Here is a 49,755-nt window from a genome sequence, read left to right on the forward strand (position 1 = left end):
TGGAGCGCGAGTTCAACCTCAACCTGATCTCGACCGCGCCTTCGGTCGTCTACCATCTCAAGCTGCGCGACGGCACGGTGCTGGAACTGCACAACCCGGCCGACATGCCCGACGTGATGAAGATCGAGACCATCGAGGAACCCTGGATCAAGGCGACGATCTTCACCCCCGACGAATATCTCGGCTCGGTTCTGAAGCTCTGCCAGGACCGCCGCGGCGTCCAGACCGACCTGTCCTATGTCGGCTCGCGCGCCAAGGTGGTCTACGACCTGCCGCTGAACGAGGTCGTGTTCGACTTCTACGACCGGCTGAAGTCGATCTCGAAGGGCTATGCCTCCTTCGACTATGCCATCACCGACTATCGCGAAGGCGACCTCGTGCGCATGTCGATCCTGGTCAATGCCGAGCCGGTCGATGCGCTGTCGATGCTGGTCCACCGCACCCGCGCCGACGCTCGCGGCCGCGCCATGTGCGAGAAGCTGAAGGACCTGATCCCGCCGCACATGTTCCAGATCCCCGTCCAGGCGGCGATCGGCGGCAAGATCATCGCGCGCGAGACCATCCGCGCCCTGCGCAAGGACGTCACCGCCAAATGCTATGGCGGCGACGCCACCCGCAAGCGCAAGCTTCTGGAGAAGCAGAAGGAAGGCAAGAAGAAGATGCGGCAGTTCGGCAAGGTCGAAATCCCGCAGGAAGCCTTCATCGCCGCGCTGAAGATGGACAGCTGAGCGGCAACGTTCACCCGGCTTCGCTCCAAACGTGGGTCATCCCGGACAAGCGGCGAAAGCCGCGCCGATCCGGGATCCATTCCGGAACGCTTCAGGAATGGATCCCGGGTCTCCCTTCGGTCGCCCGGGATGACAGCGGCGGAGTTCGCCGCAGCGACCCTCACCACCCCAGTGCGCAGCCATCCTTGCGGTGGTCGGAGCCCGCCGACAGCACGCCCGTGACGGGATCGATCGCGATCGCCTGGCCGCCGCCGATCGCGGCGCCCGGCGCGGTGAAGACGAAGCCGCGGCGCTCCAGCTCGGCGCGCACGGCCGCCGGCACGGTCTTTTCCGCCTCGATCGCGGTCTGGCCCGGGCGCGGGAAGACGCGCGGCAGCGAGATCGCGCTCTGCAGGTCGAGCCCGTAATCCAGCAGCTTGCTGATCAGATGGGCGTGGCCCATCGCCTGGTAATGGCCGCCCATCACGCCGAAGGACAGGCAGACCTTGCCGTCGCGCAGCATCATGCCCGGGATGATCGTGTGCAGCGGGCGCTTGCGCGGGGCGATCGCGTTGGGGTGGCCGGGCTTCAGCACGAAGCCCTGGCCGCGGTTCTGCAGCAGCACGCCGCTCTTGGGCGCGACCAGCGCGGCGCCGAAGGGGTGGAACACCGAGTTGATGAAGCTCACCGCCATGCCGTCGCCGTCGACGACGCTGATATAGACCGTGTCGGCATGCTCGACCTCGGTGGGCGCGAAGCTCGGCAGCTCCTTGATCGCCTGCTTCAGGTCGATCTGGCTGCGCAATTGCGCCGCCAGCTCCTCCGAGAGCAGCCAGTCCAGCGGCACGTCGCTCTGGCTCGGATCGGCCAGCACGGCGTCGCGCACCGAATAGGCGAGCCTGGCCGCCTCGATCTCGATATGCAGCCGGTCGGCGGAGAGCGGGTCCTCGCCCGGCTCGAAGCCCGAGAGGATGTTGAGGATCATCAGCGCGATCACACCCTGGCCGGCGGGCGGGCACTCGAACACGTCATGACCGCGGAAGCGGGTCTTGATCGGCGTGACATAGCCGCCCTTGGCCTCGCGGAAATCCTCCAGCGTATGCAGGCCGCCGAGTTCGCGCAGCCGGTCGACCATGTCCTGAGCGATCGCGCCCTCGTAGAAGGCGCTCGGCCCCGTCTCGGCGATCGCCTGCAGCGTCGCGGCGAGTTCGCGCTGGTGGTGGATCTCGCCGGCCAGCGGCGCCCGGCCCTCGGGCAGGAAGACGCGCGCGGTCGGCTCGTCCTTGGCCATCAGCGCGGCCTGCCCGGCCCAGTCGGCGGCGGCACGCGGCGCCACCACATAGCCGTCCCGCGCCAGGTCGATCGCCGGCTTCAGGAGGGTCGCCAGCGGCAGCCGGCCATGGTCCTTGACCAGCGTCGCCCAGGCCTCGACGGAGCCCGGGACCGTCACCGCATGGGGGGACTGGCGCGGAATCTCGTTGAAGCCCTGCTCCAGATACCAGTCGAGCGTCGCAGCCGCCGGCGTCCGGCCCGAGCCGTCATAGGCGAGGACGGTGTCGCTGCCGCCTTTGGCCATCAGCACGAAGCAGTCGCCGCCGATGCCGGTCGAGCCCGGCTCGACCACGCATTGCACGGCGCAAGCCGCCACCGCCGCGTCGATCGCATTGCCGCCGGCCTGCAGGATGTTGATCGCGGTCAGCGTCGCCGTCGGGTGCGAGGTAGCGGCCATGCCGCGCCGGCCCATCACCACCGAACGGCCGGGAAGTTCGTAATCGCGCTGGTTCGGCTGGCTCACGTCGTCGTCTCCCGAGGCTCGGCCGGGTTGCGCCGGCTCTCCCGACCGCACTCGCCCAGCCGGCCGGATTTGGCAAGCGCCGCCGGCGCGCTGCGGCCCTGCAATGGGTTCCACACGGGCCGGCACGCTGATACCACCGGGAGATCGCGAAGAGATTCCGGGCTGCAGGAATCCGAAGCTGGGGAGACCGCCACCGTGCCGCTACCGACCACGCTCGCCGGGCGCCTGCGCCTGCCCGCCATCGCCTCGCCGATGTTCCTCGTCTCCGGCCCCGATCTCGTGGTCGAGACCTGCAAGGCCGGCATTCTCGGCACCTTCCCGGCATTGAACCAGCGCACGAGCGAGGGCTATGAGGCCTGGCTGAGCGAGATCGAGGGCCGCCTCGCGGATGTGCCCGAGGCCGCGCCCTTCGGCGTCAACCTCATCGTCCACCGCTCCAATCCGCGGCTGGAGGCGGATCTCGCGATCACCGCGAAACACAGGGTGCCGCTGGTCATCACCTCGCTCGGTGCGGTGCCCGATCTGGTCAAGGCGGTGCATGGCTATGGCGGGCTGGTCTTCCACGACGTCATCAGCCTGCGCCATGCCCGCAAGGCGGCCGAGGCCGGCGTCGACGGCATCATCGCGGTCGCAGCCGGCGCCGGCGGCCATGCCGGCACGATGAGCCCCTTCGCGCTGGTCTCCGAGATCCGCCGCTTCTTTGCGGGAACGATCGTGCTGGCGGGCGCGATCTCGAACGGCGCCCAGATCGCCGCGGCGCAGTTGATGGGCGCCGATCTCGCCTATCTCGGCACGCGCTTCATCGCGACGACCGAGAGCATGGCGGATCCCGAATACAAGGCGATGCTGCTGCGCAGCCAGGCCGCCGACATCCTCTACACCCCGGCGATCAGCGGCGTGAACGCCAACTTCATGCGCGAGAGCATCCAGGCCGCGGGGCTCGATCCCGACAACCTCACCGGCCACGGCAAACTCGATCTCGGCAACGAGGCCAAGGTCTGGAAGACGATCTGGTCGGCCGGCCAGGGCGTCGGTGCGATCGAGGACGCGCCGACGACCGCCGAACTGGGCGCGCGCCTGCTGGCCGAATACCGCCAGGCGCGGGCCTCGCTCGCGGGCTGAGTGCACGACGCGCAGACCATTGGGCCATCCGCGCCGTCATCCCGGACGTAGCGAAGCGGAGTTCCGGGATCCATCATAGAGCGCCGGAGCCCTCCGATGGATCCCGGGGCAAGCCCGGGATGACGGTGGTGGTTCGGAGCCCGGCTCAGCGATCTCCCGCTGTAGCCCCGATCAGCCCTTCAGCTTAGCGTTGCACTGGCTCCAGTAGCCGCCGCCCTTCTCGATCCATTTCAGCTCGCCATTCGCGTTGGCGGCCTTGTTGGCATTGTACTGATCGGCGCAGGTCTTGAGCCGCGCCTTGCCGGCGGTGAGGTCGTTGTATTTGGTCGCCACCGCTTTCGGGAACACAGCGGGCTTGGCCTTGGCCGTGCTGGCGGGCTTGGCGGCCGGGGTCGCCGGGGCGCTGGCGGGGGTCACGGCCGGCTTGGCGGGCTCGCTCACGGCCGCGGCGGCCTCGGCCTCGTCGGCATCGTCGTCGGCGCATTGGGCCTTGCGGAAATCGTTCCACTTCTGGCCCTTGAGGGTGTTGGCCTTCTTGGCCTCCTGATACTTGGCGGAGCATTCCTTCATCGTCAGCGCCGCCGCCGGGGTGACCGGCAGGGCCGTCAGCGCAGCCAGCGCCGCACCGGCAAGGATCGCATTCCTCAGCATGGTCGTCTCCATCGCAGGGGCGCATCGTGCCCCTGCGGCATGGCACTCCCATTCCGCCTGCCTTGCAAGCGGCATTTTCAAGGCGAGGCGGGCGCCTGCCCGGCTCGCGAGATTAGGCCAGGGAGCGCAGGTCGAAGGCGGGGTCGCCCGCCTGTTCCGGCGTGGGCGAGAGGCCCGCCGCGATCAGGCGCCGCCCCATCATGTGATCCGCCGGGCGGTTGATGCTCTCGATCGCGACGAGCCGCGGCCCGTCATAGCGAAACAGCGAGAAGCGCCCCTCGGACGGCGAGCCGCGCAGCACGGCGGGTCCACCCGGAACGCCGAGGCCGACCATCTGCAGCTTGACGTCGTACTGGTCCGACCAGAACCAGGGCACGGCGGCATGGGGCTCTGGCCGACCGGCGATTGTCGCGCCCACGATGCGGCCCTGGTCGTTGGCATTCTGCACCGAACTCAGCCGCAGGCGCCGCCGCGCATGGACGTTCGGGTGGCTGGTGCAGTCGCCCGCCGCGAAGATCAGCGGGTCGGAGGTCCGCCCGCTTGCGTCGACCGCGATCCCGTCCTCCATCGCGAGGCCCGCGGCTGCTGCGAACTCGACATTGGGCACGGCCCCGACCGCCGCCAAGACGAGGTCGCAGGCCAGGCGCGACCCGTCGGCGCAGAGGACCGCCGCGACCTTGCCGCCCTCGCCCTCGATCCGCTCGATGCGGGTGTCGAGGCGGATCGCGACGCCCTGCCGTTCATGCACGCCCTGGATATAGGCGGAGATCTCCGGCGCGACGGCATGGCCGATCAGCCGCGGCCCGGCCTCCACCACCGTGACCTGTTTGCCGAGCGCAATGGCCGCCGACGCGACCTCGAGCCCGATGAAGCCGCCGCCGATGATCACGATCGCCCGCGCCGCTGCGAGCCGCGCGCTGAGCGCCTGCGCATCGTCGAGCGAACGCAGGGCGAGAACGCCGTCGAGCGCCGCGCCCTCACAACGCAATGCCGCCGCCCGCGCGCCGGTCGCGAGCGCGAGCTGGCCGTAGCCAAGCACCGAGCCGTCCGCGAAGTGGACCTGGCGGGCCTCGCGGTCGAGTGTCACCGCATGGCGGCGCGGCAGGAAGGCGATGTCGGCCTCGGCAAAGAACGAGGCCGCCTTCAACGGCAGATGGGCTCCCGCCCTGCCGAGCAGGAAGCCCTTCGACAAGGGCGGCCGCTGATAGGGCAGCTCTGCCTCATCTCCCGCCAGCGCGATGCGGCCGGCAAAGCCCGCCTCGCGCGCGGCAGCGGCGATGGCGAGCCCCGCATAGGAGGCGCCGATCACGAGCAGGTCGAAGGTGTCGGTGGTCGGCGGGGAGGGGGCGGTCGGCATCCGGGATTTCCATGAGCAGGCGCCCGGAGGAATGTCCGCGATGCGCCGCGCCCGTATCTAGGCGAGAGAGTGGCTGCCGCCTATGCGAAAATGGAAGGCGGCGGCTGCCGGAGATGCACCTGTGCGGCCTCAGAACGAGGTCGTCAGCCGCGTCAGCCATTCAGGCGAGGCGGCGACGAGGGCGGCTTCCAGCGTCTTGTCCCACCCGGTCAGGATCAGGATGCCGACGGCGACGAGAAAGCCGCCGAGGGCCGTCTTGAAGCCCTGACCGGCCGACATCATGCGGTTGCGCAGGCTTATCAGCCGTGCCCGCGACAGCATCCCGAGCGCGATCAGCGGCAGGCCGGCGCCGACACCGAAGGCAAGCATCGTCAGCGCGACCGCGCCGAGATTTTCGCCCTGCGCGGCGAGGACCGAGGCCGCGCCCAGCGTCGGTCCGACGCAGGGGCTCCAGACCGCGCCGAGCAGGAGCCCGACGCCGAACTGGCCGCGCAGGCCGTTCGGCGAGAAGCCGCCGAAGCGCTGCTCGGTCCAGTTGCTGAGCGGGCCGCCAGCCGCCGCCACCCGCGCATGCAGCACGGGCAGCATCAGCACGAGGCCGAGCAGGACGAGCATGATCGCCGCCGCCATCCGGAACACGCCGGTATCGAGACCGATGGCAAATCCGATCGTCGCCACGAACAGCCCGATCGCGGTGAAGGACAGGGCGAGCCCTGCGGCCAGCGCGACCGGCCCGTAACGATGCTCCGAAACCGCCGTGCCGAGCACGATCGGCAGCAGCGGCAGGACGCAGGGCGACAGGATCGACAGGATGCCGGCGATCAGCGCGAAGCCCGAACTGGCCATGGCGGGAGCGCCTCAGATCGCGCGGGCGAGCAGCGCCTCGATCGACGCCTTGTTGGTGTCTCCGACCGAGCGGCCCATTTCCGTGCCGCCCTTGAAGACGATCAGCGTGCTCTGCTGCAGGGCCTTCAAGCTGCGCAGCGCGTCTTTCTGGCTGTCGAAATCGAGATTGAAGACGACGAGGTTCTTGAAGCGCGGCTGCTTGGCCAGTTCGGACAGGATCGGCGCCTGGGCCTTGCAGGTCGGGCACCAGGGCGCGGAGACGTCGATCAGAACCGGCTTGCCGGCCTTCATCGCGGCGTCGAAGGCGGCCTGGGAGAAGGCGGTCTTGTCGAGGGCGAGGGCCGGGAGGGCCGAGACCGTGAGGGCCGCGGCGGTGAGGGCGGCGAGAGCGTGGCGACGGTCGATCATGGGAACCTCTGCTGGATGACGGGGCCGGGACACCGGCATCACGTCATTCGCGCGGCGCAGCGGTTCCGTTACGTCCTCACGCCGAGTTGATTGCGGTCCGTCGCGTCGGGTTCACCCGCCGGGTGCGCTGCGCTCATGGTCGGTCTTCAGCCGGCGTTCGAGGAAGCGGCTATAGGCGCCCATTGCATAGCTGAACACGGCATAGACGAGAGCTGCGAAGACATAGCCCTCGATCACCGCGATGCCCTGCCAGTTCGGGTCGCGCAGCGAGGCGCGAACCGTGTCGAGGAAGTCGAGCAGGCCGATGATGGTGACGAGCGTCGTGTCCTGGAAGAAGCCGATGAAGATGTTGACCAGCGGCGGGATCACGATCTTCAGCGCCTGCGGCAGGATGATCTTGCGCATGGCGAGCCAGTAGCCGAGCCCCAGCGCCGCCGCCGCCTCGTGCTGGCCCTTCGGCACGGCCTGCAGCCCGCCGCGGACGGTTTCGGCGATATAGGCGCCGGCGAAGATGATGATCGCGACCTGCGCCCGCAGCAATTTGTCGACCGTCAGCCCGTCGGGCATGAACAGCGGCAGCATCACCGAGGCCATGAACAGGATCGAGACCAGCGGCACGCCGCGGACGACCTCGATGAAGATGATCGCGATGACCTGGATCGCGGGAAGCTTGGAACTGCGAGCCAGCGCCAGCACCACGCCGAGCGGGAAGCCCAGCGCCAGCCCGACGAAGGAGAGCATGAAGGAGAGCGGCAGCCCGCCCCAGTTCGTCGTGGTCACCACCGGCAGCCCGAAGACGCCGCCATACATCAGCACGCCGCAGATGGGCGGCACCGCGATCCAGAGCCAGACCAGCCCGCGCCCCCAGAAGCGCGGCATCATCGAGACGATGATCGCACCGAGGAACAGGGCGAGCGCCAGCGCCGGCCGCCAATGCTCGTCGTAAGGGTAGAAGCCGAAGATCATGAAGCGCAGCTTCGCGGCCAGGAAGGGCCAGCACGCGCCCGTGCCGCCCTTGCAGGCCTCCGGCCCGCCCTCCATCACGGCCCGGGTCACCAGCCAGCCCCAGGCGGCGGTGGCGAGGCGGACCATCAGCCAGAGGCAGGCCAGCGTGATCAGCGCGTTGAGCGGCGTGCCGAAATAGCGCTTCAGCGGGGCGGAGAGGCCGCGCCGGCGCGGCGGCTGCAGCGGTGCCCGTGCGAGGTTTAGGGCGTCCATCTCCGCGGCGGTGGCCATCTCAGCGCTCCACCAGCGCGACGCGCGCATTGTACCAGTTCATGAACAGGGAGATCGTGATCGACATGCCGAGATAGACCAGCATGAAGATGGCGATGCCCTCGATCGCCTGGCCGGTCTGGTTCATCGTCGTGTTCGAGACCATGACGAGGTCGGGATAGCCGATCGCTATGGCAAGCGACGAGTTCTTGAAGGTCGACAGATAGGAGCTGGTCAGCGGCGGCACGATCACGCGCAGCGCCTGCGGCAGCACCACGAGCCGCATCGTCTGCCCGTCGCGCAGCCCGACGGAGCGCGACGCCTCCCACTGCCCGCGCCCGACGGAGAGGATGCCGGCGCGCACGATCTCGGCGATGCCGGCCGAAGCCGAGAGCCCGAGCCCGACCAGCAGCGCGGTGAATTCCGGCGTCACCTGCAACCCGCCGGTGATGCGGAAGCGGCCCTTTTCCGGCCAGTTCACCACGAGGTCCGGCTGCAGCAGAAGGGCCGCCAGCAGCGGCGGGAGCAGCGATGCGGCCAGGACGATGGGCCAGGCCCGCCGCTCGATTCCGGTTGCGACGCGATGTCGGCGCAGCCGACCGGCGACGACGAAGGCGAGGACCACACCCGCGAGCGCTGCCAGCAGCACGCCGCTATGAGCGGGCGACCAGCGCAGCGAGGGCACGATCAGCCCGCCATTGCTGACGAAGACCTCCGGAATCGGCTGCCAGGCCTCGCGCACCGGCGGAAACACCGCCACGATCAGCGCGTACCAGAGGAACAGGTAGAGCAGCAGCGGCACGTTGCGCAGCGCCTCGACGTAGAGCTTGGCGAGCAGCGACAGCATCGGGTTGCGCGAGAGCCGCGCAATGCCGACGACGAGCCCAAGCACGGTCGAGAGCAGCACGGCGAAGATCGAGACGAAGACTGTGTTGAGAATGCCGACCAGCAGCGCCCGGGCATAGCTGTTGCTGGAGTCATAGGCGATGAAGGACTGGCTGATGACGAAGCCGGCCGGCCGGTCGAGATAGGCGAAGCCGGTGGCGATGTTCTGCTCCGCCAGCTTCCGCGAGACGTTGCCGAAGAGATAGAGCCCGATGCCGACGACGAGCGCCACCGCCACGACCTGATAGAGCACGGCCCGCACGCGCAGGTCGTTGAGCAGGCGCAGCGGATTGGAGGAGGGGGCGGCCATGGCGGATTCCGGGCGACGGGCGAGGCGGGCGGCGCCTTCGCGCCGTCCGCAGGGTCCGGGTCTCGACCCCTGTCAGGGGCCGGCGTCGCTCAACGGAAGGGCGGCGAGTAGAGCAGCCCGCCCTTGGTCCAGAGCTGGTTGGGGCCACGCGTCAGGCCGAGACGCGTCGATTCGCCGAGGTTGCGCTCGAAGAACTCCCCATAATTGCCGTTCTGCTTGATGATGTTGTAGGCCCATTTGTTGTCGAGATTCAGCATCTTGCCGAGATCGCCGCTGACGCCGAGCATGCGCTGGATCTCGGGCTCCTTGCTCTGGAGCTTCTCGTCGACATTGGCCTGGGTGATGCCGTACTCCTCCGCCGCGATCAGCGCGTTGACGGACCAGGAGACGATATCCTTCCAGTTGCTGTCGTTCTGGCGCACCACGGGGGCCAGCGGCTCCTTCGAGATCGTCTCGGGCAGGATCACGAACTGCTTGGGATCGTTGGCGACGGCGCGGACCGAGGCGAGGTCGGAACGGTCGGAGGTGATGACGTCGCAGCGGCCCGAGAAGAAGGCGTTGCGCCACTCGTTATTGTCCTCGAAGACGACGGATTCGTATTTGATGCCGCGCGGCTTGAAGAAGTCCTCCAGGTTCTGGAGCGTCGTCGTGCCGGGCAGCAGGCAGATCGCCGCCTGGGAGAGCTCGCTGGCGCTCTTCACGCCGAGCTTGGCGTTCACCATCAGGCCCTGGCCGTCATAGAAGACCACCGGCCCGAAATCGAGGCCGAGCGAATTGTCGCGCGAGAAGGTCAGCGTGGTCTGGCGCGAAAGCACGTCGATCTCGCCCGATTGCAGCGCCTGGAAGCGGATATTCGTGTTCAGCGGTACGAACTCGACCTTGTCGGGCGCGCCGAACACCGCAGACGAGATCGCCCGGCAGACATCGGAATCGAAGCCCTTCCGCACGCCCTTGTCGTCGGCGAAGGAATAGCCCGCCGAGCTCGGTGAGACGCCGCACAGCACCTTGCCGCGCTTCTTCACGGTGTCGAGCGTGGCCTGCGCGGAAGCGGGGCTGGCCGCCAGGGCGGCAACGGCCGCCAGAAAGCCGAGCGTCGCGATTTTGCTGATCATGCGAGTCATCAAACGTCTCCTCCATCGCACCCTTTCGTCCGGTGCGTTGCAGGCAGCGTAGTTCCAGTTGGAACCAGCTTCAAGCGGTTGAATCGCCGAATCCGGCTCCGGGACGACGATCTGCTCCAGCCACGCACGGAGATGGCCGGTCAGTTCAGGAACTCCGGCGAGATCAGGCTCGGCAGGAACAGCGAGACACTCGGCCACATGATGATCAGCGCGAGCACCAGGAACATCGGGATCAGCATGATGAGCGTGTCGCGGATCGCCGAGCGCATGCTGATCCCGGCGACCGAGCACGAGATCATCAGGCACAGCCCGTAGGGTGGCGTCACCAGCCCGAAGGCGAGGCTGACGATCCCGATCATGGCGAAATGCACCGGGTCCATCATCACCGTCTTGGCGAGCGGCGCCAGGATCGGTCCGACGATGATGATCGCGGGAATAGCATCCAGGAAGCAGCCGACCAGGAGGAAGACGCCGGAGATGAAGAAGCCGGTCTCGTAGAAGCTCATGCCCCAGGCCGAGACGCCGCTGAGGATCGCCTGCGGCATCTTGTAATAGGCCATCAGCCAGCCGAAGGCCGACGCGGTTCCGACGCAGAACAGCGTCACGCCGGCGAGCCTGCCGGTATCGAGCAGGGCCGCATAGAGCCCCTTCAGGTTCATCTCGCGATAGACGAAAAGCGACAGGAAGCCGGCATAGACCACGGCGATCGCCGCAGATTCGGTCGCGGTGAACCAGCCGAAGACCTTGCCGCCGATGATGATGCCGGGCGTCAGCAGCGCCAGCGCGGCCCGCTCGAAGGCCGAGAAGACCTGCCTGACCGAGGAGCGGGGATAGGTCGGGTAGCCGCGCCGGACGGCATAGGCATGGACCGTCGCCATCTGCGCCACGCCGATCAGCAGGCCGGGGATGACGCCGGCGAGGAACAGCGCGCCGATCGAGGTGGTCAGGATCCCGCCCCAGACGATCATCAGGATCGAGGGCGGGATGATGACGGCCAGCACTGCCGAGACCGCGGTGATCGCGACCGAGAAGCTGTCGTCGTAGCCCTCCTTGCGCTGCGCGGCGATGAAGATCTTCGACTGGCTGGCGGCATCGGCCGTCGAGGAGCCGGAGATGCCGGCGAAGAAGAACGACAGCACCACGTTGATCTGGGCCAGCCCGCCCGGAAAATGCCCGACCAGCGCCCGTGACAGGTTCATCAGCCGGTCGGTCACCCCGCCGACATTCATCAGGTTCGCCGTCAGCAGGAAGAAGGGCACGGCGAGCAGGATGAAGGAGTTGAACGCGTTGAACGTCTCGCTCATCAGCGTCATCGTATCGAGCCGGGGCTCGATGAGCAGGATCGGCAGGCAGGCCAGACCGAGTGCGAAGGCGACGGGGATGCGCAGGAAAAGGCCGAGGAAGAAGCAGCCGAACAGGATAAAGGCAGCCTCGCCCGACGAGAGAACGCTGCCGGTCATGGGCTGTTGCTCTTTCCGAAGAGGACGCGAAGATCGTCGGTGAACTGCTCGCCGAGGAAGGCGATCCAGCTCAGCCCGGCGATCGGCCAGGCGATATGGATGAGCCAGAGCGGCAGTTCGGCCAGCTCGGAGGTCCGGTTCCACGCGAATTTGGTGAATTCGATGCCGCCCGTGACGAAGACGATGGCGATCGTGAGCACGCCGAGCTTGGCGACGATGCGCATGAAGGCGTCCCCCTTGGCTCCGAGCGGGGGCAGCAGATCGACGTCGAAATGGGCCGAGTGACGGACGCCCAGCATCGCCCCGATCATCACCGTCCAGATGAACAGGAAGCGCGCCAGCTCCTCGGTCCAGATGTAGGACGGGATCAGGTTGGTGTAGCGCGAGACGATCTGCAGCATCACCGGCACCACCAGGATGCCGACCGAAACGACGACGACGGCCGAAAGCAATCGCGCATAGGCAGCGGTCATGCGCCGCCACAGGCTGGGCCTGTCAGACAGAGAGGCATCCATGAAGGGGTTCCGCATGCGAAGGCGAGGCCCTGGACGCGGACGCGCCCAGGGCCGGCGGGATCGGGGCTGGAGGGCTCAGGCGCCGGCGATGGCGGTCTGGATCCCGCTGGCGTCGATTTCCTTCGCATAGGCCTGCATGATCGGCTCGGCGAGCTTCTGCATGGTCGGCCGGTCCTCGAACGGAATCCGCTTCAGCCGGCCCGCGGCCTCGAGCCGGGCGAGGATCTCGGAATCGCCCCCCGACTCGACCTTGCGCTCGTAATCGGCCGCTTCCTTGCCGGCCTGGATCACGGCGTCCTGCAACTCCTTGGGCAGGGTCGCCATGGTCTTCATCGAGAAGCAGATCGGCCGCACCGAGACGGCGTGCTGCGTCATCAGGATGTTGGGCGCCACCTCGAAGAACTTCATCTGCTCGATGCCGGCCGCCTCGTTCTCGGCCGCCGAGATGACGTTGTTCTGGATGGCGTTGTAGACCTCGTTATAGGCGATCACGGTCGGCGACATGCCGATGGCCGCGAAGCTGCGCGACCAGATCGGCGCGCCCTGGACGCGCACTTTCAGGCCCTTGATCTCGGCGACGTTCTTCAGGGGCTTGTTGGCGAAGAGGTTGCGCACGCCGCCGCCGCCATAGCCGATCAGCCGCACGCCGGCCTTCTTCTCGATCTCGTCGGCGATCGGGTTGAGCAGGCCTTTGTTCACCACCGCTTCCATATGGGCGAAGTCGCGGAACACGAAGGGCGCGTCGATGAAGGGCGCGGCCTTGGCGAAGGTCGACATATGGGCGGGCGAGACGATCGCGTAGTCGACGTTCTTCCCCTGCGCCATGTACTCGAAATACTGCTTTTCGAGCCCGAGCGAGGAATCCTTGTGCAGGGTGAAATTGACCGGCTTGTTGTAGAGCGCCTTCACCCGCTCCTCGAATTTGAGCAGTCCCTGCGTGAACGGATGCGCGTCGTTGAACTGCACGGCGCCGACCAGGGTCGGCACGGCCTGGGCCCTGACGACCGCGGGGGCGGCGATGGTGGCGGCCACCGCGCCGATGCCCTTGAGCAAGACTCTGCGTTCCATGAAATGATCCTCTCCCTGCACGCCCCTCTGATGGGAGCTGTCGACAGTTTGTCAGACAAGGTTCGGTTTGACCATCTTCTTGAACGTGCGACCGAAATGTCGGAGAAGCCACTGATATATAAGCGTAAGCGGCTTTGCGCCCGGACCATTGGCGGCGCAAGCCGATCCCGCGGATGTCATCGCAAGCTGCATCGAAGGCTGGCTCGAGCAGCGCCAGTGTCGCCGTCCGATCCCCTCCACCGCGTGCGATGAGTTGGACGGGGCCCAGCAGGATATCCGACGAGCCGTCGGGCGAAGTCGAAAGGGCCTTGTCGGGCGCAGTTCCCGCGTCCGTCCCCATGACGATCGTCCTGAGGGGAAGAGCGAGATGCGTGATGCGAGCTTGGCGCCGCGGCTGCGCGCTGACGCGCATCTGCGCAACCGTCGAAACGCCACCCTCGCGGCGGCGTCGAGCGAAAAGAAACCACGATGGGCGAGATGCTGGCGGACAGGGCGGGATTCGAACCCGCGATACGGTTTCCCGTATACACACTTTCCAGGCGTGCGCCTTCAACCACTCGGCCACCTGTCCGGCGCGCTGCTTATGACCGCGGGGCGGGTGACTTTCAAGACCGTTTTCGCGGCTTCCGAAAGATCGCGCCGAGGCAGCGTCTCGGAGGCGGTTGTTGCAAAGCCGCAGGCGAAGGGGCACATCGACCATGGGTCCGGGCGACGCCGGCCGGACCCGGTGTCCGATGAAGGAGAGTGGCGCGTGCGGTTCCTGCTGCGGCTTGCCGGTTATCTGCTCGTGGCGGCTGGCTTCGTCTCGCTGGTGATCGACGGGGCCCGCTCGATCGCCAATTCCGGGCTCCTTTACACGCGGCTCGATCAGGCGCTCGCGACGCTGGTGGGCCTGCGGGGCGAGGCCCTGAAGCCGTTGGTCGAGCGCGCCCTGCATCCCTGGCTGTGGGACCCGGTTCTGGTCCATCTCCTGCAGGTTCCCGCCGCGCTCCTCGCCCTGCTGTTGGGCTTCCTGCTCCTGAAAATCGGAACGCCGCGCGAGCCTGCCATCGGCATCGTCACGCGACGGTGAAGACCGCGCAGTTCGTCGTGCCTGTCGGAATGCCGGGAGGATCCCCATATCACGCGCCGAAACCGTGATGGAGACCGCCATGTTCTTCCTGCGCAAGAAGACCTCCCTGCCCGAGGCGCACGAGGCCCTGCCCGGCCGCGACGCGCCGATCCCGACCGCCGAGCGCCATTTCGTCAATGGCCGGCCGCTTGCCGGGCCCTATCCGGAAGGCCTGCAGACGGCGATCTTCGGGCTGGGCTGCTTCTGGGGCGCCGAGCGCAAGTTCTGGCAGATGGGCGAAGGCGTCTTCGTGACCGCCGTGGGCTATGCCGCAGGTGTCACGCCCAACCCGACCTATGAGGAGGTCTGCTCGGGCCGCACCGGCCACAACGAGGTGGTGCTGGTCGTCTTCGATCCGGCCGTGCTGCCCTATGAGGCGCTGCTCAAGACCTTCTGGGAGAGTCACGACCCGACCCAGGGCATGCGCCAGGGCAACGATGTCGGCACGCAATACCGCTCGGGCATCTATGCGACGGATGAGAGCCAGCGCGCCGCCGCCGAGCGCTCGCGCGCCGATTACCAGCAGGCGCTCGCGGCGCGAGGCTACGGGCCGATCACCACCGAGATCCTCGACGCGCCGTCCTTCTACTTCGCCGAGGCCGGCCACCAGCAATATCTCGCCAGGAACCCGGCCGGCTATTGCGGCCTGGGCGGCACCGGCGTGTCCTGCCCGATCGGTGTGGGTGTCGCGGCCGCCTGAGCGGCCCGCTTGCCGGAGCGGCGGCGGCCGTGGCAGATGCCGCAAAGGCAGGTAGAGGCAGAATCGATGGCGGGGGAGAGCATGGACGAGACGACGGTGGCCGCGCCGGCCGGCGGAGCCGCGTCACGCGGCGTCGGCGCCGCGCTCTCCTTCAGCCGCTGGCTGCTGGCGCCGTTCTATCTCCTCCTCGTCGTCGGCCTCGCGGGCCTGCTGCTGAAGGCGCTGCAGGAGGCGTGGCATTTCATCACCCATGTCTTCACCGCGACCGAGGCCGAGGTCATCCTGGCCGTCCTGGCGCTGATCGACCTCACCTTCACCGGCTCGCTCATCGTGATCGTAATCTTCTCGGGCTACGAGAACTTCGTCGCCAAGATCGACGCCGGTACTAGCCGCAACTGGCCGGAATGGATGTCGAAGATCGACTTTTCCGGCCTCAAGCTGAAGCTGATCTCCTCGATCGTCGCGATTTCCGCTATCCAGTTGCTCAAGGCCTTCATGAATGTGAAGGGCACCAGCGACCGCGACCTGATGTGGTATGTCGTGGTCCATGTCGTCTTCGTCGCCTCGGGCCTGGTCATGGCCTGGACGGACCGGGTTTCCGGCGAGGCGTCTGGCGGCAAGAAGGGCGTTGCCGCGCCGGCCGCGCCCTCGCTCTGAGGCCAGCATGTCGACGGCGTAACCGTACCTTAACTTTTCGGTTGATCGGCGCGGCAAAGCCCAAGACAGTGCCTCCCCTCACCGGGGAGACCGACATGTCACTGCATCTTCGTTCGAAATTCGTCGTCGCCGGCCTCGCTCTGGGCGGCGCCGCACTCGCCGCAGGGCTGGCGCTCGCCCAGGCTCCGGCCTTCTTCCGCATCGGCACGGGCGGCACGGCCGGCACCTACTACCCGATCGGCGGCCTGATCGCGAACGCGATCTCGGCGCCGCCGCAGCTCGTCTCCACCGCCGTCGCGTCCAACGGCTCGGTCGCCAACGTCAACGCCATCGTGGGCGGCGCCGCCGAATCCGGCTTCGCCCAGGCCGACGTGGCCTTCTGGGCCTATTCCGGCACTGGCGTGTTCGAGGGCAAGCCCAAGGTCGAGGAGCTGCGCTCGATCGCCAATCTCTATCCCGAAAGCGTCCACCTCGTCGTGCGCAAGGCTTCCAACGTCAAGAGCGTCGCCGACCTCAAGGGCAAGAAGGTCTCGCTCGACGAACCGGGCTCCGGCACGCTGCTGAACGCCAAGGCGATCCTCGCCGCCTTCGGCGTCGGCGAGAAGGACATCACGCCTGAATATCTCAAGCCCAACCAGGCCGCGGAAAAGATGAAGGACGGCTCGGTCGACGCCTTCTTCTTCACCGGCGGCTTCCCGGCGGCGGCGATCTCTGAACTCGCCTCCACCGGCTCGGGCATCGACATCCTGCCGATCACCGGCGCGGCCGCCGAGAAGCTCGCCAAGGACTTCCCCTTCTTCGCCGCCGACGAAATTCCCGCCGGCACCTACAAGGATGTCGGCGCGGTCAAGACGGTCGCGGTCGGCGCCCATTGGGTGACGTCGTCCAAGATCTCGGCCGACACCGTCTATGCCGTGACCAAGGCGCTCTGGAGCGACAAAACCCGCGCGGCGCTGGATGCCGGCCATGCCAAGGGCAAGGCGATCCAGAAGGCGACCGCGCTCAACGGTCTCCTCGGCGTGCCGCTGCATCCCGGCGCCGAGCGCTTCTACAAGGAAGCCGGCCTGCTCAAGTAAGTCTGCGTAGGCGCTTATTCCAAGCGCGCGTCATCCCGGGTCTCCGCTTCACGGCACCCGGGATGACGGCTCGTGTGTATTTCGCCCCAACAAGCGAACCACTCCTGATGACCAGCCAGCCTTCCGCCGCCGAACTCGCCAAGCTCGAGGAGGAACTCGATCCCGAGATGCAGTTCCGCAAGGTGCCGCATGGCACCGCGCTGCTCGTCGGCGGGCTGCTGCTCGCGCTCTCGGCCTTCCATTACTACACCGCCGGCTTCGGCCTGATGCGCGAGACGACGCACCGCGGCATCCATCTCGCCTTCGTGCTCGGCCTGATCTTCCTGGTCTTCTCGGCCCGAAAGAGCCAGGGCCGCACGGTCCACGCCTCGTCGCTGTGGAGCCCCGGCGGCGTGCCGCTCTATGACTGGGTCTTCGCCGTCGCGGTGGCGGTCTCCAGCCTCTATGTCCCCTGGATCTTCGAGGACATGGTCTTCCGCATCGGCAATCCCTCGACACTCGACGTGGTGATGGGGTCGATCACGATCATCCTGATGATCGAGGCGACGCGTCGCGCCATCGGCTGGGGCCTGCCGCTGATCGCACTCTTCGCGATGACCTATGCGATCTTCGGCAACTGGTTTCCCGGCATCTTCCTGCATCCGGGCTCAACCTGGTCGAACCTCGTCAACCATCTCTATTTGACCAGCCAGGGCGTCTATGGCGTAGCCCTCGGCGTCGTCGCGACTTACGTCTTCCACTTCGTGCTGTTCGGCGTTCTCGCCACCCGCATCGGGCTGGGCCGGCTTTTCCTCGGCGTCGCCGCTGCGGTGGCGGGGCGCTTCGCCGGCGGGCCGGCCAAGGTCTCGATCTTCGGCTCGGCCCTGTTCGGCATGATCTCGGGCTCCTCCGTCGCCAACACCGTGACCGTGGGCTCGCTGACGATCCCGATGATGATCCGGCTCGGCTACAAGCGCCATTTCGCGGCGGCCGTGGAATCGACCGCGGCGACAGGAGGCCAGATCACGCCGCCGATCATGGGCGCCGCCGCCTTCCTGATGGTCGAGTTCCTCAACCTGCCCTACGCCTCGATCGTCATCGCCGCGATCATTCCCGCCTTCATGCATTTCTACGGCGTGCTGATGCAGGTGCATTTCGAGGCGCGCAAGACCGGCATGGCGGGCATGACGGATGCCGATGCGCCGAAGCTCTCCGAAGTCTTCGCCCGCGACTGGCCGACGATCGCGCCGCTGTTTGCGCTGATCATGGTGCTGTTCACCGGCTATACGCCCTATCTCGCCGCTTTCTGGGGCATCACCGGCTGCATGCTGGTCGGCCTCGCGCATCACCGCGCCGCCTCGGCCCTGGTCTTCGCGCTGGCGATCGGCATCGCCGCGCCGACCGAGTTCCTGCGCGTGCCCGGCGTCAACTTCGCCTTCACGGCGGCGGCCTTCCTGGTGATGGCCCATGGCGTGCTGATGAAATCGACGGAAGGCCGCAAGCGCGTCGACGACATGATCGACGCTTTCATCCTCGGCGCGAAATACGCCATCGGCGTGGGCGCGGCCGCGGCGACCGTCGGCATCATCGTCGGCGTCGTCACGCTGACCGGCGTCGGCTTCAAGATCTCCTGGATCGTGACCTCGCTGGCCGACCAGTGGGCGCGGGGCGTCTCCGGGCTGATCCCGTTCTTCCCCTTCGACCTGAAGAGCGCGACGCTGTTCTTCACGCTGCTGCTGACGGGCCTCGTCTGCATCCTGCTCGGCTGCGGCGTGCCGACAACGGCCAATTACATCATCATGGTCACGGTGGCGGCGCCGGCGCTCGGCATGCTCGGGGTCAATCCTCTCGTGGCGCATTTCTTCGTGTTCTACTACGGCGTGCTGGCCGACATCACGCCGCCGGTCGCGATCGCCGCCTATGCCGGGGCGAGCATGGCAGGGGCCGATCCCTTCAAGACCGGCAACACCGCCTTCCGGCTCGCGCTCGGCAAGGTGCTGGTGCCCTTCGTCTTCGTGTTCTCCCCCTCGATGCTGATCATGGCGCCGGGCTTCACCTGGACCGAACTCGTCGGCTCGACCGCCTCCTGCATCGCCAGCATCACCCTGCTCTCGGCCGCTTTTGCCGGCTGGTTCCTGGCGCCCCTGGCGATGTGGGAGCGCCTCCTGATCGCGCTCGCCGCCCTGCCGATGATCCTGGCCACGCCGACAAGCGTAATGGCAGGCCTCGTCATCGCCGCCCCCGTGCTGCTGCGGCAGATCGTGGCGCGAAAGGCTGCGCTCGCGGCATAAGTTCCCGATCTGTTCTTGCGCGAGGCGCCGAGCTCCGCTAGCTTCCTCCCGGGGCATGGGGTGGCGCTGATGGTGACGCGGGTCGCGACGGTGGCGTTCGAGGGCATCGAGGCGCGCGCCGTCGATGTTCAGGTTCAGGTCACGCCCGGCGGCGTCAATTTCATCCTCGTCGGCTTGCCCGACAAGGCGGTCGGCGAGAGCAAGGAGCGCGTGCGCGCCGCGCTGATCGCCTCGGGCCTGGCGCTCCCGGCCAAGCGCATCACGGTCAACCTCGCCCCGGCCGATTTGCCCAAGGAGGGCAGCCATTACGACCTCCCGATCGCGCTCGCCGTGATGGCGGCGATCGGCGCGATTCCCGCCGACGCGCTCGCCGGCTACACCGTGCTCGGCGAACTCGCGCTCGATGGCTCGATCACGGCGGTGGCCGGTGTGCTGCCCGCCGCGATCGCCGCCTATGGCCGGGGACAGGGCCTGATCTGCCCGCACGCCTGCGGGCCGGAGGCCGCCTGGGCGGCGGCCGATATCGACATCCTCGCGCCGCGCTCGCTGATCCAGCTCGCCAACCACTTCAAGGGCACGCAGGTGATGGCGCGGCCGGAGCCCGCCGTCGCGCGCCCGTCTGGCCCTTTGCCGGATCTCGCCGACATCAAGGGCCAGGAGAGCGCCAAGCGCGTGCTCGAGATCGCCGCCGCTGGCGGCCATAACCTCCTGATGAACGGTCCCCCCGGTGCCGGCAAATCGATGCTGGCGAGCCGGTTGCCCTCGATCCTGCCGCCGCTGAGCCCGCGCGAACTGCTGGAGGTCTCGATGGTCCTGTCGGTCGCGGGCCATCTCGCCGACGGCGCCCTGACCGACCGCCGCCCGTTCCGCGCGCCGCACCATTCGGCCTCGATGGCGGCGCTCGTCGGCGGTGGGTTGCAGGCCAAGCCCGGCGAGGTCTCGCTCGCCCATCACGGCGTGCTCTTCCTCGACGAACTGCCGGAGTTCCAGGCCCAGGCGCTCGATGCCCTGCGCCAGCCGATGGAAACCGGCGACGTGCTGATCTCGCGAGCCAATCACCGCGTGGTCTATCCGGCCCGCTTCCAGCTCGTCGCGGCGATGAATCCCTGCCGCTGCGGCAAGGCGACCGAGCCCGGTTTCGCCTGCCGCCGCCAGCAGAACGAGCGCTGCATGGCGCAATACCAGAGCCGCATCTCCGGCCCGATGCTGGATCGCATCGACATCGCCATCGACGTGCCGGCGGTGACGGCGGCCGACCTCATCCTGCCGGCGGCGAGCGAGGGATCCGCGGAGGTCGCGGCCCGCGTGGCCGCGGCGCGGCGCCTCCAGACCGCGCGCTTCGAGGCGCTCGGCCTGAGCGGGATCGGCACCAATGCCGGCTGCCCGGTGCCGGTGCTGGACGAGATCGCCAGGCCCGACAATGCGGGGCTGGCCCTGCTGCGCGAGGCTGCCGATGCGATGCGGCTCACCGCACGGGCCTATCATCGCGTGCTCAAGGTCGCGCGCACCCTGGCGGACCTCGATGGGGACGCGAAGGTCGGCCGGATTCATCTCGCCGAAGCCCTGTCCTATCGGGCGCGGGGCGACCAGGTCGCGCAGGCGGCCTGAAGCAGCCCCGGCCGCACAGGCGCCTGTGAAGGTTAACGAATTCCCCTCCGAGACACGTCCGATTTGTCGTTCTTCCCAACGCTTCTTCAACGGGCCGACGCTAGGGTCGGCTCATGGAATATCTCGCCACGACATGGGCAACTTTGACGGTGGTCGCGCTCGCACTGTTCGCAGGCGGCGCCACGCTGATGCTGCTGCGTCAGCGCGACCGGATCGTCCGTCAGGCCGCCGAACTGGCGGGAGACGTCGAGGCGTTGAACGACCGGCTCTGGGTTCTCGCCGACAGCGAGGAGCACTACCGCAGCCTGATCGAGGCGCAGGGCGACCTGATCGTTCGGCGCGATGGCGCCCGCATCGTCTATGCCAATGCCGCCTATGCCGCCCTGCTCGGGCTCGACGAGGCGCAGGTCGTCGGCTCCCTCGCGCAGCCTCAGTGCATCGCCTGCCGGCCCGCCCTGGCGCTGGAGGGCGGGGCCCGCGTCTTCGACGAATGCGTGGCGACGCCCGAGGGCGAACGCTGGATTTCATGGGTCGAAACGGTTGTGCCCGTGGCGCTCGGTCAGAGTGTGCTGCAGCGCGTCGGCCGCGACATCACCGCCCGGATCGCCGCCGAGCAGAATCTGGTCGAGGCCAGGGCCCGCGCCGAGAGCGCCAACGAGGCCAAGTCGCGCTTCCTCGCCACCGTCAGTCACGAGTTCCGGACGCCGCTCAACGGCATCCTCGGCATGGCCGACCTGCTCGGCGACACCGGGCTCGATCCCGAGCAGGCGACCTATGTCCGCGCCCTGCGCACATCCGGTGAGGCGCTGCTCGGGCTCGTCGACGATATTCTCGACTTCGCCAAGGTCGAGGCCGGCAAGCTTGAACTCGCGCAGGACCGCTTCGATCTCGGCCTGCTGCTGGAGACGGTCTCGGAACTGATGGCACCACGCGCCCAGGCCAAGGGCATCGAATTGGCGGCGCATCTGTCCCCGGACATGCCGAGCCATTTTGTCGGCGACCGCGATCGCCTGCGCCAGATCCTGCTCAATCTCGTCGGCAACGCGATCAAGTTCACCGATCGGGGCGGGGTGGGGATTCGTGTCGCACGCGAGGGTGACGCCGTCGACATCGAGGTTGCCGATACCGGCCCTGGCATTCCGGAGGACCGTCGCGAGGCGATCTTCGAGGAGTTCGAGCAGGCGGACGATTCCTCGGCGCGCCGGCATGAAGGCACCGGCCTCGGGCTCGCCATCGTGCGCCGCCTCGTCGGGCTGATGGACGGCTCGGTCTGGGTCGAGAGCCGTGCCGGCGGCGGCTCGGTCTTCCGCGTCCGGCTGCCATTGCCGGTCGCCGCGGACACGGCGCCGCAGGCTCTGCCGGAGTGGACCGGCAAACAGGTCCTCGTCGTCTCGGCCGCTCCCTTCGGTGCGGATTTCCTGCGCGAATCGATTTCGGCGGCCGGCGGAAGCGCGACCCAGGCAGCCGATGCCGCAAAGGCGCAGGCCTTGCTGAGTTCCGGTACGGCCTATGACGCGGTCCTCATCGATCAGGACATCGGCCGGGATGGTGCCGTCGGCCTCGCTCAAGCGGCCCGTCTGGCCGGAGTTCGGGAGAGCCTGATCATGCTCTCGCCGCTGGAGCGGCGCCAGTTCGGCTCGCCCCGCGAAGCCGGCTTCACAGGCTTTCTGGTCAAGCCCGTGCGTGCCCGCTCGCTCTACCAGCGCCTGTCGCCGCGCCCGGCGAGTGCTGCGCCGGTCGAGGCGCAAGGAGAACTCCAATCCTCGATCCTGCGTCCGCGATTGACCGTTCTGGTGGCCGAGGACAACGAGATCAACGCCCTGCTGGCGACACGCACGCTGGAGCGCTTCGGCTGTGCGGCGATCTGGGCCCGTGACGGGCGCCGGGCCCTGGCTGCGGTCGCGGAAGGCTTCGCCGGGACCGGCCCCGCCTTCGATCTCGTCCTGCTCGACATCCGCATGCCGGAGCTGGATGGCCTGGCCGTGGCCCGCGCCGTCCGCGAGCTCGAACAGAGCCGCCCGCGATCGCCGCGACTGCCCTTGATTGCGGTCAGCGCCAATGTCGCGGAGGGCGACAGGGCGGCCGCGCTCGCAGCAGGCATGGATGATTGTCTGGCTAAGCCCCTCGATCGCGCCGCCCTTCAGCGCTGGCTCGAGCGCATTGCGGCGCCGCGGCCGATCGACCGTTCGGCTTGACCGAAGGTCACAGCCTGGACGCAATACTGTCGCGAAATTGTCAGAACGATGGTGCATCTCTGCCATGTTGCGGAAATCTGCGACATGGGAGACAAGGCGAGCGATGGCACCCGAGCTCCACGCGCATCATGTTGAGCCGGCTCGTCGGGGGCCTGCCGGGGCGCTGCTCTTCTCCCGCCTCTCCCCCCTTCGGCTCATCGGTGGCGAGACGATTCGTCGGTTCGGCCGCCTGTCCGCGACGCCCGATCCGCTGGCGGGCAGCCTCGGCCGCAGCGGCTCTCTCGAGGTCAGGCTGGCCCGCGGCCCGGCCGAAATCTGGCGGGCGCAGCGCCTGCGCTACCGCGTGTTCTACCAGGAAATGTCGGCCCGGCCCGATGCCGTGTGCCGCATGTTCCGCCGCGATGCCGACCGTTTCGACACGGGCTGCGACCATCTGCTGGTCATCGACCATGCCGCGCGGGGCCGCTTCGGCGGCGTTAAGCCGAAGATCGTCGGCACCTACAGGCTGATGCGCCAGGGCGAGGCGACGCGTCTCGGCGGCTTCTACACCCAAAGCGAGTTCGATCTCGCGCCCCTGATCGCCCGCCACCCCGGCAAGCGCTTTCTCGAACTCGGCCGATCCTGTGTGCTCGAGCCCTATCGTAGCAAGAAGACGGTCGAACTGCTCTGGCACGGCATCTGGGCCTATGTCCGTCACCACCGCATCGACGCGATGTTCGGCTGCGCGAGCTTCGACGGCACGGATCCGCGGGCGCTGGCCCTGCCGCTGAGCTTCCTGCATCATCACGCCCGCGCGGAGGGCGCGTGGGGTGCTGTCGCTCATGGTGACAGGCATGTCGCAATGGATCTTTTGCCGGCTGGGATCGTCGACGCCAAGCTCGCGCTGAAGCAGATGCCGCCTCTGATCAAGGGCTATCTGCGGCTTGGTGCCCGTTTCGGCACTGGCGCGGTCATCGACCGCCAGTTCGGCACCACCGACGTGCTGGTGATCCTCCCCGTCGCGGCGATCGACCAGCGCTATGTCGCCTATTACGGCGATGAAGGGCAGCGCTACGCCGCCTGAACGCGCGGGCGGGGCTCAGTCCCCGCCGGCCAGCAGCACCGGCAGCGCTTCGCGATAGGTCGGGTAGCGGAACGCGTATCCCAGTTCGCGTTTCACCAACGCGTTCGAGACGCGCTTGTTCTCGCCATAGAAGCTTGCCGCCATCGGAGACAGCTTCGCCGGATCGAACGGCGTCTCCGGCGGCGGCACCAGCCCGGCCAGCGCCGCGGCATGCACCACCACATCCTGTGGCGGGGCCGGTTCGTCATCGGTGACATTGTAGATCGCACCCGCGCGCGGTGCGGCGATCGAGGCCATCAGCACGCCGGCGATGTCGTCGACATGGATGCGGTTGAACACCTGCCCCGGCTTGACCAGCCGCGTCGCCGTGCCGTTGCGCAGCTTCACGATCGGATTGCGGCCGGGCCCGTAGATGCCCGAGAGCCGGAAGATCTGCACGGCCTTGCCGGTTCGCTCGCCCAGCGCCAGCCAGTCGCGCTCGATCTGCAGGCGCAGTTGCGAACGGAAGCTCGGCCGCGGCGCGGTCTCCTCGTCGATCCAGGCTCCTTGATGGTCGCCATAGACGCCGATGGTCGAGAGATAGCCGATCCAGCGTAGCGATGGCGCCGCCTCGAGAAGGTTGCCGAGCCGGTCGAGCGCGGGGTCACCGGCTTCCCCTGGCTGAACCGAGACCAGCACGGCCTCCGCTTCCGCGATCGCCGCCGCCAGCGGCGTGGAGACGGCGAAGCCGTCGAAGACAAGCGTCCGGATGCCATCGCGGCTCAGCCGCGTCGCCTTCTCCGCCGTGCGCACCGTGCCGGTGACCTCCCAGCCGCGCGCCAGCGCCTCGCGGGCGAAGAAGCCGGCGGAATAACCGACGCCGAGGATCAGGAGCTTCATGAGGCGGCATCCATGGCAGGCGGAAGCGCCAGCCATTCGCGGCGCACCTCCTCGTCCTTTTCCATGGCGAGCGCCCGGCCCGCAAGTGAGCGCGCCTGCGGCGGATCGAGCCGGATCAGCGCCCAGACCGCCATCGCCCGCACCAGCGGCGAGGGGTCTGCCAGCAGCGCCAAGGCGCTCGCCGCGAGCTCGGGGCGGCCGCTGTTGCCGATGGCGATCAGCACATTGCGGATGAAGCGGTCGCGACCGGTGCGCTTCACCGGCGTGCCCGCAAAGAGCGTGCGGAAGGCGGCGTCGTCGAGACCGGCGAGGTCGGCCAGCGGCAGCGCCTCGAGCCCGTCGCGCAGCGAAAGCCTCGTTTCGCGTGCCGCTTCGGCAAACTTGTTCCAGGGGCAGACGGCCAGGCAGTCGTCGCAGCCGAAGACGCGGTTGCCGATGCCCGGCCGCAGGGCAGGGTCGATATGGCCGGGGTGCTCGATCGTGAGATAGGCGATGCAGCGGCGCGAATCGAGCTGGTAGGGGGCCGGAAAGGCATCGGTCGGGCAGATCTCGAGACAGCGCCGGCAGGAGCCGCAATGGTCGGTCTCGGGCGCGTCCACGGGCAGATCGGCCGTGGTGTAGATCGCCCCGAGAAACAGCCAAGAGCCGTGCTCGCGCGAGACCAGCACGGTGTGCTTGCCCTGCCAGCCGAGCCCGGCCGCCTGCGCCAGCGGCTTTTCCATCACCGGGGCGGTGTCGACGAAGACCTTGACGTCGGCCCCGCTTTGGGCGGCGAGCAGCCCGGCGACGCTCTTGAGCTTGCCCTTGATCACGTCGTGATAGTCGCGGCGGCGCGCATAGAGCGAGATCGCGGCGCGGTCGGGATAGTCGAGCGCCGCCAGCGGATCGCCCTCAGGTGCATAGCTCATGCCGAGCATCATGACCGACCGGGCCTCGCTCCAGAGCCGGCGCGGCGCGGCCCGCTCGTCGGTGCGTTCTTCCATCCAGGCCATCTCGCCCTGATGGCCCTGCTCCAGCCAGGCCCCGAGCCGGCCGGGCGCTTCGGGGATCGACTCGGCCGAGGCCACCCGCGCGACGGAAAATCCCTCCGCGAGGGCGCGGGCGACAACCGCCTGCTTGAGGCGTTCCGGCTTCAGAAGTCGAGGTCGTCGTAATGGGCGCTCGGCGCCATCCCCGGCACCCGGTCGCTCAGCAGCGGCCGGAAGCTCGGCCTCGACTTGATCCTCGCATACCATGCTCGCGCCGCTTCATCCTCGTCCCAGGGCACGTCGCCGAGATAGTCGACGCAGGAGAGATGCGCCGCCGCGGCGAGGTCGGCATAGCTCAGCTCGGAGCCGGCCAGCCAATTCCGCTTGGCCGTCAGCCAGGCGATGTAGCGCAGATGATAGCGCACATTGGCCCGCGCTGCGCGGATCGCGCTCATCTCGGGCGGGCCGCCGCCCTCCTCGCGGCCCATGAAGCGCTTCATCACCTTCTCCAGCACGAGCGGGGCGGTGATCTCCTCGTTGAACTTGATCGAGAACCAGTCGAGCAGCCGGCGCACCTCGACACGCGGGCCCGGCCCTTCCGGCAGCAGCCGCCGCTCCGCCAGCGCCAGCCCGCGCGTCTCGTCGAGATATTCGGCGATGGGACCGGCGCCCGGCACGGTGAGCCCGTTCTCCTCGCGGAACACCGGCGTCGTGCCGGCCGGGTTCATCTCCAGGAAATCGCGCCGCCGTTCCCAGACGCGCTCCTCGACCAGGTCGGCCTCGAGGCCGAATTCCCCGAGCACGAGACGGATGAAGCGCGAATGCGGGCACAGCGGATAGTGATGAAGGGTCGCCATGGCACTCATGAAACAGGCAGGTGGGGCCGAAGCAGGGCCGCGACAGAAATTTGACGTCGGAACAGGCGCAGCGCGCCGCTATAAGGCCGCCCGCAGAGGCTCACAACCCGCCTGACGCCGTTGGCTGCGAAATGCGGGCTTTCGGTTCGGATTTTGGTAACCAATTCGCAAAGGGCTGAGCCTATCGATGCGGAGGCTGGACGATTGTCCGCACAGCCCGGGACCGACGAGGACGAGCCGCCATGGAAAATCTGTTCGAGGCGCTCATCCTCGGCATCGTCGAGGGCTTGACCGAGTTCCTGCCCGTCTCCTCCACCGGGCACCTGCTGCTGCTCGGCCATTTCCTCGGTTTCGAATCGAACGGGAAATCCTTCGAGGTCCTGATTCAGCTCGGCGCCATTCTCGCCATCACGCTGGTTTATTTCCGCCGCCTGCTGGACATCGCGCTGCGCATCCCGAGCGACCCGGCCGCCCGGCGCTTCGTGCTGGGCGTGCTCGTCGCCTTCCTGCCGGCGGCGCTGATCGGCGCGCTTCTGCACGGCTTCATCAAGAGCGTGCTGTTCAACCCCGTGATCGTCTGCTGCACGCTGATCGCAGGCGGCCTCATCCTGCTCGTGGTCGACGATATGGAGCTGGAGGAGAAGCATCAGGACGCCACCGCCTTCCCGCTTTCGATGTATCTCAAGATCGGGCTGATCCAGTGCCTCGCGATGGTGCCCGGCGTCTCCCGCTCGGGCTCGACCATCGTCGGCGCCATGCTGCTGGGCGCCAGCAAGCGCGCGGCGGCGGAATTCTCCTTCTTCCTGGCCATGCCGACCATGGCGGGTGCCTTCGCCTATGATCTGCTCAAGAACTACAAGACGCTGACGGTCGACGACGTCACGCTGATCGTGGTCGGTTTCGTCGCGGCCTTCGTCGCGGCCCTGATCGTGGTGCGCAGCTTCCTCGACTTCGTCTCGAAGCGCGGCTTCGCCCCCTTCGCCTGGTGGCGCATCGTCGTCGGCCTGTTCGGGCTGGCCGGACTCTGGATCCACGGCTGATGAACTCCGGACGGGCGGACTTGCTGTCCCCGCCCGCGTGCAGCACGCTGTCTGAACGGAAGGGCCAGACGCTCCGGACGAGGCGCGCTACGATCTGTGCATCGGCCAACCGGGCCGGTTCGCGAAGCGCTCCAACGCGACAATCCGGTTGACGGACCAAGGCATCGACTATGCGCTCGACGGTCGGTCAGGCTTGCGCCCCTATGCGGGGCTGAAGACGCTCCGTATCCAGCTGTTCTCGCCCGCCCCGCACCTCTCCGCGCTGATCCAACTCGACTTCATCAAAGGCTGGCCGCTGGTCGTTCATTCCTCCACGCTTGACGGCCAACTGGCCGAGGGGCGAAGCCGTGCTTTCGTGGAGTTCGTCGCGGATCTGCATCGCCGCCTCTCGCCGCAGGACAGGGCCCGCATCGTCTTCCGCCGCGGCTTCTCGCCGGTCAGGCACCTCTTGATCACGATCGGCGCCGTGGTGATCGCGGTTCCCACATTCGGGCTGCTGCTGTTGGCTCTTGTGGGACAGGTGCCGATCGGCAAGGCGATCTGGCCCGGCCTACCCGGTGCGTTGCTCGCCGCGGGTCTTCTCAAACTCGCTTTCTGGTCACGGCCGGGCAGCTATGATCCCGAGCGATTGCCGGATGGGCTCTGGCCTCGCAGCTAGCCGCCTGCTTCACGCTGGATGTCCCGGCCCGTCCTCCCGGTTCTGTTGCGGTGGCAGGCCGCGCGGCAGCGTCGCAGTCTCGCGCTCGATCATGCGGTGGACGACGGGGGGATTTGGCCCCTTGTGCAGGGCGCGCACACGGTCGGCGATCGCCGCGTCGGCCTGGGTGATGCGCTGGGCCTGGCGCACATATTCGACCCAGGTCGGGGTGTCGTAGCGCTCAACCCAGAGTTCCGGATCGGTCAGGTCGCGTAGCAATGTCCAGTGGCGCGCGCCGTCGCGGCGGCGGATGCGGCGGCGCTCCGCCATCGCCTTGAGGAACTCGACCACGTCCTCCTCGCGGATCAGCCATTCGATCGTCACGATCACCGGGCCGCTGCGCGGCTCGATGCCCACGGCGACCCTCGGCTCGCGCCAGCGGCTGAGCGGATCGAGATTGAGCGCCTCGAGCGGCGGAAGCTGGTAGCGGAAGCCCAGCGCCGCCCCGGCCAGCAGCGCGAAGGCCGAGATGATCAGCGCCTGCTCCGCGCCGAAATGCACCACGGCCTGGCCCCAGACCCAACTGCCCGCCGCCATGCCGCCGAAGGCCGCCATCTGGTAGATCGCCAACGCGCGGCCCACCACCCAGCGCGGCGCCGAAAGCTGGACCGTGGCGTTGAAGGTTGAGAGTGTCATTACCCAGCAGGCGCCGGCGACAGCGAGCGCCGGCATCGTCAGCCACATCGTCGTGCTGACGCCCAAGAGCGCGGCGGATGCCGCATAGGCGGCGAAGGTTGCCCGAACCAGCGCTTCCGTGGTCAGCATCCGGCGCAGCCTCGCGCTCAGGAAGGCCCCGACCACGGCGCCGGCTCCGAAGGCGCCGAGCAGGACGCCGAACACGATCGGGCCGCCCTTGACCAGGTCGCGCGCGATCAGCGGCAACAGCGCGAGCGCCACGATGCCGCCGAAGCCGAAGGCAAACGAGCGCAAGATCACGCTGCGGATATTGGGCGACATCGCGACATAGCGCACACCGGCCCCCATCGCGATCAGCAGGGTCTCGCGCGGTAGCACGCGCTCCACCTTGGGGGGCTGCCAGCGCGCCAGCACGGTGATCAGCGCGACATAGCTGAAGGCGTTGAGCACGAAGGCGGCGACCGCGCCCGCCGCCGCGACGATGGCGCCGCCGATCGCCGGGCCGACGCTGCGGGCGATGTTGAAGGCGACGCTGTTCAGCGTCACCGCGGCCGGAACGTCCCGGCGCGGCACCATGTCTCCGACCGAGGATTGCCAGGCCGGGTTGTTGAGCGCCGTGCCGCAGCCGATCAGGAAGGTGAATCCGAGCAGGAGCCAGGGCGTCATCAGTTCGAACCAGGCGAAGACCGCGAGCAGGATCGAGACGACGAGCATGAAGCCCTGCGCCGTCAGCATGATGCGCCGGCGGTCGTAATTGTCGGAGATCGCACCGGCGGCGAGCGAGAACAGCATCACCGGCAGGGTCGTCGAGGCCTGCACGAGGGCGACCATATCAGGCGAATCGGCGATCGCCGTCATCATCCAGGAGGCGCCGACCATCTGGACGAGCCCGCCGAAATTCGAGGCGAGGCTGGCAAACCAAACAGCCCGGAAGATCGGTTGGCGCAGCGGCACGAAGGGCGAATTGCGCCCCGGATCCGGGGCGACGCCCTCGGCCGCGAGCTCGGCGCGCGCTACGTCGGCTGTCGGCTGGGCTTGGGGATCGTCAGGCATGCCACAGGGTTAGAGCCTCGTCCCCGGCCTGCCAACCGCGATTGCATGCCGGGACGCCCTGCGTCAGGACACCGCCCCCGCCGGCGTGCCCGCCCGGCCGCGGCGATCCTGCCGGTTGCCACGGCGGCGGACGGCTCCGCCGAGCGCCACAGCCAGCCCGGCAAGAGCGACCCAGTGGCCCGGCCGCAGCGCCGCGAGATCGTGATAGACCACGACATCGGCATTGGCCTGGAAGACGAGCCAGGCCGAGGCCCCCGTCGCGAAGGCATACCAGGCGGTCTCGGACAGCGCCGTCACCAGTCCCGTCGCCAGAGCGGCCGCGACCAGCACCGGTGTCGTCGGGGCCACCTTGAGCCGGTCCAGCCCGCGATAGACGATCAGCAGGGCGAAGAGCCCGATCATCAGCGCCGGCTGCGTCACGTCGATCTTGGACTGCAGGGCAAAATGCAGCAGGGCAAGCAGCATGATCGGATGGACGAGATTGTGCAGCATCTGCCAGCGCCGCGTGCCCAGCCGCCGGATCATGCCGTCGGTCGAGGTCGCGCCCAGCGCGACGAGCCCCGCCAGCGCGGTGATGCCGACGAGCAGATAGAAGCGCTTGACGATCTCGGAGACGATCAGCCCCCAGTCGAAGGCGAGGTCGATGCAGTAGAGCGCCAGATGCGCGCTGGCATAGGCCAGCACCGAGAGGCCGAGCATCCGGCGCACGCCGATCAGTTTGCTCCAGTCGAGGATGCGCCGCAGCGGCGAGATCGCCAGCGTCACCAGCAGGAGGCGCACCGACCAGGTGCCGGTGTCGTGAACCGCCCGCGTCCAGGGCTTGGAGCCGAGCTGCCCCGTCCAGGCCTCAAAAGCGAGGATCGCGGCCGGCACCAGCACCAGCACGAAGACGCTAAGCCGCAGGCCCGACAGGCGCCCCTGCCGGTCCAGCCATGGCAACCATTGCGTCATCGTGCCCTCCAATCTCGTGGCGACTGCTTGCGATACGCGAGAGTTCGGGCATTTGTCTCACGCAGGCGCACACAAGCCCGTGAACGCCACACGCTCATGGAAGCCCATCATGCCCACCGTCGTCTTCGATGTCGGCAATGTCCTGATCCGCTGGGACCCTTTCCGGGTCTATCGCGAGATGATTCCCGATGACGAGAAGCGCACCTGGTTCCTGCAGAACATCTGCACCGCCGCCTGGAATCTCGAGCAGGATCGCGGCCGCAGCTGGGAGGAGGGCGTCGCCCTGCTCGTCGCCAGCCACCCGGAATGGGAAAGCCAGATCCGCGCCTATGACGAGCGCTGGCACGAGGCCGTGCCCGGCCAGATCGAGGACAGCGTCTCCGTGCTGGAGGAGCTGAAGGGGCGCGGCGACAAGGTCTACGCCATCACCAATTTCTCGCGCGAGAAATGGGCCGAGTGCCTGATCCGCTTCCCCTTCCTGCAGAGCTTCGACGGCGTCGTCGTCTCCGCGCATGAGCGCGTGATCAAGCCCGACCCGGCGATCTTCCGCATCCTGCTGGAGCGCTACGATCTCGCCGCCGGCGACTGCATCTTCGTCGATGACAGCGCCCGCAACATCGAAACCGCCCGCCAGCTCGGCATGAAGGGCGTGCATTTCGTCGAGCCGATCGACCTGAGGGCGGAACTGGCCCGCCACGGCGTCGCCTTCTGAGCGCTCAGCCTGGGCGGTGGCCCGGCTCCGTCCTCGCGCGTCCGGCGAGCGCCCGCGTGGTCGCGAGGCACTCGTCGACGGCGTACCAGAGCCGCGGATTGAGCTCGATGTTGAAAAGGACGCCGTCCGGGAAGACGCAGCGGTCCATCAGTGCGTCCCAGGGAATGGCGCCCCAGCCGACAGGCAGGTGGATGTCGCCATGGCCGAAGGCGAATTTATCGCTCGGGAACACCGTCTCGAAGGCGTCGGGCCGCCCGAAGGAATCGTGCAGGTGCAGATGTCTGGCGAAGGGCGCCAGCGCCGCGACCTCCGCCAGATAGTCGCCGCCGACGGAGCCCAGCCGCAGGAAGGCATGGCTGAAATCCAGCGTCGCCCAGACATGGGCGTGGCCGATGGCGGCGAGCTCCCTCGCCAGGCGCGAGGGCAGCGACGCATGCAGCCGGCCGGGATGGTAGTCGAACATCGTTTCGACGCAGAGCAGCACGCCGCAGTCGCGCGCCACGTCGCCGGCGCGGGCGAGCCATTCGCGCTGGCGTTCATAGGCCGCCTCGATCACCTCGTCGGGCTGCAGTGGCATGACGCCGGAATGCATGACGTAGTGGAGCGCGCCGAGCTCGCCCGCGATCTCCAGGGAGGCTCTGAGGACGTCGAAATGGCGCGGCAGCCGGACCGGATCGTCGAAGAGGTTGATCGCGAGCGGTCCATGCAAGCTGTAGCCGAGCGACCGGCCGGCGCAGGCCTGCTTCAGGCGCTCGAGATGCGGCCGACGGATCCGCCCGCCGATGATGAGGTCCATCGCGCAGGTCGGCAGTTCGACCGTGTCGACGCCGAGCCGCTCGGCCTTGTCGAGGAGGGCGGGCAGGTCCGAGAGATCGCTGGCGGGCTGGCCGGCGGTGATGCCGATTCCGCGAACGCCGGGGGCGGGCATGGCGTGCTCCGGGCTGGAGGGAAGCCGGCCGCGGGCCGGGCTGCCCGTGGTCAGCATGAATGCGCCGGCCGCACAAGAGCCCCGCCTGCACGCGGCCGGGGGGCCCGATGGCGGCTGCCACCGGCACGGCAAAGCGCTAACCTCGCAGGCTCATGCCGAATCGGGAGGGAAGAGGCCGATGCCCAGCGAAACCCGCTACGACCAGATGACCTACAACCGCTGCGGCCGCAGCGGCCTGAAGCTTCCCGCCCTGTCGCTCGGTCTCTGGCACAATTTCGGCGAGACCACCGCGCCCGATCTCGGCCGGCGGATCTGCCGGACGGCGTTCGATCTCGGCATCACCCATTTCGATCTCGCCAACAATTACGGGCCGCCGCCCGGCTCGGCCGAGACGGCGTTCGGGGAGATCCTGCGGCGCGATTTCGCCGGCCACCGCGACGAGATGGTGATCTCGACCAAGGCCGGCTACCGCATGTGGCCGGGGCCCTATGGCGAATGGGGCAGCCGCAAATATCTGCTCTCCAGCCTCGACCAGAGCCTGAAGCGCATGAAGCTCGACTATGTCGACATCTTCTATTCGCACCGCTTCGACCCCGACACGCCTCTGGAAGAGACGATGGGCGCGCTCGATTCGGCGGTGCGCCAGGGCAAGGCGCTCTATGTCGGGCTGTCCTCCTACAACGCCAGGCGCACGCGCGAGGCCGCCGCGATCCTGCGCAGCCTCGGCACGCCCTGCCTGATCCACCAGCCGAGCTATTCGATGATCAACCGCTGGATCGAGGAGGACGGCCTGCTCGACACGCTCGATCAGGAAGGAATCGGCTCGATCGTGTTCTCACCCCTGGCCCAGGGCATGCTGACCTCGAAATATCTGGGCGGCGTGCCCGAGGGCAGCCGCGCCGCGAAGAAGGCGCCGTCATTCCGCGACGGCTTCCTCTCCGACGACAATCTCAGGCGCATCGCCGCCCTCGACGAGATCGCCGCCGGCCGCGGCCAGAGCCTCGCCCAGATGGCGATCGCCTGGGTGCTGCGCGGCGGCCGCGTGACCTCCGCCCTGATCGGCGCCAGCCGCCCCGAGCAGGTCGAGGACTGCGTCGCCGCCCTCAAGCGGCCGGACTTCACGGAAGAGGAACTGGCCCTGATCGACCGGCACGCCGGCGAGGGCGGGGTCAACATCTGGGCGGCGTCGGCGGAACGGTGAGGCGGGCGAGCCGGCCGCGCCCGGAAGGGCGGACGAGGCCGCCGCCTTCAGGGCGGGCGGCTGCCAGGATGTGTCAGAGGCGCCCCAACTGGCCGGCGATGAAAGCGTCGAGGTCGCCGCCCTCGAACAGGAAGCCCCTAACCCCTGCGGCCGCGGCGGCCTGAATGTCGGTCGGGCGATCCCCGACGAGGAACGACCGCGCTCGCTCCGTGGGAAAGTCCCGCATCGCCTTCAGTAACATGCCCGGGCGCGGCTTGCGATCCTCGTGATCGGTGCGGTAGGCCGCGAGCGCCGCCTCCGGATGATGCGGTGAATAATAGAAGGCGTCGATGCGGGCGCCGTTCTCGATCATGATCCGGTTCATCTGCCGGTGCAGCGAGCGCACGTCGTCCTCGGTGTAGTAGCCGCGTCCGACCCCTGACTGGTTGGTCACCACCACCACCCGGTAGCCGAGCATGTTCACGCGGCGAATGGCCGCGAAAGCGCCCTCCACCCAGACGATCTGGTCGATCCGGAAGGCATAGTCGACCTCCTCGTTGAGGACCCCGTCCCGATCGAAGAACGCCATCGGGGCCATGACGTCCGCGGGCGGTGGCCTCGTCACTGTCGATGTCATCCCTTGGTTCATCGGCCCCGCCTCAGATCTCCCAAGGCAGCAGATACCGGGGAGAGGCCCTGTTGGCGAGACCTCGTGAACCCCCGCTCGACGGACAAGGGGTGCATTGCGGCGCCGGTCATTGCCTCATCCGAGCGGATATGGGATTGGCGCCGCTGCTCGGGAGGGCTGCGACTGCATTCGGCGTCGGAGCGGGCCTGGCCTGCGGAGCGACTGGAGAGCGACATGGGTAGTTCGAGAGCCGGCAAGGTCGCGCTGATCACGGGCGTCACGGGTCAAGATGGAGCGTATCTCGCCGAACTTCTGCTCAACGAGGGGTACAAGGTCCACGGCATCAAGCGTCGCTCGTCGTCATTCAATACGAGCCGGATCGAACACCTCTATCAGGACCCTCACGAGCGCGACCAACGCTTCATCTTGCATTACGGTGACATGACCGATGCGACGAACCTGATCCGCATCATCCAAGAGGTGCAGCCCGACGAGATTTATAACTTGGCCGCACAGAGCCATGTCCAGGTCTCGTTTGAAACACCGGAATACACTGCGAATGCGGATGCGATGGGAACGCTGCGTCTCCTGGAGGCAATCCGTCTGTTGGGGTTGACCGGCAAGACGCGATTCTACCAGGCCTCCACCTCCGAACTCTATGGCAAGGTTCAGGAAGTCCCACAGAACGAGAAGACGCCGTTCTACCCTCGTAGTCCGTATGCCGCAGCCAAACTCTACGCTTACTGGATCGTCGTGAATTATCGGGAAGCTTATGGCATGCATGCCTCGAATGGCATCTTGTTCAACCACGAGAGCCCGTTGCGCGGTGAGACATTCGTCACCCGCAAGATCACGCGGGCGATTGCAGCCATTCATCTCGGCTACCAGGATAGGCTTTATCTCGGCAATCTCGACGCCAAACGTGACTGGGGCCATGCGCGGGAATATGTCCGTGGCATGTGGCTGATGCTGCAGCAGGATGAGCCGGACGACTATGTCCTCGCCACCGGCGAGACGACGATGGTGCGCGATTTCGTCGGGCACGGCTTCCGCCAGGTCGGAATCGACGTCGCCTGGCAAGGGGAAGGCATCAACGAGAAGGGCGTCGACGCAAAAACCGGCAAGGTCCTGGTCGAGATCGATCCGCGCTACTTCCGGCCCACCGAGGTGGAACTCTTGGTCGGTGACCCTTCCAAGGCTTTGGCGAAGCTGGGTTGGAAGCATGAGACGAAATGGCAACAACTGTGCGAGGAGATGGTCGCCTCCGACCTGAAGGTCGTCGAGAGGGAGCGCCATCGCGATGCCGATTGAGGCCGTAACGTCGACGAACGGGTTCGAGTTGGCCGGCCGGCGTGTTTGGGTGGCCGGCCACCGCGGCATGGTTGGCGCAGCATTGACGCGTCGGCTTCACGGCGAAAATTGCGAAGTTCTGACCGTGAACCGAAGCGAGGTCGATCTGCGGCGTCAGGACCAGACCGAGCGCTGGATGAATGCCACGAAACCCGACGTGGTGATCGTCGCGGCAGCCAAGGTCGGAGGCATCCTTGCCAACGAGGCCTATCCTGCCGAATTTCTGTATCAGAATCTCATGATCGAGGCCAATGTCATTGAAGCCTCGCGACAGGCTGGCGTCAGCAAACTGCTCTTCCTCGGTTCCAGTTGCATTTATCCGAAGCTCGCGCCGCAGCCGATCGACGAGGCCTCCCTTCTCACCGGCCCCCTCGAGCCGACAAATGAACCCTATGCGATCGCCAAGATCGCAGGGATCAAGCTCGCTCAATCCTATCGCAAGCAATATGGCTGCGACTACATTTCGGCCATGCCGACAAACCTCTATGGGCCGGAAGACAACTTCGATCTCCAGTCGAGCCATGTGATGCCCGCCCTGCTGCGCAAGGCGCATGAGGCCAAGCAGCGTGGCGACAAGCAGATGACGATCTGGGGCACAGGTACCCCTCGGCGCGAGTTCCTGCATGTCGACGACTGTGCGGACGGTCTTGTGCACCTGCTCAAACATTATTCCGGTCTCGAGCACGTCAACATCGGGTCGGGCGAGGATGTGACGATCCGAGAACTGACGGAGGCTGTCTGCGAGGTCGTCGGCTTCGAAGGGGACATCGTCAACGATACCAGCAAGCCCGATGGCACTCCGCGCAAGCTGATGAGCGCAAGCCGGCTGAGAGCGATGGGATGGGCGCCGAAAATCGGCCTCAGAGATGGAATTGCCCAGACCTACCGATGGTTCCTCGCTCATCGCGCATGAGGGTTCTACACGCTGCCGGTAGTGGGTTTGGCTGATCGCGATCGCTTCAAGGCGGCAGGTCGATGATGCTCGCGAGAGCCACGGGAGCGGGGGGCGGACGAATGGATAGCCAAGTCTCGATCGTTATCCCCGTCTACCAGCGCCAAGCCGACTGTGAGGCGGCGATCGAATCGGCACTGACGCAGACCGGCGTCACCTTCGAGGTCATCGTGGTGGATGACGGCTCGCCGGATCCCTTTGTGCTACCTGCTGCCATGGCAACGGATGCTCGGATCAGACTCATCAGGCTGGAGCGCAATGCCGGCGCTGCCGCCGCTCGAAACCGCGGCATCCGCGAGGCGAAATCGCCATGGATCGCGCTCCTCGATTCCGACGATGTGTGGCTGCCTGGGAAGCTGGCATCCCAGCTTGCGTTCGCCGGTGAGACGGCCGGCGACATGCCCCTGATCAGCATCATGACAGGGTTCGCGCAGGTCGAGATGGCGACGGGGGCGAGCCGGGATCGTGTGCCCATCGAGAGTGTCGATCCAGCCGACTTCGCCTCGGCCTGCTGGTTTGGACCGGGATCGACCGCCCTGATTGCTAAGAAGGCGTTCGACTGCGTCGGGATGTTCGACGAACGGCTGGAACGGCTGGAGGACCTGGACTGGTTTCTGCGGCTGGCACTCGCCGGCGGTGGCATTCGCGTCCTGCCGCAGATCGGCACAAGGGTGCAGGTCGGTGGGCGTCCCTCGCCGGAGCGGTTGGACCGAGCCATCGCCAGACTTCGAGCCAAATGGCTGATGCCCGATGCTCCCCAAAGGCTCGGGCACTCGCTCCGCCGCAACCTCGCCGCCTATCTCGCCATCGAAAAGGCTTCGACGCGCTACTTTTCGGGTCGTTACCTGGGTTTCGGTCTCGCGCTTGCAGAGTCGCTGCTCCTCAAGCCGCGCCTGTCCTTGCATCTGCGCGATTGGTGGCGAAGGCCGACCTAGAAGCCCGAAAGCTTACCCCGCCACCGATAGGCGAGCTTCAGGCCCTGGAGCAGGTCCAGCAGTGGAATATCTCTGAGCCGCCCCGTTGGGGCTTGGCTTAGCCGCTGCTTAAGCAGCGCGAGGGCGCGGCTGGCGCTCGACAGGCGCCTGAGTTCGGCGTCCGTCGCCGCCTCAGCCAAAAGCGCCTCCGCGAGCCTGTGCTCCGCTTGATAGACCCGCAGGCGCCCGGCTCTGTCGCCGGAGATGGTGTGTGAGCCGGCATGAACCCTATAGAGATAGAGCGGGTCGTCGAACGCGCAGCCGAGCATCCCGCGACAGGCGAAGCGCGCGATCCACTCCCGGTCGGCCGCCAATCCGAGATCTGTCCGGATTGGGCCGATGTCGCGCAGGGCGTCGATCCGAAAGATACGGGCGTTGATGGCGGGGATGCCGAAAATCGCGCCTTCCAGCGACAAACGGCGGGGATGCGAGCGCAGGGTTGCGTTGCGCGCAGTCTCGCCGAACAGCGCGCCTCCGCTCACGAAGGCGCAATCTGGCGCCTTCTCGATCACCCGCAACGCACGGCCGACGGCGGTAGGCAGCAGTGCGTCGTCACTGTTCAGAACGATCGCATAATCTCCCGTTGCCGCCGCCATGGCCCGGTTCATGCCGTCATAGATGCCGCCATCCGCTCTCGAAACGATTCGCAGGCCCGGATGACTTTCGGCAATCGTGAGCGTCTCGTCGCTCGAGGCGCCGTCCGCCAGAAGGATTTCGGTCTCGATGTTTTCGCCCGCGCAGGCGGGCTCGATGCTGGCGAGCGCCTCGGACAGGTACTGGGCCGAATTGCGCGTGGCCATGATGATGCTGAGACGGGTCATTCAGTTCTCGATCGGAGCGAAGGGCTATACGCATGGCTCGGAACAGCGGCCTCTCTACGGCGCCTGAAATCCGGCTGCCAATGCCCCGATGCGTGATCGCCTGGAAAAGCCGTGGGCCCAGGCGAGCCGACCCTTGTTACAGAAGTCCGAGGTGGGCGCCATCTGACGCCGCCGCCGTATCTGGGCGCGGCCGCGATATCGCCCAAGGCGGTTGACCGCGCGTATCCTTTCGCCCAAGAGGACGCGAATAGTGCAACTCCCGCGAGGCCGATATGACGACGATCCCGACCGTTTCGGAAGCGGCAGCCATGCCGCTTGACGTTGTCACCGGTGGAGCGGGCTTCATTGGGAGCCATCTGGTCGACCGCCTTATGCAGGACGGAGGCCGCCGTATCCGGGTCATCGACAACTTTGCCATCGGCAATCCCCGGAATCTCGCCCATCACGCCAATGATGCCCGACTGAGCGTTCATCAAGCCGATATCGGCGAAGCCGCTGCGATCGAAGGACTGTTCGAAGGCGCGGACCGCATCTTTCATCTGGCTGCACTGGCGGATATCGTTCCGTCGATCAATGCGCCCGAGGCCTACTTCAAGGCGAATGTGGACGGCACGTTCAACGTGCTGCAGCAGGCCGTGAAGAACAAGGCCCGCCGGTTCATCTATGCCGCTTCGTCGAGCTGCTATGGTATTCCCGATGTTTCGCCGACGCCGGAAACGGCCGAGCTCCGGCCGCAATACCCCTACGCGCTGACGAAACTGCTGGGCGAGCAACTTGTTCGCCATTGGGCTCAGGTCTACAAGCTGCCAGCCCTATCGATGCGCTTCTTCAATGTCTTCGGCCCACGCGCCCGGACATCGGGAACCTACGGCGCCGTCTTCGGCGTTTTCTTGGCCCAGATGAAGGCTGGCAAGCCAGTCACGATTGTCGGAGACGGCGAGCAGACACGCGATTTCACCTTCGTCACGGACGTGGTTGACGCCGTCGTGCGTGCGGCCGAGTCGACCCAGCAGGCCAAGATCTACAACGTTGGCAGCGGCGGAACCTATTCGATTAACGAACTGGTCCGCCTTCTTGGCGCCAAAGAGATTGTTCACATCCCGAAACGCCCAGGCGAGCCCGATTGCACCTTCGCCGATGTCTCACGGGTCCGCGAAGATTTGGGGTGGCAGTCATCGGTTCCGTTTGCGGACGGCGTGCGGATCATGCTGGAGAACATTGATCATTGGGCCGACGCGCCGGTTTGGACGACCGACAGCATCGCCGAGGCAACGAAGGACTGGTTCAAGTTCCTTGGTAACCAATCCTGACGAGGCCGCGCGGTTCCCTTCGTCGTCGCGTCCAAGGCTTGTCGTCATCTACGGTTAACGTTAGAGCAACTCAAATGTCGCGAGAGCGTCTCGGCGAGGTCGCCGAAGGCATCATCCCGGCAACTTTCTAGTCCAGCGCCGGCCGCGCAGATCGGGAAACGGACCATCATGGCATCGGATAGCTTCGGACATTACGTCGCCAAACTCGTCTCTGTCGTCGAAAGCGGCCATGCCAGCGACCGAGCGGGCGCCGACGTTGCCATTGGCGACGCCGTTGAACGAATGGGCCGCCTCATGCACGCGGCGCATCAGGCCGGGCACCGTGTCTTTTTCGTTGGCAATGGCGGGTCTGCAGGCATCTGCAGCCACATGGCCACGGACTATTCCAAGAACGGCGGCATTCGTTCACTGGCCTTGAACGATGGCTCGGTCCTGACATGCCTCGGGAACGACTATGGCTACGAACACGTTTTCTCGAAGCAGCTCGAGTGGCATGCCGAGGCAGGGGATATCGTCGTGACGATCAGTTCGTCTGGGCGGTCGCAGAATATCCTCAACGCGGCTAACATGGCGCGCGAAAAGGGCTGTACGGTCTTCACGCTGTCGGGCTTCAAGCCAGATAATCCGCTGCGCTCTCTGGGCGACATCAACATCTATCTCGCCAACCTGGAGTACGGCTTCGTCGAAGTCGGCCATCTTGCGGTGCTGCACGCGGTGCTCGACATTCACTTGGGCTGGCAGAAAGCTGGCGCTGCCTGACCAGGCGCCATCTCCACCCGCCTTTGCGCGCAACTCACCTGCACTGAAGAGAGAGCCATGTCTGAAACCCGTAGCGTTATGGTCACTGGTGGTGCCGGCTATGTCGGGAGCGTGCTCGTTCCGCGTCTCCTCGCTCAGGGTCACAAGGTTACAGTGCTCGACCTGTTTCTTTATGGCCATGACGTGTTCGATTCAGTCCGCGGCCACCCCAATCTGGTGCAGGTGGTCGGTGACATTCGGTCCCCCGATGCTGTCGCCAAAGCGATGACGGGTTGCGATACCGTGATCCATCTGGCCTGCATCTCGAATGATCCGTCCTATGAGCTCGACCCGGACCTCGGCCGCTCGATCAACTACGATTGCTTCCGTCCCCTGGTGAAGGCGGCCAAGAAGGCCGGCGTCGACCGCTTCGTCTACGCGTCGTCATCGAGCGTCTACGGCATCAAGGAAGAAGAGGAGGTCACGGAAGATCTCTCGATGGAGCCGCTGACCGACTACTCGAAGTTCAAGGCACTGTGCGAAGATATCCTCGAGGAGGAGCGCGAGCCGGGCTTCACCACGCTCACCATCCGCCCCGCGACTGTCTGCGGCTATGGCCCGCGCCAGCGTCTCGACGTGATCGTCAACATCCTGACCAACCACGCCGTCAACAACCGCAAGATCAAGGTACTGGGCGGCGAGCAGACCCGTCCCAATATTCATATCGACGACATGTGCTCGGTCTATGAGCTGGCTCTGTCGGCGCCGGCCGAGAAGATCGACGGCAAGATCTACAATGCCGGCGGCGACAACGAGACCGTCAACAGCCTGGCCCAGATGGTCAAGCGCGTCGTCGAGCAGGACAATGTCTATGGCGGCGAAATCGAGCTCGTCGTCGAGCCCACGAACGACAACCGCTCCTATCGCGTCTCATCCAAGAAGATCGCTGCCGAACTCGGCTGGTATCCGCAGAAGACCATCGAGGACGCCGTCCGCGATCTTCTCGCCGCTTTCAAGGATGGCCGGCTCAAGGACACGATGACGGACGAGCGCTATTTCAACATCAAGACGATGCAGTCTGTGAAACTGACGTGACACAGCCGCAGGCGCTCTCGCGAACGGCCTCGGGTTCATGCCGCACGCTCCCGTAAAAATCGGCTTCCTGGGTGGAGGCATGATCTCCCAGATCGCGCATCTGCCGTTCTACCAGGTGGATCCGCGCTGCGAGATCGCTGCCATCGCGGAAGAGCGATTGTCCCTGCACCCGGCGCTGGCCGCCTTCGCCGGAGCGGGCGAGGTGACGACCGATCACCGCGCCATGCTCGCCCGCGCCGATATCGACGCGGTGGTGATCTCGGCGCCGCGTCCGGCGACCGGCCCGCTGACGCTGGCGGCGCTCGAGGCCGGCAAGCATGTGCTCGCCGAAAAGCCGATGGCTCACACCGCCGATCAGGCGCGCCGCCTGGTCGAGGCAGCAAACCGTCGCGGCCTGATCTATGCTGTCGGCTTCATGAAGCTTTACGACCCGGGCGTCGCTCGGGCGCGGGCCTTGCTGCACGAAATGGTTGCGTCCGGCCGGCTCGGTCGTCTGTTGTTCGCGCGCTTCTACGACTTCTCGAAATCCTATGCCCATCCGGTCCCGCCCCATGCGCGGCCTCAGGAAAGCCGCTCCACGCGCTTCGAAACCTGGCCCGTGACGCCCGACTGGCTGCCGTCAGCCTGGAATGGGCTTTATCCCTGGTTCGTCAATGCGGCGATCCACGACGTCAACCTGATCCATCATTTCCTCGGGGAGGATGTCGTCGTCCGTTCGGCCTTCGCCTCTGGCGGCGACATGCTCAGCGCGACGCTGATGGCTGGTGATGTGCCGGTGGCTTTGGAGATCGCCAAGACAGAGGCTGGGCGCTGGCTCGAAGGCGCCGAGTTCCTGTTCGAAAAGGGCAGGATCGCGGTGGAAATTCCCTCGCCGATGGATACAAGCGCGGTCAGCCGCGTGACGCTCGACGACGCCAGCGCAGCGGAGCACGCCACGCAGGTCGAGACCGGGCTTGGCTGGTCTTTTGCACTGCAGGCGCGTGGGTTCGTGGATGCGTTGACCGGCAAGGAGCAGCCGCGGGCTCCCGCTGCGATGGGCTTGCGGGATATGGAACTGACCGAGGCGATTTTCCGCTCGCTGGGCGAGGTGGCGCCGGCCCGGTCGACGGCTGAAGCGTGAAGGTTTGTTACCCTATGACTGAACTGGTCCATGTCCGCTCCGACTGCCGCCTGTGCGGATCGAGCAAGATCGTGCGCAGCGTGCCGCTTGCGCAGGTTCCCATCGTCTCCCCGAATGTCGGACGTGAAAAGGATGCCTCGGGCGAGAGCCTGACCCGGGTCGTCGCACCACTGGACAATTATTTGTGCATGGATTGCGGCCTCAACCAGCTCATCCACGAGGTTGATCCATCGCTGATCTATCGCGACTATCTGTATCGGACTTCGGTCTCTTTGGGCTTGCCGCAGCATTTCCGTGGCCTCGCGGAGGCGGTGATCGCACGCGTCGGCTTGAAGCCCGGCGATCTGGTCGCCGAGTTCGGCTCCAATGACGGTACCTTGCTAAATTTCTTCCGCGAACAGGGTTTTGCCGTCCAGGGCATCGATCCGGCGCGGCAGATCGCGGCCGAGGCCACAGCGCGCGGCGTTCCCACCATCGCTGATTTCTTCACCGCCGAATTGGCGGGCAAGATCGCCGCTGACCGGGGCAAGGCTCGCGCCATCATCGCCAACAATGCGATGGCCAACATTCCCGATCTGGGCGAAATCCTCGCCGGTGTGAAGACGTTGCTGGCGCCCGACGGTGTCTTCGTCTTCGAAACCCAGTATGGCCTCGACGTCTTCGAGAAGACCCTGCTCGACGTGATCTATCACGAGCATATCTCGCTGTTCTCGGTCCGGCCTGTCGCGCGCGCCGCGGCCCAGCACGGGCTGCAGGTGATCCACGCGGACCGGATTGCGACCAAGGGCGGCTCGATCCGCTTCTGGCTGCAGTTGGCCGGTGGTCCCCGCGGGGTCGATCCCTCGGTCGACGCACTCGTGGCGCTCGAGGAGAGGGCGGGCCTTTACGATCTGGCGACGCATGCGCGGTTTGCCGACAAGGTCGCCGCCATCAAGGCCGACCTGCATCGCATGATCGATGAGACGCGGGCTCAGGGCGGGAGCGTCGGCGCTTATGGCACATCGGTGGGCTGCGCGGCCTTGATCCATCAGTTCGAGCTGGAGAGCCGCCTCGACGTGCTGTTCGACGACACTCCGTTCAAGACGCGGCTGGAAGGCCCGGGCTATGATCTGCCGGTAATGCAGGCGGACGGGGTTTATGACCGCAAGCCTGCCCTGATCATTATTCTCGCCTGGCGCTATGCGGATCCCATCATAGCACGCCATCAGGCCTTTCTGGAGAGCGGCGGTCAGTTTGTAGTACCGTTGCCGGAATTGTCGGTCCGGACTCGATGAGGCCCGGTATCCCTCGTCAAAAACCTTTCGGATGTTGGGTAGCACGTTTGGTTTTAAAGCTAATTCATACCGCTTATCGGACTAGGCTTGGGCGGTATTTGACGCGTGCGCTACTGCCAACGCCGCCCGGCCGCCTTGCGTCGCTTTGGGTCATGGAGAGATTGCCGACGCCGCTGCGCCGCAGTTCGGTCGAAGCCATCCAAAAAATTGCGGCTGACAAGCAAGCCCGCCGCGCCTTCATCGATGCTGCACATCGCTTCTACAACGCTCAGCCGACCAATCGAAATCGGTTCGACATTTATGCAACCGCGCTGGTTGCGTCAGAGTTCAAAGATGACGCCCTGCGCGTTATCCTGTCCCAGACCGCTGAAACAGCAATCGACTTGTCCGAGGACGATCTGAATTTGATTGCGCTACGCGTCTCGCTGCAATCAGAGCTCGCCCGCTATCGCGACGTTTTGGATTCGGTAAAGTTCGGCATTTTTCAGGCTCCGGCGACGCTGCGCACACGCTACGATTATCTGAAGGCCGCCTATGCGGCGGGCAAGCTGCGGCGCGAACGCGATGCGATTGAATTCTTCGGTCGTCAGTTTAATATTATCAGCGACCATGCCGGCACCGCGACTGATCAGGAAATCGCTCGCGTCCATAGCGTCTATCAAAACCAGGCCGCCTTCACATTGAAACGTGACGTTGAGTTGATGCGACTGCTTGGGGAAATCGACTTTTCCAATTGTGCCGTCTTCTTCCTGTCCTCCACAGAAGCATTGGGTCATGCAGTTCTTGATCCGTTCTATTTTATTGCCCAGAACAAGGATAGCTTCGATCGCCTGATTTTCATCGGTCCGCCACGCGCGAATTATCGGCCCGCATCGCGCGCATGTCTGCAAATTGTCGAACAATACGGCGAATACTACGAAACAACTTCCGACATTCTTCTGAATTTGTCATGGATGAGCCTTGGCCATCATCAGGCCGGCCGCTTTACGTTCGTCATCGATCACTACTGGATGCTTCTGCGCCACGCCGTTCATCGCACCCGGGACCCGGCCGACTCGTACCGGCACAATGAGTGGCACCTCGAGTTGCCGGCCTATTATGCCGAGGTCGCGGAGAATTTTGCCAAGCGTCACGGCATCGATCTCGATCGCCCCTTCGTCGTCATGCATGTCCGCGACAAGGGCTATCACGGGATCGCGCTGCAATCCTATCGCGATTCCGCAGTCGAGAATTACCGCGAGGCGGTGGAGTATCTCCTCGATCGCGGCTTCCAGGTCATTCGCATCGGCGATAAGTCGATGCCCAAGCTCGATCTGCAGCGCACAGGTTATTTTGAAACGCCGTTTCTGTCCGGCTATGCCTATGAGATCGATCCGTATCTGATCGCCAAGTCGCGTTTCATGATTGGCTGCCAGTCGGGTCCCTGCGCGTTTGCCCGGGCCCTCGGCGTTCCGATCCTCACGGTCAATGCGGTGCTGCACTATACGTTGCTGCCCTCGCCGATGGAGATGGCCTGCTTCAAGCGCTATTTCGCTGTCGCAGATGGAGTCTCGCAAGAGCTGACGATCGAGCAGGCGCTGGATCGCGGCTGCTACCATTTCGACAATTCGTTCCAGTATGACGAGGCCGGCATCCGTGTCGAGAACGCCCTGCCGGATGAAATCACCGCCGCTGTCGCAGACATGGTTTCGTGGCTCGAAGCACCGGATCTGCCGGAAACCGATGAACAGCTGAGGTTTCGGGAGCGGGTCGAACGCGTGGCGCAGGATCTGAAGGCGCGTGGCCCCGATCTCTCTCTGCCGATTGCGGACTATCTCGGAATCTGCCTGCCGGGCTACCGCGTTTCGCCGAGCGTATCGCGGATGCGGGCCAAGACCGGCGCCGACGCAGACCTATGAACCTGCGCGATGGACGCATGCACCATGGCTGACGACGCTGGCGATATGGAAGGCTATCTCGCCCTCGTCGCGCAGCGGCCAGAGCTCTTTCGCAATGCCCCATCCGGTGGCGTCGATATCCTGACCGCGCCCGAGGAGGTCGCGGCAGCTCGCGCCGAGGCCAAGGCCTATCGCCGCGCCCGCGGCATGAAGGACCGTGACACCCGCACCGGTATCCTCGCCGAAGACCCCTATATGCTGATCGTGCGGGATGCGGTCCGCTTTCCCGATGGCACGCGCGGCCTCTACAACCGTATCGTCGAGACCAACCCGGTGGCGATCCTTCCGGTGCTGAAAGGCGAGCCGGTGCTGATCCGGGTCTATCGGCACGGCCTGCGCGACTGGTCCTGGGAGTTTCCGCGCGGTGGCTGCGACGCGGGCGAAAGTCCGGAGGAGGGCGCCAGGCGCGAGGTCGCCGAAGAGGTCGGGGGCGCGCCGCTGAGCATCCGTCCGCTGGGAACCTTCACGCCGGGGGGATCATCATTGTCGATCAGGGCGCATCTGTTCTTCGCCGAGGTCGAACATCTCGGCGAGCCAGATCCGCTGGAAGGGATTACCGACGTCGTCGCGATGTCCGTGGCGCGGCTCGAGCAGATGCTGCGGGACGACGTGATCATCGACGGATTCAGCCTGGCACTGTTCGCGCGGGCGCGGCTGAGGGGGCTGATTTGAGCGCGCTAGCGGATGAAAGCCGGATTGCCCTCGCACAGCAGGCGGAAGCGCTGGCCGGCGTGCCGGTGTTTGCCATGGTGCCAGCGGGTCAGGGAGCCAACAGCCACATCGTCAGGCTGGAGACGCAGGCCGGGCCCTTGGCGCTCAAGGTCTATCCGAGACGACCGGGCGACCAGCGCGACCGGCTCGAGGTCGAGTGGCAGGCCTTGCGCTTTCTCGGCGAGAGCGGCCTCACGCAGGCACCGCGGGCGATCGCGCGCGACGATGCAAACCGTCTCATGCTGATGGAATGGATCGAGGGCGACATCATCACCCGCCACCAGCCTGGCGATCTCGATGACGCTCTGCGCTTCGTCGAAGGGATTTTCCGGGCTTCGCAGGATGCAGGCGCGAGCGGCTTCCCGCTGGCCTCCGAGGCGTGCCTGTCTGCAATCGAGATCTGCCGCCAGATCGATCAGCGCTTCGATAGTTTCATCAGCCATGCGCCGCTTGATCAGGCGCTGGTTGACATCGTCAAGCCGGCCTATGCCGCCGCGCGCGACACCATTGCGTCGGAACTCGCCGCACCCTCCGATCTGGCCCCGTCGCAGCGTCGGCTGATCCCGGCGGATTTCGGGTTTCACAATGCGATCCGTCAACGGGATGGCACCGTTCGTTACATCGATTTCGACTATTTTGGCTGGGATGATCCGGTCAAGTTCATCGCGGATTTCGTCGTCCACCCTGCCATGTCGCTCGATGCCGACGAACGGGCAGAGGTCGTCGCGCGGCTGACGAACGCCTTGCCGGATTCGGTGGCTGCCTCGGCCAGGCTGAGGCGCCATCTGCCGCTCTATGCCATCCGCTGGGCCCTGATCCTCCTGAACGCGTTCAGGAAGGACCGTGCAGCCGCGCTACCCGTCGACGAGGATGCGCGATCCGCTGTGTTTGTCAGGCAGTGGCAGAAGGCGCGCGACATGATCGAGCGCTACCGCTGAGAGGCCCGCCGCTACGACCCTCAGGACCGGCCGGTCAGGTGTTCGTCTTGGGGTGCGCGCACAGCGCCACGACGTAATGCGCCATCTTGTGATAGCCGGTATGCACGACCTCGTCGTTGAGCGAGAACATGAACACCGTGTGGAAGAACTCTTCCATCAGCGCCTTCAAGTCGGGTGCTGACTTGCAATTGATGTGCCCCGCCTTGCTGCCCGGCGAGGCGTAGGCCTGGCTCTCCAGCGACGGCATGCCCACGATCATCACCGCGTCCGATGTCAGGCATTTGAGGATGTTGCCGACGAAGACGCGCTCATCCTTCGCGTCAATATGCTCGAGCACGTCCATGGCATAGGCGGCGTCGAAGGGGCCGCCATCGAAGACACCCTCAAGAAAGTTATGGACCTTGGCGACGTAAGGATATTCCGGCTGCACGCGCGCCTGGGCATCGGCGATGAACTCGGCGTCGAAATCCGTCACCGTCAGCGCCTTGACCTCCTGCATCACGATGGGCGCGTTGAAGGCGTCCCCGCAGCCGATCTCGATGACGTTCTTGCGGCCCGACAGCATCTTTGAGACGAATTTGTAGCGCGACTGCGAAAACAGGAAGCGGCGCGGATCCTCGATCCATTCGCGGCTCTTGAGCAGGCCGAGCGTCACGGCGCCGCGCTTTTCGGCGAAATCGATATTGGGCTGGTTGACGGGATCCTTGGTGCGGCGTGTCGTCGTCATGTTTCCGGGTCCGAAACTGTGCGGGCGCGCAGCCTGCTGAAAAGTCGCTGCTGCATGACGCCTTGTTCCGTGCGGGTCAAGCCTGCGGCCGGCTCTCTGCAAACGAAGTGATGCTGGCGATTCAGCGGTTTGCGGCCCAGGACAAGATGGACATCGGGCAAGCCGGATTGCATAAGGCGGGCCATCGGGAACGCGGAAGACTGGGAAACGGGATGACGAAGGCAGCGACGTCGGAAGGCGGCCACCTCGACTACTACAAGCAGCACGGCATCTCGCCCGTCCGCTACGCGATGGACGATCTCAGCCAGCACCTCCAGTTGCGGGATTCGCTCTATCGCTCCATTGGCCTGCCCCAGGTCGCCTTTCGCGGATCCGACATTCTCGAAATCGCGCCGGGCTCGGGGCAAAACAGCCTCTACCTCGCCGTGTCGCAGCCGCGTTCGCTGACGCTGGTCGAACCCAACCCCGCGGGGCTGCGCGACATTCAGAAGCTCTACGACACGCTGTCGGAGCCGCACACCGCCCCGATCCTACATCCGGCGCGGCTGCAGGAATTCAATCCGGGCAAGCTTTACGACATCGTGCTCTGCGAGAACTGGCTCGGAGCCCTGCCCGAGGAACTCGATCTGCTGCGCAAGCTGGCCGGGCTGGTGGCGCCGGGCGGTGCGCTCGTCTTGACCATCGTGCCGTTGGCTGGTTTTTTCCCCAATGTCATGCGCAAGCTGTTGGCGTTGCGCGTCGTGCCGTCGAACCTCGGTTTCGAGGAACGCACCGCTGCTCTGGTCGAGATTTTCGGACCGCACCTCGCCACCATCCCGAACATGACGCGCAGCCATCGCGACTGGGTGCATGACTGCATGGTGAACCCGCATTATCTCAATGTCGGCCTCCCTTTCGAGACGGTGGTCGAGACCATCGGCGACGACATGGCGGTGCTGGGCACCTATCCCAAAATCACGATCGACTGGCGCTGGTTCAAGGCGCTGAAGGGCACCGAGCGCCGCTTCAACGAATTGCTGATCGAGGCGGTCGCCGCCAACATCCCCAGCCTGCTCGACTACCGCCGCACCTTCCCGGCCGGCGCGCCCGGCGCCAATGCCGCGCTCGATCGCCATTTTGGCGCGGTCCACGGGCTGGCG

General features: G+C 66.3%; 46 protein-coding genes and 1 tRNA gene. 26 read left to right on the top strand and 21 right to left on the bottom strand.

Features of this window, described 5'->3' with window-relative positions:
- Positions 1 to 728, top strand: a 728-nt coding sequence (locus Q8M82_RS04060) for an elongation factor 4 family protein (RefSeq protein WP_465248067.1), incomplete at its 5' end; no start/stop codon positions are given.
- Positions 729 to 888: 160 nt separating this feature from the next.
- On the opposite strand, the gene ggt is transcribed toward Q8M82_RS04060, so the two are convergent.
- The gene (gene ggt / locus Q8M82_RS04065; RefSeq protein ID WP_305690143.1) at positions 889 to 2,451 is read right to left on the bottom strand and encodes a gamma-glutamyltransferase; all 1,563 of its coding nucleotides are present in this window, start codon (positions 2,449 to 2,451) and stop codon (positions 889 to 891) included.
- A gap of 246 nt (positions 2,452 to 2,697) precedes the next feature.
- On the opposite strand from ggt, the gene Q8M82_RS04070 reads away from it, so the two are divergent.
- The gene (locus Q8M82_RS04070; protein WP_305690100.1) at positions 2,698 to 3,624 is read left to right on the top strand and encodes an NAD(P)H-dependent flavin oxidoreductase; all 927 of its coding nucleotides are present in this window, start codon (positions 2,698 to 2,700) and stop codon (positions 3,622 to 3,624) included.
- Between the two features lie 171 nt (positions 3,625 to 3,795).
- On the opposite strand, the gene Q8M82_RS04075 is transcribed toward Q8M82_RS04070, so the two are convergent.
- The 11 genes from Q8M82_RS04075 to Q8M82_RS04125 all read right to left on the bottom strand — a co-directional run bounded on the left by Q8M82_RS04075 (position 3,796) and on the right by Q8M82_RS04125 (position 14,031).
- On the bottom strand, positions 3,796 to 4,275 hold the full coding sequence (locus tag Q8M82_RS04075; RefSeq protein WP_305690101.1) for a hypothetical protein: 480 nt from the start codon (positions 4,273 to 4,275) through the stop codon (positions 3,796 to 3,798).
- 112 nt (positions 4,276 to 4,387) lie between these two features.
- Positions 4,388 to 5,632 (bottom strand): NAD(P)/FAD-dependent oxidoreductase, encoded by a 1,245-nt coding sequence (locus Q8M82_RS04080; RefSeq protein WP_305690102.1) that lies wholly within the window; start codon positions 5,630 to 5,632, stop codon positions 4,388 to 4,390.
- 129 nt (positions 5,633 to 5,761) lie between these two features.
- Complete coding sequence (locus Q8M82_RS04085; protein ID WP_305690103.1) at positions 5,762 to 6,478, bottom strand: cytochrome c biogenesis CcdA family protein; 717 nt, start codon at positions 6,476 to 6,478, stop codon at positions 5,762 to 5,764.
- 12 nt (positions 6,479 to 6,490) lie between these two features.
- Positions 6,491 to 6,886, bottom strand: coding sequence for a thioredoxin family protein (locus tag Q8M82_RS04090; protein ID WP_305690104.1), 396 nt, complete (start codon positions 6,884 to 6,886; stop codon positions 6,491 to 6,493).
- A 111-nt stretch (positions 6,887 to 6,997) separates the two neighbouring features.
- Positions 6,998 to 8,122: an amino acid ABC transporter permease gene (locus tag Q8M82_RS04095; protein ID WP_305690105.1), complete on the bottom strand. Its 1,125-nt coding sequence runs from the start codon at positions 8,120 to 8,122 to the stop codon at positions 6,998 to 7,000.
- Position 8,123: 1 nt separating this feature from the next.
- Positions 8,124 to 9,296 carry an amino acid ABC transporter permease gene (locus Q8M82_RS04100; RefSeq protein ID WP_305690106.1) on the bottom strand — a complete coding sequence of 391 codons (1,173 nt, stop codon included), beginning with the start codon at positions 9,294 to 9,296 and terminating at the stop codon, positions 8,124 to 8,126.
- An 89-nt stretch (positions 9,297 to 9,385) separates the two neighbouring features.
- Positions 9,386 to 10,408: an amino acid ABC transporter substrate-binding protein gene (locus Q8M82_RS04105; RefSeq protein WP_305690107.1), complete on the bottom strand. Its 1,023-nt coding sequence runs from the start codon at positions 10,406 to 10,408 to the stop codon at positions 9,386 to 9,388.
- Positions 10,409 to 10,557: 149 nt separating this feature from the next.
- A complete protein-coding gene (locus tag Q8M82_RS04110) occupies positions 10,558 to 11,877 on the bottom strand; it encodes a TRAP transporter large permease (protein WP_305690108.1) in 1,320 nt (439 codons plus the stop codon).
- Positions 11,874 to 12,350, bottom strand: a complete 477-nt coding sequence (locus Q8M82_RS04115) for a TRAP transporter small permease (RefSeq protein WP_305690109.1) — start codon at positions 12,348 to 12,350, stop codon at positions 11,874 to 11,876. The genes Q8M82_RS04110 and Q8M82_RS04115 overlap by 4 nt, the downstream gene beginning before the upstream one ends.
- Before the next feature lie 117 nt (positions 12,351 to 12,467).
- Complete coding sequence (locus Q8M82_RS04120; RefSeq protein WP_305690110.1) at positions 12,468 to 13,460, bottom strand: TRAP transporter substrate-binding protein; 993 nt, start codon at positions 13,458 to 13,460, stop codon at positions 12,468 to 12,470.
- 481 nt (positions 13,461 to 13,941) lie between these two features.
- Positions 13,942 to 14,031: transfer RNA gene (locus Q8M82_RS04125), tRNA-Ser, on the bottom strand.
- 180 nt (positions 14,032 to 14,211) lie between these two features.
- Between Q8M82_RS04125 and Q8M82_RS04130 the strand changes: the two genes are divergently transcribed.
- The 8 genes from Q8M82_RS04130 (at position 14,212) to olsB (ending at position 24,140) form a co-directional block, all read left to right on the top strand.
- A complete protein-coding gene (locus Q8M82_RS04130) occupies positions 14,212 to 14,532 on the top strand; it encodes a PetM family of cytochrome b6f complex subunit 7 (protein ID WP_305690111.1) in 321 nt (106 codons plus the stop codon).
- 79 nt (positions 14,533 to 14,611) lie between these two features.
- Positions 14,612 to 15,271, top strand: a complete 660-nt coding sequence (gene msrA / locus Q8M82_RS04135) for a peptide-methionine (S)-S-oxide reductase MsrA (RefSeq protein ID WP_305690144.1) — start codon at positions 14,612 to 14,614, stop codon at positions 15,269 to 15,271.
- An 81-nt stretch (positions 15,272 to 15,352) separates the two neighbouring features.
- Positions 15,353 to 15,928, top strand: a complete 576-nt coding sequence (locus tag Q8M82_RS04140) for a TIGR00645 family protein (protein WP_305690112.1) — start codon at positions 15,353 to 15,355, stop codon at positions 15,926 to 15,928.
- Positions 15,929 to 16,023: 95 nt separating this feature from the next.
- Positions 16,024 to 17,004, top strand: coding sequence for a TAXI family TRAP transporter solute-binding subunit (locus tag Q8M82_RS04145; RefSeq protein ID WP_305690113.1), 981 nt, complete (start codon positions 16,024 to 16,026; stop codon positions 17,002 to 17,004).
- A 107-nt stretch (positions 17,005 to 17,111) separates the two neighbouring features.
- On the top strand, positions 17,112 to 19,274 hold the full coding sequence (locus Q8M82_RS04150; protein WP_305690114.1) for a TRAP transporter permease: 2,163 nt from the start codon (positions 17,112 to 17,114) through the stop codon (positions 19,272 to 19,274).
- Positions 19,275 to 19,343: 69 nt separating this feature from the next.
- Positions 19,344 to 20,882 (top strand): YifB family Mg chelatase-like AAA ATPase, encoded by a 1,539-nt coding sequence (locus tag Q8M82_RS04155; RefSeq protein WP_305690115.1) that lies wholly within the window; start codon positions 19,344 to 19,346, stop codon positions 20,880 to 20,882.
- Positions 20,883 to 20,995: 113 nt separating this feature from the next.
- Positions 20,996 to 23,077, top strand: coding sequence for an ATP-binding protein (locus Q8M82_RS04160; RefSeq protein WP_305690116.1), 2,082 nt, complete (start codon positions 20,996 to 20,998; stop codon positions 23,075 to 23,077).
- A gap of 103 nt (positions 23,078 to 23,180) precedes the next feature.
- Positions 23,181 to 24,140 (top strand): l-ornithine N(alpha)-acyltransferase, encoded by a 960-nt coding sequence (gene olsB, locus Q8M82_RS04165; protein WP_305690117.1) that lies wholly within the window; start codon positions 23,181 to 23,183, stop codon positions 24,138 to 24,140.
- A gap of 15 nt (positions 24,141 to 24,155) precedes the next feature.
- On the opposite strand, the gene Q8M82_RS04170 is transcribed toward olsB, so the two are convergent.
- Genes Q8M82_RS04170 through Q8M82_RS04180 form a run of 3 tightly spaced genes read right to left on the bottom strand, consistent with a single transcriptional unit; the run spans position 24,156 to position 26,844 of the window.
- Positions 24,156 to 25,019 (bottom strand): SDR family oxidoreductase, encoded by an 864-nt coding sequence (locus tag Q8M82_RS04170; protein ID WP_305690118.1) that lies wholly within the window; start codon positions 25,017 to 25,019, stop codon positions 24,156 to 24,158.
- On the bottom strand, positions 25,016 to 26,254 hold the full coding sequence (gene queG / locus Q8M82_RS04175; RefSeq protein WP_305690119.1) for a tRNA epoxyqueuosine(34) reductase QueG: 1,239 nt from the start codon (positions 26,252 to 26,254) through the stop codon (positions 25,016 to 25,018). Before queG ends, Q8M82_RS04170 begins: the two co-directional genes overlap by 4 nt.
- Entirely contained in the window at positions 26,152 to 26,844 is a 693-nt protein-coding gene (locus Q8M82_RS04180) for a glutathione S-transferase family protein (protein ID WP_305690120.1), read from the bottom strand. Before Q8M82_RS04180 ends, queG begins: the two co-directional genes overlap by 103 nt.
- A 242-nt stretch (positions 26,845 to 27,086) precedes the next feature.
- On the opposite strand from Q8M82_RS04180, the gene Q8M82_RS04185 reads away from it, so the two are divergent.
- A complete protein-coding gene (locus Q8M82_RS04185) occupies positions 27,087 to 27,884 on the top strand; it encodes an undecaprenyl-diphosphate phosphatase (RefSeq protein WP_305690121.1) in 798 nt (265 codons plus the stop codon).
- 193 nt (positions 27,885 to 28,077) lie between these two features.
- Positions 28,078 to 28,542 carry a hypothetical protein gene (locus tag Q8M82_RS04190; protein ID WP_305690122.1) on the top strand — a complete coding sequence of 155 codons (465 nt, stop codon included), beginning with the start codon at positions 28,078 to 28,080 and terminating at the stop codon, positions 28,540 to 28,542.
- Between the two features lie 9 nt (positions 28,543 to 28,551).
- Here Q8M82_RS04190 and Q8M82_RS04195 read toward each other — a convergent pair whose 3' ends face one another.
- Together Q8M82_RS04195 and Q8M82_RS04200 are read right to left on the bottom strand one after the other, a co-directional pair.
- Complete coding sequence (locus Q8M82_RS04195; RefSeq protein ID WP_305690123.1) at positions 28,552 to 30,270, bottom strand: MFS transporter; 1,719 nt, start codon at positions 30,268 to 30,270, stop codon at positions 28,552 to 28,554.
- A 63-nt stretch (positions 30,271 to 30,333) separates the two neighbouring features.
- Positions 30,334 to 31,221, bottom strand: a complete 888-nt coding sequence (locus Q8M82_RS04200; protein WP_305690124.1) for a protein-methionine-sulfoxide reductase heme-binding subunit MsrQ — start codon at positions 31,219 to 31,221, stop codon at positions 30,334 to 30,336.
- Between the two features lie 109 nt (positions 31,222 to 31,330).
- Between Q8M82_RS04200 and Q8M82_RS04205 the strand changes: the two genes are divergently transcribed.
- Positions 31,331 to 31,933 (top strand): HAD family hydrolase, encoded by a 603-nt coding sequence (locus Q8M82_RS04205; protein WP_305690125.1) that lies wholly within the window; start codon positions 31,331 to 31,333, stop codon positions 31,931 to 31,933.
- Positions 31,934 to 31,937: 4 nt separating this feature from the next.
- On the opposite strand, the gene Q8M82_RS04210 is transcribed toward Q8M82_RS04205, so the two are convergent.
- Positions 31,938 to 32,861: a sugar phosphate isomerase/epimerase family protein gene (locus Q8M82_RS04210; RefSeq protein ID WP_305690126.1), complete on the bottom strand. Its 924-nt coding sequence runs from the start codon at positions 32,859 to 32,861 to the stop codon at positions 31,938 to 31,940.
- Between the two features lie 178 nt (positions 32,862 to 33,039).
- On the opposite strand from Q8M82_RS04210, the gene mgrA reads away from it, so the two are divergent.
- Positions 33,040 to 34,062, top strand: a complete 1,023-nt coding sequence (mgrA, locus tag Q8M82_RS04215; protein WP_305690127.1) for an L-glyceraldehyde 3-phosphate reductase — start codon at positions 33,040 to 33,042, stop codon at positions 34,060 to 34,062.
- A 73-nt stretch (positions 34,063 to 34,135) separates the two neighbouring features.
- On the opposite strand, the gene Q8M82_RS04220 is transcribed toward mgrA, so the two are convergent.
- Positions 34,136 to 34,630, bottom strand: a complete 495-nt coding sequence (locus Q8M82_RS04220; RefSeq protein WP_305690128.1) for a D-glycero-alpha-D-manno-heptose-1,7-bisphosphate 7-phosphatase — start codon at positions 34,628 to 34,630, stop codon at positions 34,136 to 34,138.
- A 273-nt stretch (positions 34,631 to 34,903) separates the two neighbouring features.
- Between Q8M82_RS04220 and gmd the strand changes: the two genes are divergently transcribed.
- From gmd to Q8M82_RS04235, 3 genes are all read left to right on the top strand, one after another.
- Positions 34,904 to 35,980, top strand: a complete 1,077-nt coding sequence (gmd, locus tag Q8M82_RS04225) for a GDP-mannose 4,6-dehydratase (RefSeq protein ID WP_305690129.1) — start codon at positions 34,904 to 34,906, stop codon at positions 35,978 to 35,980.
- Positions 35,970 to 36,932, top strand: coding sequence for a GDP-L-fucose synthase (gene fcl / locus Q8M82_RS04230; protein WP_305690130.1), 963 nt, complete (start codon positions 35,970 to 35,972; stop codon positions 36,930 to 36,932). Before gmd ends, fcl begins: the two co-directional genes overlap by 11 nt.
- 101 nt (positions 36,933 to 37,033) lie before the next feature.
- On the top strand, positions 37,034 to 37,906 hold the full coding sequence (locus Q8M82_RS04235) for a glycosyltransferase family 2 protein (protein ID WP_305690131.1): 873 nt from the start codon (positions 37,034 to 37,036) through the stop codon (positions 37,904 to 37,906).
- On the opposite strand, the gene Q8M82_RS04240 is transcribed toward Q8M82_RS04235, so the two are convergent.
- Positions 37,903 to 38,766 (bottom strand): glycosyltransferase, encoded by an 864-nt coding sequence (locus tag Q8M82_RS04240; protein WP_305690132.1) that lies wholly within the window; start codon positions 38,764 to 38,766, stop codon positions 37,903 to 37,905. The two genes, Q8M82_RS04235 and Q8M82_RS04240, sit on opposite strands and share 4 nt — an antisense overlap.
- Positions 38,767 to 39,038: 272 nt before the next feature.
- Between Q8M82_RS04240 and Q8M82_RS04245 the strand changes: the two genes are divergently transcribed.
- From Q8M82_RS04245 to Q8M82_RS04280, 8 genes are all read left to right on the top strand, one after another.
- A complete protein-coding gene (locus Q8M82_RS04245; protein WP_305690133.1) occupies positions 39,039 to 40,076 on the top strand; it encodes an SDR family oxidoreductase in 1,038 nt (345 codons plus the stop codon).
- Between the two features lie 168 nt (positions 40,077 to 40,244).
- Positions 40,245 to 40,835: an SIS domain-containing protein gene (locus Q8M82_RS04250; RefSeq protein WP_305690134.1), complete on the top strand. Its 591-nt coding sequence runs from the start codon at positions 40,245 to 40,247 to the stop codon at positions 40,833 to 40,835.
- A gap of 57 nt (positions 40,836 to 40,892) precedes the next feature.
- Entirely contained in the window at positions 40,893 to 41,909 is a 1,017-nt protein-coding gene (locus tag Q8M82_RS04255; protein WP_305690135.1) for an NAD-dependent epimerase/dehydratase family protein, read from the top strand.
- A gap of 37 nt (positions 41,910 to 41,946) precedes the next feature.
- On the top strand, positions 41,947 to 43,029 hold the full coding sequence (locus Q8M82_RS04260) for a Gfo/Idh/MocA family protein (protein ID WP_305690136.1): 1,083 nt from the start codon (positions 41,947 to 41,949) through the stop codon (positions 43,027 to 43,029).
- A gap of 14 nt (positions 43,030 to 43,043) precedes the next feature.
- Entirely contained in the window at positions 43,044 to 44,303 is a 1,260-nt protein-coding gene (locus tag Q8M82_RS04265) for a class I SAM-dependent methyltransferase (protein ID WP_305690137.1), read from the top strand.
- A 161-nt stretch (positions 44,304 to 44,464) separates the two neighbouring features.
- A complete protein-coding gene (locus tag Q8M82_RS04270) occupies positions 44,465 to 46,201 on the top strand; it encodes a TIGR04372 family glycosyltransferase (protein ID WP_305690138.1) in 1,737 nt (578 codons plus the stop codon).
- Between the two features lie 24 nt (positions 46,202 to 46,225).
- Positions 46,226 to 46,912, top strand: coding sequence for an NUDIX hydrolase (locus Q8M82_RS04275; protein ID WP_305690139.1), 687 nt, complete (start codon positions 46,226 to 46,228; stop codon positions 46,910 to 46,912).
- A 284-nt stretch (positions 46,913 to 47,196) separates the two neighbouring features.
- Positions 47,197 to 47,889: a hypothetical protein gene (locus tag Q8M82_RS04280; RefSeq protein ID WP_305690140.1), complete on the top strand. Its 693-nt coding sequence runs from the start codon at positions 47,197 to 47,199 to the stop codon at positions 47,887 to 47,889.
- A 34-nt stretch (positions 47,890 to 47,923) separates the two neighbouring features.
- Here Q8M82_RS04280 and Q8M82_RS04285 read toward each other — a convergent pair whose 3' ends face one another.
- A complete protein-coding gene (locus Q8M82_RS04285; protein ID WP_305690141.1) occupies positions 47,924 to 48,616 on the bottom strand; it encodes a class I SAM-dependent methyltransferase in 693 nt (230 codons plus the stop codon).
- A 212-nt stretch (positions 48,617 to 48,828) separates the two neighbouring features.
- Between Q8M82_RS04285 and Q8M82_RS04290 the strand changes: the two genes are divergently transcribed.
- Positions 48,829 to 49,755: class I SAM-dependent methyltransferase (locus tag Q8M82_RS04290; protein ID WP_305690142.1), on the top strand; the 927-nt coding region annotated here is incomplete at its 3' end.

The organism is Allobosea sp. (assembly GCF_030694325.1).
Taxonomy (GTDB): domain Bacteria; phylum Pseudomonadota; class Alphaproteobacteria; order Rhizobiales; family Beijerinckiaceae; genus Allobosea.

Bases quoted from the DNA above. Each gene is read 5' to 3' on its own strand.
- Q8M82_RS04150 (WP_305690114.1), top strand. From the start codon at position 17,112: ATGACCAGCCAGCCTTCCGCCGCCGAACTCGCCAAGCTCGAGGAGGAA.
- Q8M82_RS04210 (WP_305690126.1), bottom strand. From the start codon at position 32,861: ATGCCCGCCCCCGGCGTTCGCGGAATCGGCATCACCGCCGGCCAGCCC.
- Q8M82_RS04075 (WP_305690101.1), bottom strand. From the start codon at position 4,275: ATGCTGAGGAATGCGATCCTTGCCGGTGCGGCGCTGGCTGCGCTGACG.
- Q8M82_RS04280 (WP_305690140.1), top strand. From the start codon at position 47,197: ATGGAATGGATCGAGGGCGACATCATCACCCGCCACCAGCCTGGCGAT.
- fcl (WP_305690130.1), top strand. From the start codon at position 35,970: ATGCCGATTGAGGCCGTAACGTCGACGAACGGGTTCGAGTTGGCCGGC.
- Q8M82_RS04285 (WP_305690141.1), bottom strand. From the start codon at position 48,616: ATGACGACGACACGCCGCACCAAGGATCCCGTCAACCAGCCCAATATC.
- Q8M82_RS04245 (WP_305690133.1), top strand. From the start codon at position 39,039: ATGACGACGATCCCGACCGTTTCGGAAGCGGCAGCCATGCCGCTTGAC.
- Q8M82_RS04185 (WP_305690121.1), top strand. From the start codon at position 27,087: ATGGAAAATCTGTTCGAGGCGCTCATCCTCGGCATCGTCGAGGGCTTG.
- Q8M82_RS04120 (WP_305690110.1), bottom strand. From the start codon at position 13,460: ATGGAACGCAGAGTCTTGCTCAAGGGCATCGGCGCGGTGGCCGCCACC.
- ggt (WP_305690143.1), bottom strand. From the start codon at position 2,451: ATGGGCCGGCGCGGCATGGCCGCTACCTCGCACCCGACGGCGACGCTG.
- olsB (WP_305690117.1), top strand. From the start codon at position 23,181: ATGGCACCCGAGCTCCACGCGCATCATGTTGAGCCGGCTCGTCGGGGG.
- Q8M82_RS04105 (WP_305690107.1), bottom strand. From the start codon at position 10,408: ATGATCAGCAAAATCGCGACGCTCGGCTTTCTGGCGGCCGTTGCCGCC.
- Q8M82_RS04220 (WP_305690128.1), bottom strand. From the start codon at position 34,630: ATGGCGTTCTTCGATCGGGACGGGGTCCTCAACGAGGAGGTCGACTAT.
- Q8M82_RS04145 (WP_305690113.1), top strand. From the start codon at position 16,024: ATGTCACTGCATCTTCGTTCGAAATTCGTCGTCGCCGGCCTCGCTCTG.
- Q8M82_RS04260 (WP_305690136.1), top strand. From the start codon at position 41,947: ATGCCGCACGCTCCCGTAAAAATCGGCTTCCTGGGTGGAGGCATGATC.
- Q8M82_RS04100 (WP_305690106.1), bottom strand. From the start codon at position 9,296: ATGGCCGCCCCCTCCTCCAATCCGCTGCGCCTGCTCAACGACCTGCGC.
- Q8M82_RS04235 (WP_305690131.1), top strand. From the start codon at position 37,034: ATGGATAGCCAAGTCTCGATCGTTATCCCCGTCTACCAGCGCCAAGCC.
- Q8M82_RS04240 (WP_305690132.1), bottom strand. From the start codon at position 38,766: ATGACCCGTCTCAGCATCATCATGGCCACGCGCAATTCGGCCCAGTAC.
- msrA (WP_305690144.1), top strand. From the start codon at position 14,612: ATGTTCTTCCTGCGCAAGAAGACCTCCCTGCCCGAGGCGCACGAGGCC.
- Q8M82_RS04200 (WP_305690124.1), bottom strand. From the start codon at position 31,221: ATGACGCAATGGTTGCCATGGCTGGACCGGCAGGGGCGCCTGTCGGGC.
- Q8M82_RS04140 (WP_305690112.1), top strand. From the start codon at position 15,353: ATGGACGAGACGACGGTGGCCGCGCCGGCCGGCGGAGCCGCGTCACGC.
- gmd (WP_305690129.1), top strand. From the start codon at position 34,904: ATGGGTAGTTCGAGAGCCGGCAAGGTCGCGCTGATCACGGGCGTCACG.
- mgrA (WP_305690127.1), top strand. From the start codon at position 33,040: ATGCCCAGCGAAACCCGCTACGACCAGATGACCTACAACCGCTGCGGC.
- Q8M82_RS04250 (WP_305690134.1), top strand. From the start codon at position 40,245: ATGGCATCGGATAGCTTCGGACATTACGTCGCCAAACTCGTCTCTGTC.
- Q8M82_RS04095 (WP_305690105.1), bottom strand. From the start codon at position 8,122: ATGGCCACCGCCGCGGAGATGGACGCCCTAAACCTCGCACGGGCACCG.
- Q8M82_RS04155 (WP_305690115.1), top strand. From the start codon at position 19,344: ATGGTGACGCGGGTCGCGACGGTGGCGTTCGAGGGCATCGAGGCGCGC.
- Q8M82_RS04195 (WP_305690123.1), bottom strand. From the start codon at position 30,270: ATGCCTGACGATCCCCAAGCCCAGCCGACAGCCGACGTAGCGCGCGCC.
- queG (WP_305690119.1), bottom strand. From the start codon at position 26,254: ATGGTATGCGAGGATCAAGTCGAGGCCGAGCTTCCGGCCGCTGCTGAG.
- Q8M82_RS04170 (WP_305690118.1), bottom strand. From the start codon at position 25,019: ATGAAGCTCCTGATCCTCGGCGTCGGTTATTCCGCCGGCTTCTTCGCC.
- Q8M82_RS04255 (WP_305690135.1), top strand. From the start codon at position 40,893: ATGTCTGAAACCCGTAGCGTTATGGTCACTGGTGGTGCCGGCTATGTC.
- Q8M82_RS04080 (WP_305690102.1), bottom strand. From the start codon at position 5,632: ATGCCGACCGCCCCCTCCCCGCCGACCACCGACACCTTCGACCTGCTC.
- Q8M82_RS04160 (WP_305690116.1), top strand. From the start codon at position 20,996: ATGGAATATCTCGCCACGACATGGGCAACTTTGACGGTGGTCGCGCTC.
- Q8M82_RS04110 (WP_305690108.1), bottom strand. From the start codon at position 11,877: ATGACCGGCAGCGTTCTCTCGTCGGGCGAGGCTGCCTTTATCCTGTTC.
- Q8M82_RS04115 (WP_305690109.1), bottom strand. From the start codon at position 12,350: ATGACCGCTGCCTATGCGCGATTGCTTTCGGCCGTCGTCGTCGTTTCG.
- Q8M82_RS04265 (WP_305690137.1), top strand. From the start codon at position 43,044: ATGACTGAACTGGTCCATGTCCGCTCCGACTGCCGCCTGTGCGGATCG.
- Q8M82_RS04180 (WP_305690120.1), bottom strand. From the start codon at position 26,844: ATGGCGACCCTTCATCACTATCCGCTGTGCCCGCATTCGCGCTTCATC.
- Q8M82_RS04085 (WP_305690103.1), bottom strand. From the start codon at position 6,478: ATGGCCAGTTCGGGCTTCGCGCTGATCGCCGGCATCCTGTCGATCCTG.
- Q8M82_RS04275 (WP_305690139.1), top strand. From the start codon at position 46,226: ATGGCTGACGACGCTGGCGATATGGAAGGCTATCTCGCCCTCGTCGCG.
- Q8M82_RS04090 (WP_305690104.1), bottom strand. From the start codon at position 6,886: ATGATCGACCGTCGCCACGCTCTCGCCGCCCTCACCGCCGCGGCCCTC.
- Q8M82_RS04205 (WP_305690125.1), top strand. From the start codon at position 31,331: ATGCCCACCGTCGTCTTCGATGTCGGCAATGTCCTGATCCGCTGGGAC.